The organism is Streptomyces niveiscabiei (assembly GCF_033794345.1).
GTDB classification, from domain to species: Bacteria; Actinomycetota; Actinomycetes; order Streptomycetales; family Streptomycetaceae; genus Streptomyces; species Streptomyces niveiscabiei.
The window spans coordinates 1-56995 of the sequence record NZ_JARAYJ010000027.1 but is presented as its reverse complement, the minus strand read 5'-3'; the positions used below and the strand labels follow the sequence as shown (position 1 = coordinate 56995).

The following is a 56995-nucleotide window of genomic DNA, read 5'->3' as shown; positions in this document are numbered from 1 at the left end:
GGGTCACCGAGAAGCGGCAGGCGTCCGGGGCGGAGGGCTCGGGCGGCGGGGGTGCGGGGCCGGGGCCCTCGGCTGCGGGGGCCGCGCCGGTGTCGTCGCCCGTCTCGTCGGGCGGATCGTCGGGCGGGGTGGCTCCGGCGTCCGTGTCCGGGGGCGGCGGGTCCGGTGGTGTTGGGGCGGGGGGCAGCGGTTCGAGCGGTGCCGGCTCGGGCGGCAGCGGTTCGGGGGGCAGCGGTTCGAGCGGTGCCGGTTCAGGCGGCGTCGGCTCGGGCGGCAGCGGCTCCGGGGGTTCGGCGTCCGGTGTCTCCGGTGGGCCCGGGGCCGCTCTGGCGGCGAACATCGACGTGCCGGAGAGCGCGCCGGGGTCCGGAGCCGGGGTGTTCGTGGCGCGCAAGGCGCTGGCCGCAGCAGCTCCCGCCGGTTCCGCGGAGGGCGTCTCCTGATGGGTTCACGCGCAAACCGGCGGTCCATCACTGGGGCGACCGGTTCCTCAGCCCTACCCTCGCACCGCTCGTCGGGGTCCTCCTCAGGCCGTAGGGGTATGACGCGCCGGAAACGGGGGGCCTCGGGTACTACGGGTATGACGGGCAGCACGAGTGCTACGGGTACTACGGCCGCCCCGCCCTCCTCGGCCCTCGCCGACGGACTACCACCGACGGCGTCATACCAGGGACCCCCTCCGGCACCCCCCTCGACTCCACCCGCCTCCCCGCCCCGCCGCCGCTTCCTCCCCATGCGCCACCTGCTCCCGCTGCTCCTGCTCTGCGCGGTGATGGCGATGCTGATGCTGCGCGGCTACGTGCACAGCGAGATCCTCGCGGACTACCGCGTGCGCCCCGAAGCGGCGGCCGACAAGGTGCCGGAGAAGATCCTCGCGGGCGGCCCGGTCGTGGACACGCGGGGCGGGCGGACGACCAGCATGGACATCCCCGACCGGCGGATCGTCCTCACCTTCGACGACGGCCCCGACCCGCGCTGGACGCCCGAGGTCCTGGACGTCCTGAAGCAGCACCGCGCCCACGCCGTCTTCTTCATCACCGGCACCATGGCCTCCCGCCACCCCGACCTGGTCCGGCGGATGGCCGAGGAGGGCCACGAGATCGGCCTCCACACCTTCAACCACCCCGACCTCTCGTACCAGTCCAGGTCCCGCATCGACTGGGAACTCACCCAGAACCAGCTGGCGTTGGCGGGCGCGGCCGGTATCCGTACCTCGCTCTTCCGGCCGCCGTACTCCTCCACGGCCGAGGCCCTGGACAACAACTCGTGGCCGGTCGTGCGGTACGTGGGGAGCCGGGGCTACCTCACCGTCCTCACAAGCGTCGACAGCGAGGACTGGCAGAAGCCCGGAGTCGCCAGGATCATCGCCAACTCCACGCCGCCCAAAGGAAAAGGCGGCATCGTCCTGATGCACGACTCGGGCGGCGACCGGCACGAGACGGTCCAGGCACTCGACCGCTACCTGCCCCAACTCCAGCGCCAGGGCTACAAGTTCCAGAACCTCACCGAGGCCCTGAACGCCCCGAGCGCCCATATCCCGGTCACCGGCGCCGAGTTGTGGAAGGGCAAGGCGTGGACGGCCCTCGTCACCGCCTCCGACCACCTCACCGGCGTCCTCGTCGTCGGCCTCGCGGTCATCGGCTTCCTGGTCTTCGCGCGGTTCGGCCTGATGCTGCTGCTCTCCGCCGCGCACACCCGCCGCACCCGGCGCCGAGGCTTCACCTGGGGCCCGGACGCGCCGGTCACCGAACCCGTGACGGTGCTGGTCCCGGCGTACAACGAGGCCAAGTGCATCGAGAACACGGTGCGTTCACTGATCAGGAGCGAACACCCCATAGAAATCCTGGTCGTCGACGACGGCTCCACCGACGGCACCGCCCGCATCGTCGAGGAACTCGCCCTGCCCGGCGTACGGGTGGTCCGCCAGCTCAACGCGGGCAAACCGGCCGCGCTCAACCGGGGGCTCGCGAACGCCTCGCACGACATCATCGTGATGATGGACGGAGACACGGTCTTCGAGCCGTCCACCGTAAGGGAGTTGGTGCAGCCCTTCGCCGATCCGCGCGTCGGCGCCGTCGCCGGTAACGCCAAGGTCGGCAACAAGGACACCCTCATCGGGGCCTGGCAGCACATCGAGTACGTGATGGGCTTCAACCTGGACCGCCGGATGTACGACGTACTGCGCTGCATGCCGACAATTCCCGGCGCTGTAGGGGCGTTTCGGCGTACCGCGCTGGAGCGGGTCGGCGGGATGAGCGACGACACGCTCGCCGAGGACACCGACATCACCATGGCCATGCACCGCGACGGCTGGCGGGTCGTCTACGCGGAGAACGCGCGCGCGTGGACCGAGGCGCCGGAGTCCGTGCAGCAGCTCTGGTCGCAGCGCTACCGCTGGTGCTACGGCACGATGCAGGCGATCTGGAAGCACCGCCGGGCCGTCGTCGAACGGGGGCCCTCGGGGCGCTTCGGGCGGGTCGGCCTGCCGCTGGTCTCGCTGTTCATGGTCGTCGCGCCGCTCCTGGCCCCGCTGATCGACCTGTTCCTCGTCTACGGCCTCGTCTTCGGCCCGACCGGCAAGACCATCGCGGCCTGGTTCGGCGTCCTCGCGGTCCAAGGGGCCTGCGCCGCCTACGCGTTCGCCCTCGACCGGGAACGCCTCACCCCGTTGATCTCCCTGCCGCTCCAGCAGATCCTCTACCGGCAGCTGATGTACATCGTCCTGCTCCAGTCCTGGATCACGGCGCTCACCGGCGGCCGGCTGCGCTGGCAGAAACTCCGCCGCAAGGGCCAAGTCGCCGCGCCTCCGGGGCAGTTGGCGGCGGAGAGTGGAGGCCGGGGATGACGAGTACGTCGGACAGGCGCGAACTGGGGCTCCAGGACACCGAGAAGATACCGATCGTCGAGGAGGCGCCGGCCTCTCCGGCGTCCCAAAAAGGCGGCCGGGACCGGTACTTCGACCTCCTCCGGGCCGTCGCCCTCTTCCGCGTCGTCCTCTACCACCTCATGGGCTGGGCCTGGCTCCCCCTCGTCTTCCCCTCCATGGGTGTGATGTTCGCCCTCGCGGGCAACCTGATGTCCCGCTCCCTCGGCAAACGCCCCGCACCCGAGGTGATCCGGGGCCGCCTACGACGCCTGCTCCCGCCCTTGTGGCTCCTGGGAGTGATCGCGGTGACCGGCATGGCCCTCGCGGGCTGGGGTCCGGGAGAGGAGGGTCACCCGACGTGGTGGTGGCTGCACCTCGGGTACTGGGTCCTCCCGCTCAGCGACCCCCCGTACGCCGAGGCGTCCCACGGCATCCAGGGCCTCGTGGCGGACGACTGGCCCACCGCCCTGGGCGTACCCCTCTGGTACATCAGGGCCTACCTCTGGTTCGTCCTCCTCTCCCCGCTCCTGCGCCGGGCCCTGCGCGCGGCTCCCTGGCCCACGATCCTGGCGCCCCTCGCCCTTTCGGCGGCCCTGGAGTTCACCTCGGCCACCACCACGAGCTGGCGCCTCGACGCCACCCTCACCGACTTCGCGACCTTCGGCTCCTGCTGGCTCCTGGGTATGGCCCACCAACAAGGCGTCCTCCAGAAGCTCCCCCGCTACACCGTCCCCTCCCTCGCCCCGGCCGTCGCCGCTGTAGCTCTCTGGTATGCCCTCGCGCATGACCTCCACCAGGACCACGACCTCGACGACATGCCCTTCGCGCAGTCCCTCTGGTCCTTCGCGGCGGTCCTGCTCCTCCTCCACCTCAGCCCGAGCTGGCGGACCTGGCCCCCCGCCCTGCGCCGCTGGGACGGCCTGATCACCCTCCTCAACTCCCGCGCCGTCACGATCTACCTCTGGCACAACCTCTGCATCGTCATCGCCGAACCCCTCTGGGACCACGCCTGGAACATCCCCTACCTCGAATCCCACGCCGTCTGGCTCCTCAACTCCCCTTGGCCCGTACTCCCGTTGACCTGGCTCCTCACGGCCCTGTGCGTCCTGGCCTTCGGCTGGATGGAGGACCTCGCGGCAGGCCGCCGCCCGACCCTGTGGCCGAACGGACGGACGAGGGGCCTGCGGGGGAGGGGGCGGTAGTCCCAGGACACCCGCGCCTCCCGGCCGGGCGCCACCGTCGGCCCCGCGTGCTGCCCGGAAACCCGCATTGCGGTTCGCGATGCGCAGGTGTGAGGATTCCGGGCATGGCTGAGAACGGGGGCGAGGAGACGGCGGGGCAGGCGCGCCCGTCACGGCTGCGCGACTACCTGGACCCGCCGCCCACCGGGCCAGGCCCGTTGCCCCCGGCCCTCGAGTCCCCCACGGCCGAGCCGGACTCGCCGCCCGCCGCCCCACAACCGCCGTCGCTCGCACCGGCATCGGGCTTGGAGCCCGCACCGACGTCCTACGCAGCCCCCGGTCCCGTGCCCGGCACAGCACTCGCACCGGCACCAGCCGACGCATCCGAACTACCGCTCCCGCAGCCGGAGAACAGCCCCGAGCCCCCCGACGTCACCCGTCGCCGACGTGAACTCGCCGCTGTACTCGGCGAGTTCCGTCGTACCCCCGTCCTTCTGCCGCTCGTGGAGGACGACGTCCCCCTGGTCGCCGACTTCGGCGGCATCCGCTGGATCTACGCCTTCTCGAACGAGGAAGCGCTCGCCAGGTTCGCGATCGCGAGGGGAGAGGCGGGGCGCGAATGGCCGTACCGGCAGGTGCTCGGCGCGCGACTGCTGGACGTCGGGACCGTCGTGGCCGGGGCGCCGTGCGGTGTCGCTCTGGACGTCGGCAGCGAGGGCGACGGGGTGCTGTTCCCGCCCGTCGAGGGCGTCGTGCCGGACGCGGCGGCCGTGGACACGGACAGGGAGGGACGGGAGTGAACACCGATCCGGTGGAGCACAAGCCGGCCGCGGCCACGGGCAAGGACCTGGAGACCGCCGGCATGGCACAGGTCGCCCAGGGCATCACCCAGACCCTGGACGAACTCCGGGAGATCGGCATCGACAGCCTCGCGGGCGCGGGCCGGGGCTTCTCCGAACTCTCCCTGTCCAGCCTGGAGTTGGGCCACGACGAACTGCGCTCGGAGTTCTCCTCGTTCTGCGAGCGCTGGGACTGGGGCGTGCGCTCACTCGTGGCCCAGGCGAACGCCTTCGCCGAATCCGTGGGCCTCGCGGCGGGAACGCTGCACGAGACGGACCAATACGTCAGCGGCTCCCTGAAGGTCCTCGCCACTCCGCGCTGGGCGGCAGCCCTTACGCCGCGGACAGGTTCCCGGAGCGCAGGAGCATTATTGCTATGACCGTTGACGAGTTTATCGCGAACTCTCAGGTTTTGGGTTCGCTGTATGAGGATTCTCCCGTGCTGGGTGGAGATCTCAGGCTGCGTTCTGTCAATTTGAGCTGGATCGGCCCTACGGTGACTCTGCGCGTGGATCTCGCTGGTTTTCCTGTGTCAGTGCCGAAGGAGTGGCGGGATGCGGGGTTGGATACTGTTCAGTGTCAGCTTCGCTTTTTGGATGTCGATCACATGGTTGTGAAGGGATGGAGTCCGCTGATTCTGGCTCGCGTGAATGTTGTCGGGCGTCTAGAGGAAGGCCGTATCCAGGTTGATGCTCGATCCGAGAAGTCGGGTTTTGCGCTTTCCTTTGAATGCTCGGATTCTGTTCTCGTGGGACGAGTGAGCGCATTCAAGGTTCGGGGTGATGGGATGGATGATGGTTCGAGAATTCATGTGAGGCGGCTGGATTCGCGGCTCTACGGGACGCTCCCCGACACTTTCGAGAAGGTTTACTATGAGCGTTTCTGACTGGGGTCGGATCCTTGGTTCGTCCGATGCCCTGGGCGCACTCTATGGGGATTCCGTGCCGATGCCGGAGGAATGTGAGCTCTACTACGTTCATGTCGACGAGAGGGGGAGCTCGGTGACGGTTGGGTTTGAGACCCGGAATGTTCCGTCTCGTCCTGGTGAGGCGTGGCGGGACAAGGTTTACAACACCCTGGAGTTCTATCTTCTGTTCTCGGGTGTCAGGGAATTCTCGGTCAATCGTTGGAGTTCTGCCGAGGCTGAGCGATTTGATGTGGCGATCGAGGTGGATGGCGGAGTCGCTGTTGTTCTTGGGGGCGAGGGCTCCGGCATCAGGTTTCGGGCCGATTCTGTCGGGTTGCCGAAGGTGCGGGTCTATCTTGCGGCTGCCGAGGTTGAGTAGTCGGGTTGTGTGGTTGTTGGATGGTGGGGTGTGAGCTGGGGTTTTCTCGTTCCGGGCGGCCAGGTGGCCGTATTGGGGTGGCTCGTTGTGGTGATGCCGCGTGACCTTTGGGTGATCGAAATCTTTTGTTCGGTGACGTTCGCTGGTCAGTAGCGATCGTTATTTTTTCAGGTTCGCTGGACAGGAGAGAGTTGTGATCAAGAAGGTTCTGGCTGGGGCGGCGCTGGCGTCCGCTGCGACCGTGGCGGCTACCGGGGTTGCCTCGGCGACCACCTCCGCGGGGGTGGGGGCCGAGAACATGACCGCCACCAACGCGGGGGAGATGAACCACGCGGCTCGGGTCGCCTACGGGGACACGGCCAGTGGGAGCGGGACCGCTTCCGACTTCGCCACGCGGAACGGCGACACCGCCATCGGTGGGGACGCGAGCGGGATCCTCAACACGTACGGCGCTCCGCTGGTCAACGTCGATCTGCGGTGCGCGGTGCCGAACGCGGAGGGTGTGGGCGGGAACGTCCTCGGTGGGCCGTCGTCGGCGTGCCCCGTGGCGCCCGTGGACCAGTTCGACGCGCCTCGGCGGATCGTCTGATCGGTGAGGTTGTGACGTGGGAAGGGGTGGCCACCGGTTCGGGGTCACCCCTCCCCGGGGTCATCCCCCCGAGGGCCGAGGCCGGGGAGAGGTCCAGGTTTCGGGGGCGAAGCGGAGGTGGGGCCTGCGCCGCAGGGCGTCAACTCCAGGTTGGAGAGAGGCCGTTCGCGGCGCCGTACGGGATGGGGGCGCCCGTGGACGCGTCCAGGAGTATGCGGTCGGCCAGTGGGCCGGCCAGGTTCACCTTTACCCGCTCCATCTTCAAGTCCGCTCTGCACGGGCCCTCTTGAGGGTTCACCGTGTACGGCGTCAGGACTACGCTCCCCGGCGTCTCCAGTGCCTCCACCTCGACGCCGTCGTCACAGGAGCCGTGCGGTGTGACGATGGTCAGCGCGGAGCCCTGGATGCTCTCCACCCGATTCCCGTTCACCGCTGAACTCACCGAATCTATCGGTGACTTGGGACGAGCAGAGGGACGTACCGCCGCCCTCCTGATCGGCTCCGCGTACCCCTCCACCGTGAACAGCCACGCCGGTACGGTCGCCGGACCCCGGCTCGTCCGAAGCGGCATCGTCCCCAACGTCACTGCCGTGACCGGAAGTTGGGTGAGCGGACCCTCGTACCGGTCCAGCGCCTCGTACGCGGTGCTCGCCGGAATGAGCGGAGCCTTGAGCGTCGAACCGTCCGGCCACCTGACCTCGGCGTTGGGGGAGGGGAGTGGAGGGAGCGTCGCCCGAAGGGTGAGCAGCGGGTCCGTGAGCCCCTTGGGGAGCAGCGTCCAGTCACCCAGCGGGTGGTACCCGGCACGCCAACTCGCCTCCGCCCGCGAGCCGTTCCACGCGGCGGCGACCTGCCGGGCCCGCGCGGCGCGTTCCGCCGGGTTCTCGGAGGGGCGGGCGGACTGCTGCTCGGGGTGCCCGCTGCCGCAGGCGCCCGTCAGTGTGGCCAGGGCGGCCACGAGGGCCAGTACAAGGGAGCGGCGCATAGGGGGCCTCCAGTGCCTCGGTCGAGACTGAGACGCCGGAAGCCCCGCAGACGTTCGTCCCCTCGGCTCCGCCGATAGCCGATAGCCGATAGCCGATAGCCGATAGCCGATACCGGCGGCCCTTGACTCCCCGCCGCCTCAATACCCCTTACTCGTCCGCGTACTTCGCATCAGCCGCCGGATCCAACGCCAGCCGATACCCCCGCTTCACCACGGTCTGGATCAACTTCGGCGCCCCAAGTGCCGTACGCAGTCGGGCCATTGCCGTCTCGACGGCGTGTTCGTCCCGCCCCGCCCCCGGCAGCGCGCGCAGCAGGTCAGCCCGGGCCACCACCCACCCCGGCCGCCGCGACAGCGCACGCAGCAGAGACATCCCGGCCGGCGGTACGGGCTTCAACTCGCCGTCCACCAGCACCGCGTGCCCCCGGATCTCGACCCGGTGCCCGGCGATGGGCAGGGCCCGGGCCCGCCCCGGCAGTTCTTGGCACAGCAGTTGGACCAGCGGCCCCAGCCGGAACCGCTCGGGCTGGACGGTGTCGACTCCCGCGGCCTGGAGGGGAAGCGCGGTCACGGGACCCACGCAGGCGGGCAGGACGTCGTGCTGGAACGCCGCCAACAGCTCGCCCGACAGCCCCCGTTGCTCGGCCCGGGACAGCAGCGAAGCCGCGGCGGGCGCACTCGTGAACGTCACCGCGTCGAGCCCGCGCGAGATCGTCGCGTCCAGCAGCCGGTCCAGCGGCGCGAGATCCTCCGGCGGCATCCAGCGGTAGACCGGCACCCCGACGACCTCGGCCCCGGCGGCCCGCAACGCCTCCACGAACCCCGGCAGCGGCTCCCCGTGCAGCTGGACGGCGATCCGCCGCCCCTCCACCCCGTGGTCGAGGAGCCGGTCCAGCACCTCGGCCATCGACTCGCTCGACGGCGACCACTCCTCCGTGAGCCCCGCGGCGCGGATCGCGCCCTTCACCTTCGGGCCGCGCGCGAGCAGCTCCACCGTCGACAGCCGGGCCAGCAGCGGCTCGCCCAGGCCCCAGCCGTCCGCCGCCTCGATCCAGCCCCGGAAGCCGATCGCCGTCGTCGCGACGACGATGTCCGGCGCCTGGTCCAGGAGGCCCTTCGTCGCCGCCAGCAGATCGCTGTCGTCGGCCAGCTGCACGATCCGCAGCGCGGGCGCGTGGACGACGGCCGCGCCCCGGCGCTGGAGCAGCGCGCCCAGCTCCTCGGCGCGGCGCGCGGCGGTCACGCCGACGGTGAAACCGGCGAGGGGACCGTGACCCGTGCTGCCCGGTTCCGGGGTTCCCGTACGTTGCTGTTCGTCGTGCATAGTCACTCTCGTCCCGCGATGGAGTCACCCGCGATGGGATCACAGGGGGCTTCGCACCCGCATGACCGACGAGCCTGTCAACGGCGCGTGACAGGCTCGGTTCCGGTCGGTGTCGCCCGTGTTACGTCACACCTTCGCGTAGCTGAGCTGCGGCTTCGTCTCCGAGGCCGACCCCGTGGCGGTGATCCGCCCCGCCGGCCGGCGAAGGTATACAGCCCACGTCACCACGAAGCACACCGCGTAGAACGCGAGGAACGCGACGAACGCGCCCGTGCCGGAGCCGTACGACAGGAACGACTGGCGGAACGCCATGTTGATGCCGACGCCGCCCAGCGCCCCGACCGCGCCGATCAGGCCCATCGACGCGCCCGAAAGACGCCGGCCGTACGCCGCGGCCTCCTCGCCCTCCAGGCCCCTGGCCAGCGCCTTCGCCTGGAAGATGCCGGGGATCATCTTGTACGTCGAACCGTTGCCGAGGCCCGTCAGGACGAACAGGACCACGAACACGGCGACGAAGAACGGCAGCGACTTCTGGACGCTCGCCACGATCAGCGCCGCCGTCGCCGCGGCCATGCCGACGTAGTTGTACAGGGTGATCCGCGCACCGCCGTACCGGTCCGCCAGCCAGCCGCCGACCGGGCGGATCAGCGAGCCCAGCAGGGGGCCGATGAACGTCAGGTACGCGGCCTGGAGCGGCGTACGGCCGAACTGGTTCGTCAGGACCTGGCCGAAGGCGAACGAGTAGCCGATGAACGAGCCGAACGTGCCGATGTACAGGAACGACATGATCCAGGTGTGGCCGTCCTTCGCCGCGTCGATCGCCGCGCCGGTGTCGTTCTTCACGGACGTCAGGTTGTCCATGTACAGGGCGGCCAGCGTCGCGGCGATCACGATCAGCGGGATGTAGATGCCCAGCAGGACCCGCGGGCCGCCGCTCGCGCCGATCACCGCGAGGGCGATCAGCTGGATGACCGGTACGCCGATGTTGCCGCCGCCCGCGTTCAGGCCGAGCGCCCAGCCCTTCTTGCGGAGCGGGAAGAACGCGTTGATGTTCGTCATCGACGAGGCGAAGTTCCCGCCGCCGATCCCCGCGAGGAGGCCGACCAGCAGGAACGTGCTGAACGACGTGCCCGGCTCCATCACCGTGAACGCCGCGATCGTCGGGATCAGGAGCAGCGCCGCCGAGACGATCGTCCAGTTGCGGCCACCGAAGACCGCGACCGCGAAGGTGTACGGGACGCGGACCACCGCGCCGACCAGCGTCACCATCGACGTCAGCAGGAACTTGTCCGCCGGGGTCAGGCCGTACTCCGGGCCCATGAACAGCACCAGCACCGACCACAGCGTCCAGATCGAGAACCCGATGTGCTCCGACAGCACGGAGAACAGCAGATTCCGCCGGGCGATCTTCTCCCCGCCGGACTCCCAGAACGCCTCGTCCTCCGGATCCCACTCCTCGATCCAGCGCCCCTTCCGGGCCGCCGTCTTCTCAATGCCGGGGGATGTCATCACGCCTCCACGGTGGGTCCTGGCTCCGCTGCTGTTCCCGAAGGTAGGGATCACGCATTTCCAGGCTGTGCCAGCCGGTGACCGGAAGGGAACGTTGGTCTCACCGCGCGGGGGGATGGTTTGAGAGGTCCACACGGGTACGCGTCCGCGCGGGCCGGGGTGGTCCGGGGCGGGGCGGTCCGAACCGGGGCGGTCCGGAGCGGGCTGGGGCGAGCCGGGGCGGTCAGGTCCGAGGCCGGGCGGGGAGAACGGGGCCACGGGGAGCCCGTCACGGGGACGATGCCAGTCCGTTCCGAGGGACGCCCACAACCGACGGCGCGAGCAACGAACTGCGCCGCACCCTCGCGCCGCGACTTCGCCGCACCCCGCTCACTCCCTGCGAAACCCCGCACCCCGCACCCCGCCGCACACCCCGCTCCTTGCGGAACCCCGCGCCTCGCCCCCCGCTCCCTGCCGCACCTCGTTCCCGCACCAGGCGCCCGATCCCCACCCCGCCAGCTCCCCGACCGCCCTCCCCTCCGCCACACGACGGTTCGCGGTGTCCCGCCCCGGGGCCTCCTTCGGCTCGCCGCCCGCCGAGGGGCATCCGTACGGTCCCCCAGCCCGCGAGCCCGCCCTGCCCGCCAGCCCGCCAGCCCGCCCTGCCCGGTTGGCCCGCCCAGCCCGGCCTGCCTGCCCTGCTCGGCCTGCCTGCCCAGCCCGGCCCCGGCCCGCCCAACCCCCCCAACCCGCCCGGCCCTCCACTCGCCTGCCCGGCCTGCCCGGCCCGCCCGGCCCTCCACTCGCCTGCCCGGCCTGCCCGCCCAGCCCCGCCCGGCCTGCCCGGTTGGCCCGCTCAGCCCGGCCCGCTCGGCCCCGCCTGTTCGGCCAGCCCGGCCCCGGCCCGCCCGGTCGCCCCTACTCGCCTGCTCGGCCTGCTCGGTCCGCCCGGCCTGCTCGGCCCGTTCGGCCTGCCCCCTCGGCCCCGCCTGCTCGGCCCGTTCGGCCCCCGGCCCGCCCAACCCCTCCGCCCGCCCGGTCCCCCAACCCGCCTGGCCCCTCGGCTCAATCCCCGCCCTCGGCCCACCCCCCACCCCTTCCCCGCAGCTTCAGGCAGGGCGAAACAGGTGGGAGGGGTTTCGGGAGGAAAGGAGGGCATGCACTGTGGAGGGTGCCGGGGTCTGGTGGGTCCCGGTGGGTGTTCTCTGTCCGTCTCTGGGTGGTGACAGGCTTATGGCACTGCGTATGGGTGTGGGGAGCCCCGCGTCCCGGTTCGACGCGGGGCGGGTGTGTCTGGACCTTCTGGCGACCAGCCACCCGCATGAACGGCTCGACGACGTGGGCGCGTTGGCGGGATGGATCTCCGGCGTCGGACTGGTCCCGGTGGGGACCGCGTTGGTACGGGTCGACGCGAGCTGGCTCGTGGCGTTCCGCGAACTCAGGGGCGCCGTGGGGAGGTTGGTCCAGGCGTGTCTCCAGCCGGAGGGGACGCCGTACGACCATCCCCTCGCCCACCTCAACGAAGCCGCGCGCCCCGCCCCGCCGGCCCCGCGCGCCGTCCTCCTCGACGGCACCCTCACGAAGCAACTCCTCGACCCCCCGACGTGCCCCGCCCTCCTCGCGACCATCGCCCGCGACGCCCTTGACCTCCTCACGGACCCCGCTTCCCGCGAGGCCCTCCGGCAGTGCGAGGGCGACAACTGCCCCATCGTCTACCTGGACACCTCCCGGGGCCGGCGCCGCCGCTGGTGCTCCAGCGAAACCTGCGGCAACCGAGAGAGGGTGGCCCGCCACCGCCGCAGGGCGGCCTTGGCGAGGGCGTGACCTCCTCCACGCCACCCCCGAAGCGGCCCTGGAGAAGGCGTGACCCCCTCCACGCCCCCCGAAGCCACGCCCCGCCCGACCTCGAACTTGCCCCCACCTCACCCCCAAGGCCGCACCCCACGCCACCCCCGAAGTCGCCCCCACCTCACCCCAGGGCCGCCTCCCACCTCACCCCCAATGTGGCCCCGCTCCCCCGAAGCCTCCCCACCTCACCCCCGTAGCTCCCCCCTTCCCCCTTCCCCCACCCCCCTGATGACTTCTGTCGCCCCGCGTTGAATTCTGAGCCCTTCCACCCCACCCCCTCCACCCCACCGGCACCCACCAGCCCCCCCCAACTCCCCACCCCCCACCCCCAGTCCACCTATCCCCGCCCGGAACCTCACCTTCAGCGGCGGGTTTTCGCCACCCCGGCCGACCGGTGGGCGGGCCGGGGTGACGGGTGGACACCCTCCGGTCGCACAGGAGGGTGCTTGCAAGTCCACCGGCATCGCATATGACGACACCAACGCACGTCCATCCCGCGGCAAGCCGGAAGACAGGCGGCGAAATCTCGTTCCGTGGACGCCGGTTCGCGCGAGAAGAGTGCGTCCGCGACAGCTGACGTACCGTCAAATCGCCCCCACCCTGTCCCACATGAACCTTTCGCCGAGAAACGCCGCATCGATCCCGCAGGGCAGTCGAAGTGATTTCGACAACACTCCGTTTCACTTGTGCGGAGCAAGGGCACGTGGCTCGATCTTGTCGATGTGGCGGAAATGTAAAGAACCGAGGGTGGGAATGTGCGGCCATGTCCACCTCGTCACGGCACCGAGAGGAAAAGTGTCGAGACCCTTGAACGCTCCCGAACCCCCGCCCGTACTCGTGGCGGAGCGACCGACTGGGGGAACCCCCGGACATCGGAGGTGGGCGTGCGCAAGGATTCCGTCGTGGCCAATGAACGTGGATCGAGGGCCCGACATCGCATGTCCCAGCCCTCGGAGCCTGATGAGGAGCTGATGCGTGCCCTGTACCGGGAGCACGCCGGACCCCTCCTCGCATATGTCCTGCGCCTGGTCGCCGGAGACCGCCAACGCGCCGAGGACGTCGTACAAGAGACACTCATCCGTGCCTGGAAGAACGCCGGACAGCTCAATCGAGCCACCGGATCGGTACGCCCCTGGCTGGTGACGGTCGCCCGGCGCATCGTCATCGACGGACACCGCAGCCGGCAGGCCCGGCCGCAGGAGGTCGACCCGTCACCGCTGGAGGTCATCCCCGCGGAGGACGAGATCGACAAGGCGCTGTGGCTGATGACCCTGTCGGACGCGCTGGACGACCTGACCCCGGCCCACCGGGAGGTGCTCGTCGAGACGTACTTCAAGGGGCGTACCGTCAATGAGGCGGCGGAGACCCTGGGCATCCCCAGCGGCACCGTCCGTTCCAGGGTGTTCTACGCCCTGCGGTCGATGAAGCTGGCTCTGGAGGAGCGGGGGGTGACGGCGTGATGAGTGTGTACGGGGGACAAGGCGGCGGATTCGGCACAGGTGGTCCGGGTATGTCTGGACCCATGAGCCCCAGGCAGGGAGCCCCCGCTCCCAACGAGCACGAGACCGTCGGCGCCTACGCCCTCGGCATCCTCGACGACGCCGAGGCGACCGCCTTCGAGGCCCACCTCGCGGGCTGCGAATGGTGCGCCCAGCAGCTCGACGAGCTGGCCGGCATGGAACCGATGCTCGCCGCGCTCGCGGACCTCCCGGGCACCGGCACCCCCGCCATCGGCGAGTCGCTCTCCGCCAAGCCCAGCCCGCGCCTGGTCGAGAAGCTGGTCGACGAGGTCGCGGACCGGCGCGCGGTCAAACGCCGCCGCTCGTTCTTCCTGGTGGCAGCCGCCGCCGCGCTCATCATCGGCGGCCCGCTCGGCGTGATGGCCGCGACCGGCGGCGACGACGGCGGCGCCAAGACGGGTGTGGTCGCCTCCGCGAACCCGGCGAAGGACGTCTTCGGCACGCTCTCCGACAAGAAGACCGCGACGGACGCGGGCACCAAGGTCACCGGCACCGTCGCCTACGCCAAGAAGGCGTGGGGGACCGAGACCGTGATCGAGCTCAAGAACGTCACCGGCCCGGAGAAGTGCTCCCTGATCGCCGTCGGCAAGAACGGCGAGCGCGAGACCGTCTCCACCTGGGCCGTACCGAACTGGGGCTACGGCATCCCGGACGCCCAGACCGAGCAGGCCCGCAACCCGTTGTACGTCATGGGCGGCACGTCGATGACGCCCGACCAGATCGACCACTTCGAGGTCGCCACCCTGAGCGGGAAGAAGCTGGTCCAGATCGACGCCTGAGCGCGCGTGACTTCCACCACCGGCCCCCCTTCGCGTACGGTTGACGGCTGCCCAGCACGTCAGAAGGGGGCCCGGTGGCCGCTCAGGCTCAACAGGAGACCGCGCTCAGATCAGCGACCGCGCCGGACCGGGACACCGCCCCGGACTCCGTGCGGGACCGCGAGATCCGCGTCGAACAGGAACACCTCGACCGGGTCTACCGGCGCCTTGAGGAGAAGATCCACCAGGCGGAGTTCCTGCTGCACGACGCCTCCCAGCGCGGCCAGGTCGGCACACCCGGCGCCCTCGCCGAGCGCGACGCCCAGGTCTTCCGCGCCGGGATCCACCTCAACCGGCTGAACAACGAGTTCGAGGACTTCCTCTTCGGCCGGATCGACCTGCTCCTCGGCAAGGACGGCAAGAAGGGCCCCGACGGCGCCTACACCGCCGTGGAACCCGCCGAGGGCGTCATCCGCGACGACAACACCGCCGACATCGCCGAGACGCTCCACATCGGCCGGATCGGCGTCCTCGACGAGGAGTACGCCCCCCTCGTCATCGACTGGCGCGCGCCCGCCGCCGCGCCGTTCTACCGCTCCACGCCCGTCGACCCCGGCCGGGTCGTACGCCGCCGGGTCATCCGCTCCAAGGGCCGCCGCGTCCTCGGCGTCGAGGACGACCTGATGCGCCCCGAGCTGACGGCGTTCCTGGACGGCGCGAAGCTCCCCGCGATCGGGGACGGCGCGCTGATGGCCGCGCTCGGCCAGGCCCGTACGCACACGATGCGCGACATCGTCTCCTCCATCCAGGCCGAACAGGACCTGGTCATCCGCGCCCCCGCCGCGTCGGTGGCGTACGTCGAGGGCGGGCCCGGCACCGGCAAGACCGCCGTCGCCCTGCACCGCGCGGCCTACCTCCTCTACCAGGACCGCCGCCGCTACGCGGGAGGCATCCTGATCGTCTCCCCGACCCCCCTCCTGGTCGCCTACACGGAGGGCGTCCTGCCCTCCCTCGGGGAGGAGGGCCAGGTCGCGATCCGCGCGATCGGCTCCCTGGTCGACGGCGCGGAGGCCACCCTGTACGACTCCCCGGCCGTCGCCCGCGCCAAGGGCTCGTACCGGATGCTGAGGGTGCTGCGGAAGGCGGCTCGGGGGGCGCTGGAGGTGTCCCCCAGAAGTACTACGGGTACTACGGGCCAGCTCGCCTTCGGGGACTCCGGTGACGACACCGGCGCCCCCTCCGGACCCCCCACCCGCCTGCGCGTCGTCGCCTTCAACCGGCGGCTGGAGCTGGAGGCCGGCGACCTCGACCACGTACGCCGTACCGCGCTCAGCGGCACCGCGCCCGTCAACCTGCTGCGCCCGCGCGCGCGGAAGCTGCTGCTGGACGCGTTGTGGGAGCGGTCGGGGGCGGCGTCCCGGCACACGGACCCGGAGCTGGCCGCCGAACTGCGGCTCTCCTTCGACGAGGACGTGTCCACCGAGGACTCCTTCATCGAGTTCCTGGACGCCTGGTGGCCGGAGCTGACGCCGAAGGGCGTCCTCGCGGCGATGGCCGACGAGCGGCGGCTCGGGCGCTGGGCGCGGCGCATCCTGAACCCCGGCGAGGTGCGGCGCGTCGCGCGGGCGCTCAAGCGGGACGGGTACTCCGTGCACGACATCGCGATGCTGGACGAGCTCCAGGCGATCCTCGGCAGCCCGGCCCGGCCCAGGAAGAAGCGCGAGCTGGACCCCCTGGACCAGCTGACCGGCCTCGACGAGCTGATGCCGGTGCGCGAGGAGTCGCAGCGGGAGCGCGCCGAGCGGCTCGCGCAGGAGCGGGTGGAGTACGCGCACGTCATCGTGGACGAGGCGCAGGACCTCACGCCGATGCAGTGGCGGATGGTCGGCCGGCGCGGCCGGCACGCGACCTGGACGGTCGTCGGCGACCCCGCCCAGTCCTCCTGGTCCGACCCTGACGAGGCCGCCGAGGCCCGCGACGAGGCCCTCGGCACCCGCCCCCGCCGCCGCTTCACCCTCACCGTCAACTACCGCAACCCCGCCGAGATCGCCGACCTCGCGGCGAAGGTCCTGGCGTTGGCGATGCCGGGCGCCGAGTCCCCGAGGGCGGTGCGCTCGACAGGGATCGTCCCGCGCTACAGCGTCGTAGGCAGGACCCTGGCCGAAACGGTCCGCGAGGAGACGCAACGCCTCCTCGACCAGGTCGACGGCACCGTGGGCGTCGTCGTCGCGATGAACCGCCGCGAGGAGGCCCGCCGCTGGCTCGACGGCCTCGGCGACCGCGCGGTGGCCCTCGGCAGCCTGGAGGCGAAGGGACTGGAGTACGACGCGACGGTCGTCGTCTCCCCGGCGGAGATCGCGGACGAGTCCCCGGCGGGCCTGCGCGTCCTGTACGTCGCCCTGACCCGCGCGACCCAGCAGCTCACGGTCGTGTCGGGGGAGCGCGACCAGCCGGACGGGGACGGCGTCCCGGACCTGCTGCGGGACTAGATTGCTGTGAACTCCCCGGACGGGAATGGTTCCTCGGCGTCCGTTTGTTAGCCTTGACGTGACACCGGTTCGATCCAAGCCCCCGGGCCCAACCTTAGTCGCTTCGAGCGACCACTTGCCGCGAGGCGAGCATGGCGGGCCGGTGTCATAGACAAGGGGAAGAGGCTCACGTCATCTGTGACGTGGGCCTCTTTTCGTCGTGAACAAAAGGATCGCAATTCCGGCCCGGCTAACGCCTACCCGGCGGTAGGTGCGACCATCGGACAGCAAGATTCAGCCTTACGGTGAAAGAGGAAGTCGGCCATGGCAACGGCGCCCAGCGTCTCCTACTCGATGACGATCCGGCTTGAGGTGCCCGCGGGCGGCACCGCCGTATCGGCCCTCACTTCCGTCGTGGAGTCCTCCGGCGGCTCCGTCACCGGCCTCGACGTCACCGCGTCCGGCCATGAGCGCCTCCGTATCGACGTCACCATCGCGGCCACCTCGACCGTGCACGCCGAGGAGATCGTCGAGAAGCTGCGCGGCGTCGAGGGCGTCACGCTGGGCAAGGTCTCCGACCGTACGTTCCTCATGCACCTCGGCGGCAAGATCGAGATGGCGTCCAAGCACCCCATCCGCAACCGCGACGACCTCTCGATGATCTACACCCCGGGCGTCGCCCGCGTGTGCATGGCGATCGCCGAGAACCCCGAGGACGCCCGCCGCCTCACCATCAAGCGCAACTCCGTCGCGGTCGTCACGGACGGCTCCGCGGTCCTCGGCCTCGGCAACATCGGCCCCAAGGCCGCCCTGCCGGTCATGGAGGGCAAGGCGGCCCTCTTCAAGCGGTTCGCCGGCATCGACGCCTGGCCGCTGTGCCTGGACACCCAGGACACCGACGCGATCGTCGAGATCGTCAAGGCCATCGCCCCCGGGTTCGCCGGCATCAACCTGGAGGACATCTCCGCGCCGCGCTGCTTCGAGATCGAGGCGCGCCTGCGCGAGGCCCTCGACATCCCCGTCTTCCACGACGACCAGCACGGCACCGCCATCGTCGTCCTCGCCGCCCTCACCAACGCGCTGCGGGTCGTCGGCAAGGACGTCTCCGATGTGAGGGTCGTCATGTCCGGCGCGGGCGCGGCCGGTACGGCGATCCTGAAGCTGCTCCTCGCGGCGGGCGTCAAGCACGCCGTCGTCGCCGACATCCACGGCGTCGTCCACGCGGCCCGCACGGACCTCGTCGACGCGCCCGCGGACTCGCCGCTGCGCTGGATCGCCGACAACACCAACCACGAGGGCCTCACCGGGACGTTGAAGGAGGCCGTGCGCGGGGCGGACGTCTTCATCGGGGTCTCCGCGCCGAACGTCCTCGACGGGGACGACGTCGCCGCGATGGCCGAGGGCGCGATCGTCTTCGCGCTCGCGAACCCCGACCCCGAGGTCGACCCGGGTGTCGCCCGGCAGACCGCCGCCGTCGTCGCCACCGGGCGCTCCGACTTCCCCAACCAGATCAACAACGTGCTGGTCTTCCCGGGTGTCTTCCGCGGTCTCCTCGACGCGCAGTCCCGGACGGTCAACACGGAGATGATGCTTGCTGCCGCGAAGGCGCTGGCGGACGTCGTGACCGAGGGCGAGCTGAACCCGAACTACATCATCCCCAGCGTCTTCAACGACAAGGTCGCGGGCGCCGTGGCCGGGGCGGTGCGGGACGCGGCGAAGGCCGCGGGCGCGTCGGCGTCGTAACCTTATCGATGCCCCGAGGCGGTCGCCTTCGTGACCGCCTCGTGGTCGCGTCTGTGAGACTTCCCACGGTCGGCGCCCGGCGCGTCGCGGAACGGGGCCGGTCGGCGGTGACTCTAGGGTTGCGGCCGAACAGGCGCCTTTCGTGTGCCTCCCCCGGGGGTTCTCACGACCCCTACGGGTGCCGGATTGGCTTTCGCGCCGCAGGTAGGGGCAGGATGCGATCCTGGGCGCGAGCGTATCGGCTTCGCTGTGCCCGAGGCTTTGCCGCAGGGCACGCCCCAACAGCAAGAAGAACACGGGAGTAACAACATGAACCGCAGTGAGCTGGTGGCCGCGCTGGCCGACCGCGCCGAGGTGACCCGCAAGGACGCCGACGCCGTGCTGGCCGCGTTCGCCGAGGTCGTCGGCGACATCGTCGCCAAGGGCGACGAGAAGGTCACCATCCCCGGCTTCCTGACCTTCGAGCGCACGCACCGAGCCGCTCGCACCGCGCGCAACCCGCAGACCGGCGACCCCATCCAGATCCCGGCGGGCTACTCCGTCAAGGTCTCCGCGGGCAGCAAGCTCAAGGAAGCGGCGAAGGGCAAGTAAGGCTCTCAACGGCCTCGCCTCGCTGAACAAACGTTGGGGCGGCCCTCCTTTTCAGGCGGGCCGCCCCAACGTCGTATCCAAAAGCTTTTTAACCCAGCGCCTTGCCCGGCAGCTCGACCTTGGCGCCCAGCTCCACAAGTTTCTCCATGAAGTTCTCGTAGCCCCGGTTGATCAGGTCGATTCCGTGGACCCTGGAGGTGCCCTCGGCGGCCAGGGCGGCGATGAGGTAGGAGAAGCCGCCTCGGAGGTCGGGGATGACCAGGTCGGCGCCCTGGAGCTTCGTGGGGCCCGAGACGACCGCCGAGTGGAGGAAGTTGCGCTGGCCGAAGCGGCAGTCGGAGCCGCCGAGGCACTCGCGGTAGAGCTGGATGTGGGCGCCCATCTGGTTGAGGGCGGAGGTGAAGCCGAGGCGGGACTCGTAGACCGTCTCGTGGATGATCGACAGGCCGGTGGCCTGCGTGAGGGCGACGACCAGCGGCTGCTGCCAGTCCGTCTGGAACCCGGGGTGCACGTCCGTCTCCAGCGCGATGGACTTGAGCTGCCCGCCGGGGTGCCAGAAGCGGATGCCCTCGTCGTCGATCTGGAAGGCGCCGCCGACCTTGCGGTAGGTGTTGAGGAACGTCATCATCGACCGCTGCTGCGCGCCGCGGACGTAGATGTTCCCGTTGGTCGCGAGCGCCGCGGAAGCCCAGGAGGCGGCCTCCAGGCGGTCCGAGAGGGCCGCGTGGGTGTAGCCGCCGAGCTTGTCGACGCCGGTGATGCGGATCGTGCGGTCCGTGTCCATGGCGATGATCGCGCCCATCTTCTGCAAGACGCAGATGAGGTCCTCGATCTCGGGCTCGACGGCCGCGTTGGACAGCTCGGTGACGCCCTCGGCGAGCACCGCCGTCAGCAGCACCTGCTCGGTCGCGCCGACCGACGGGTACGGCAGCCTGATCTTCGTACCGCGCAGCCGCTGCGGCGCCTCCAGGTACTGCCCGTCCGCGCGCTTCTCGATCGTCGCCCCGAACTGCCGCAGCACGTCGAAGTGGAAGTCGATCGGCCGGCCGCCGATGTCGCAGCCGCCGAGCCCGGGGATGAACGCGTGCCCGAGCCGGTGCAGCAGCGGACCGCAGAACAGGATCGGGATACGGCTGGAGCCCGCGTGCGCGTCGATGTCGGCGACGTTCGCGCTCTCCACGTACGTCGGGTCCATCACCAGTTCGCCCGGCTCCTCTCCCGGACGGACCGTCACCCCGTGCAGTTGCAGCAGACCGCGTACGACGCGGACGTCACGGATGTCCGGAACGTTGCGCAGCCGACTCGGCTCGCTGCCCAGCAGAGCGGCCACCATGGCCTTCGGTACGAGGTTCTTCGCACCGCGGACCCGGATCTCGCCCTCCAGCGGGGTACCGCCGTGGACTATCAGTACGTCGTCAGAGCCGTTGACGGTCATGTATCTCGCGTTCCATGGAGTGAGGAGTGGGGCAGGGACCAGAAGGGAAAGGGTAATCGCCGTTCACCCCCCTCCCGTAAGCCCCGGAGGCGCTCAGGAGCGTCATGGCTGTGTCACAACACGATCGGTGTGGTGCCGGGTACTTGTGGTTACCGGTCGGTTTTCGGCGTCCCGCGCGCGCGTGCGCCGCGTTTCGCACCCCGGGCCTGCTCTTACGCTCTCGGCCGAGCCCCGCGCGCGGGATTGCCTCCCCACGCGGCGGGCGGATGCGGGATCATGTCTGGCATGACCGAGGTGTCCTCGCTCACAGGGCGGCTGCTCGTGGCAACGCCCGCCCTGGCGGACCCGAACTTCGACCGTGCGGTGGTGCTCCTCCTCGACCACGACGAGGAGGGCTCCCTCGGTGTCGTCCTCAACCGCCCGACACCCGTCGGCGTGGGCGACATCCTGGAGGGCTGGGCCGACCTCGCCGGGGAGCCCGGCGTCGTCTTCCAGGGCGGCCCGGTCTCCCTCGACTCGGCGCTCGGCGTCGCGGTGATCCCCGGCGGCGCCTCCGGCGAACGCGCGCCGCTCGGCTGGCGGCGGGTGCACGGGGCGATCGGCCTCGTCGACCTGGAGGCACCCCCCGAACTCCTCGCCGAGGCCCTCGGCTCGCTGCGCATCTTCGCCGGGTACGCCGGCTGGGGGCCCGGACAGCTGGAGGACGAGCTGGGGGACGGCGCCTGGTACGTCGTCGAGTCGGAGCCCGGCGACGTCTCCTCGCCGGCGCCCGAGCGGCTCTGGCGCGAGGTGCTCAGACGCCAGCGCAGCGAACTGGCGATGGTGGCCACGTACCCGGACGACCCTTCGCTCAACTGACGGGTGTGAGCTTCAGTACCCTGGGGCCTATGAGCACTCTCGAACCCGAGCGCGGAACCGGTACGGGGACCCTGGTCGAGCCGACGCCGCAGGTGTCGCACGGCGACGGCGACCACGAGCGGTTCGCGCACTACGTCCAGAAGGACAAGATCATGGCGAGCGCCCTCGACGGGACGCCCGTCGTCGCGCTCTGCGGCAAGGTCTGGGTGCCCGGCCGCGACCCCAAGAAGTACCCGGTCTGTCCCATGTGCAAGGAGATCTACGACTCCATGGGCTCCGGGGACGACAAGGACGGGGACGGCGGCAAGAAGTAGCTCTCAGGTACGACGGGAAGCCTCCGGCCACGCGCGTGTGCGTGCGCCGGAGGCTTCCGTGCGCTTCGGCGCTTGTAGGTATGTAGGGGGAGTAGGTATGTAGGGGAAACCCCCGCAGGGTCACCGAAGAGGGGCAATTCGCACGGAGTGGGGACGGTCGGGGAAAACGGGTCTGAGGTGGGCGAACATCCCCAAGTGGACCCCTGTCCTCGGGTGTTGCGAACATGTGCCAGAGTTGCCACGTCCGCCCTGTCAGCACGTACCGTACGGCCAACAGGCGGGACCAGGTGGACGCGGGAAGGGGCAGCCGGTTTTGACCACGCACGCACCGCAGGCGGCGCAGTCCGTGACGCTGCCCACGACCCTGGACGAGGCCGTCGCGGCGCTCGCGGCGATGCCCACGGCCGTCCCCGTGGCGGGCGGCACCGACCTGATGGCCGCCGTCAACTCCGGCCAGCTCAGGCCCGCCGCGCTGGTCGGCCTCGGCCGCATCAGCGAGATCCGCGGCTGGCAGTACCAGGACGGCCACGCCCTCCTCGGCGCGGGCCTCACGCACGCGCGCATGGGACGCCCCGACTTCGCCGCCCTCATCCCCGCCCTCGCCGCCTCCGCGCGCGCGGCGGGCCCCCCGCAGATCCGCAACGCGGGCACGCTGGGCGGCAACATCGCCACCGCCGCCCCGACCGGCGACGCCCTGCCCGTGCTGGCCGCCCTGGAGGCCACCCTCGTCATCGCGGGCCCCGGCGGCGCGCGCCGCGAGATCCCCGTCTCCCACCTGCTGGCCGGCATGGAGATGCTGCGCGGCGGCGAACTCATCGGCTACGTGCGCGTGCCCCTGCTGCACGCCCCCCAGGTCTTCCTCAAGGCGACCGGCCGCACCGGACCCGGCCGCGCCGCCGCCTCCGTCGCCCTCGTCCTCGACCCCGCCCGGCGCGGCGTGCGGTGCGCCGTGGGCGCCATCGCCCCGATGCCGCTGCGCCCGCTGGACGCCGAGGCGTGGGTCGCCCGGCTCATCGACTGGGACAACAACCGGCGGCTCGTCCCCGAGGCGCTCACCGCCTTCGGCGAGTACGTCGCCGCCGCCTGCATCCCCGACCCGGTCCCCGAGGTCGACGGCAGCGTCACCCCGCTGCCGCCCGCCGTACTGCACCTGCGGCGCACCGTCGCCGCGCTGGCCCGACGAGCACTGGGGAGGGCGCTGTCGTGACCGACGAGCAGCACAGTCAGGAACACGGCACGCCGCAGGGCGTCAGCCGCTGGGACCCGCTGCCCCAGGGCGACTACGACGACGGCGCGACCGCGTTCGTCAAGCTGCCCGAGGGCGGCGTCGACGCGCTCCTCGCGGGCGACAGCCCCCTCGCCGCGCCCGGCCACGGGTACGTCCCCCCGCCGATAGCGCCCGAGCCCTGGGCCGCCCCCGCCGACGGCGCGGAGTGGCCCGCGCCCACGGTCTCCGGCTCCGGCGACGACCGCTTCACCTACCCCGCCCAGCAGCACACCGGGCAGTGGACCTACGAGGAGCCGCCGCCGGCCGCGCCCGCGCACGACGTGACCGGGCAGTGGTCCATCCCCGTCGCCGGGGGCGATCTCCCGGACGAGTCCGGGGAGTTCACGGCGTCCGCGCTGGTCGAGCAGTGGGGCGGGGCGCCCCAGGCTCCCGGCTGGACGGACACCGGGTGGGAGCAGCACGGGCAGGGCGGCGCCGTCGGGCATTCGGACGGACGCGGGGTCGAACTCCCCGGGCTGTCCGGGTACTCGGACGGGCGCGGCACCGATTTCGCCGTGGCGGGCGGGCATGCCGACGGGCACGGGGTCGGGTATCCGGAGGTGCCCGAGCACTCCGAGGGACGCGGGGCCGATCTGGCCGGCGGGCCTGCCGGAGGGCTGGGCGCGGGGGCGGAGTTCGGGCATGCGGGTTTGCCGGAGCACGCGGGTTTGCCGGAGCACGCGGGCGGGACGGACGGCGGGGCGGGTGCCTCGGCCGAGCTGGACGGCGGGTCCGGGGCCGGGGTCGGTGCGCCGGGTGGGCTGGACGGGCTCGGTGGAGCGGCTGGGCTGGATGGGTTGGATGGACGGGGTGCTCCTGGCGGGGCGGCTGGGTCCGGCGAGTCCGTCGGGGCGGGCGGTGCCGGTGGAGTGGTCGGTGCCGGGGGAGTGGCCGGTTCCGGTGAGGTTGTTGGTCATGCCCCTGCCGAGGCCGACGGCGGTGCCGCAGGTGGGCACGCTGTCGCCGAGTCCGGTGCCGCCGCCGCTGCCATCAACCGGCTGACGCTCGGGGCCGGTCAGCGGCTGGCGCCGGAGGGTGAGGCGGCCTCGGAGGCCGGGGCTGCTCCCGAGGCGGGGGCCGGTTCCGGAGCCGGAGTCGTTGCTGAGGGCGAGAACGGGGCCGGGGCTCCGGAGGGCGCGTCCGCCGAGGCGGCCGTCGAACCGGCGTACGAGGCCCCGTCCGGGCCCGTGGAAGGCGTCGAGGGCGCCTCGGAGGGTGCGGAGGGTGGTCCAGGGGCTCCGGAGGGCTCGGAGGCTCCTGGCGAGGCCCAGGAGGGCTCGGGGGTCGACGAGGCCGGCGAGACCGGCGAGGTCCCCCCGCCGCCCGGAGAGGAGCACCCGCTCGCCTCGTACGTGCTGTCCGTCAACGGCACCGACCGGCCCGTCACCGACGCGTGGATCGGCGAGTCCCTGCTGTACGTGCTGCGCGAGCGCCTCGGCCTCGCGGGCGCCAAGGACGGCTGCTCGCAAGGGGAGTGCGGGGCCTGCAACGTCCAGGTGGACGGCCGGCTCGTCGCCTCCTGCCTCGTCCCCGCCGTGACGACAGCCGGCAGCGAGGTCCGTACGGTCGAGGGGCTCGCCGAGGACGGCCACCCCTCCGACGTCCAGCGCGCGCTCGCGCGGTGCGGGGCCGTGCAGTGCGGGTTCTGCGTGCCCGGCATGGCGATGACCGTGCACGACCTGCTGGAGGGCAACCCGGCGCCCACCGAACTGGAGGCGCGCCAGGCCCTGTGCGGCAACCTGTGCCGCTGCTCCGGCTACCGGGGCGTCCTGGACGCCGTCCAGGAGGTCGTCCAGGAACGTGAGGCCCTCGCCGCCGCCGAGGCTGAGACGGACGGCGACGGGGCACGTATTCCGCATCAGGCGGGTCCGGGGTCCGGCGGGGCACACCCGTCGGTCTTCGACACGGGGACCTTGGGAGGTCAGGGCCAGGTGTTCGGCCAGGACGGAGGCCAGGCGTGAACGAGCCGGTTCCGTACGGTGAGGTGGGCGCGCGCGGTGTGGCGTACGCGCGCGGGACGTCGGTCGTCTCCGGCGTGCCGTTCGTGTGCCGGCGGATCGGAGGCCGGGTGTGACCCAGGACGCCGTCTCCGTGCCGCCGCCCATCGCGGCGGTGGAACCCGTACCCGTGCCCGAGGCGATCCCGCACGGGCTGGGGTCCTCGCTGCACCCCGCCGACGCGCGCGCGAAGACCGAGGGGACCTTCCCGTACGCCGCCGACCTCTGGGCGGAGGGCCTGCTGTGGGCCGCCGTCCTGCGCTCGCCGCACCCCCGCGCGCGCGTGGTGTCGATCGACACCTCCCACGCGCGCGAGATGCCCGGCGTACGCGCCGTCATCACGCACGAGGACGTCCCCGGCACCCCCCGGCACGGCCGGGGCGTCGTCGACCGGCCGGTGTTCGCCTCCGAGGTCGTGCGCCACCACGGCGAGCCCCTCGCGGCCGTCGCCGCCGACCACCCCGACACCGCGCGGATGGCCGCCGCCGCCGTCATCGTCGAGTACGAGGTCCTCGACCCGGTCACCGACCCGGAGCAGGCGTTCGAGGCCGAGCCGCTGCACCCCGACGGCAACCTGATCCGGCACATCCCGCTGCGCCACGGCGACCCGGACGCGGTCGGCGAGGTCGTCGTCGAGGGCCAGTACCGCATCGGCCGCGCCGACCCCGCCCCGATCGGCGCCGAGGCGGGACTCGCCGTACCGCGCCCCGACGGCGGCGTGGAGCTGTACCTGGCCTCCACCGACCCGCACACCGACCGCGACACCGCAGCCGCCGTCTACGGGCTGCCCCCCGAGCGCGTCAAGATCGTCGTCACCGGCGTGCCCGGCGCGACCGCCGACCGCGAGGACCAGGGCTTCCAGCTGCCCCTCGGCCTGCTCGCGCTGAAGACCGGCTGCCCGGTGAAACTCACCGCTACGCGCGAGGAGTCGTTCCTCGGGCACGCGCACCGCCACCCGACGCTCCTGCGCTACCGCCACCACGCGGACGCGGAAGGGCGGCTCGTCAAGGTCGAGGCGCAGATCCTGCTCGACGCGGGCGCGTACGCGGACACGTCGTCCGAGGCGCTCGCCGCCGCCGTCTCCTTCGCGTGCGGGCCGTACGTCGTCCCGAACGCGTTCATCGAGGGGTGGGCCGTCCGCACGAACAATCCGCCCTCCGGGCACGTGCGCGGGGAGGGCGCGATGCAGGTCTGCGCCGCCTACGAGGCGCAGATGGACAAGCTCGCCAAGAAGCTCGGCGTCGACCCCGCCGAACTGCGCCTGCGCAACGCCATGGCGACCGGTGACGTCCTGCCGACCGGCCAGACCGTCACCTGTCCCGCACCCGTCGCCGAACTCCTCCAGGCCGTCCAGGAACACCCCCTGCCCGCCCTCCCCAAGGACACCCCCGAGGACGAGTGGCTCCTCCCCGGCGGCCTGGAGGGCGCGGGCGAGCCCGGCGCCGTACGCCGGGGCGTCGGCTACGGGCTCGGCATGGTGCACATGCTCGGCGCGGAGGGCGCCGACGAGGTCTCCACGGCCACCGTCAAGGTCCAGGGCGGCGTCGCGACGGTCCTGTGCGCGGCCGTTGAGACCGGGCAGGGGTTCACCACGCTCGCGCGCCAGATCGTCCAGGAGACCCTCGGCATCGACGAGGTGCACGTCGCGCCCGTCGACACCGATCAGCCTCCCGCGGGCGCGGGCTGCCGAGGGCGGCACACCTGGGTCTCCGGCGGCGCCGTCGAACGGGCCGCGAAGATGGTCCGCACACAGCTCCTCCAGCCCCTGGCGCACAAGTTCGGCATGTCCCACGAGCTGCTCCAGATCACCGACGGCAAGATCACCTCGTACGACGGCGTGCTCTCCACCACCGTCGCCGAGGAACTCCACGGCAAGGAGCTGTGGGCCACCGCGCAGTGCCGCCCGCACCCCACCGAGCCGCTCGACGAGGCCGGGCAGGGCGACGCCTTCGTGGGGCTCGCGTTCTGCGCCGTGCGCGCGGTGGTCGACGTCGACATCGAGCTGGGGTCCGTGCGGGTCGTCGAACTCGCCGTCGCGCAGGACGTCGGCCGGGTCCTCAACCCCTCCCAGCTGGCCGCCCGCATCGAGGCCGGCGTCACCCAGGGCGTCGGCATCGCCCTCACCGAGAACCTGCGCACCCCGCGCGGGCTGATCCGCCACCCCGACCTGACGGGGTACTCCCTGCCGACGTCCCTCGACGCGCCGGAGATCACCATCGTCAAGCTCGTCGAGGAACGCGACGTCGTCGCGCCGTTCGGCGCCAAGGCGGTCAGCGCCGTGCCGGTGGTGACATCGCCCGCCGCTATCGCGTCCGCCGTACGCGCGGCCACGGGCCGACCGGTGAACCGCCTGCCGATCCGGCCCCAGGCGGCGGTGGTGACGCAGTAGGTGCGCGGGGTCGTCCTCATCACCGGCGTGATGGCGTCGGGGAAGTCGACCGTCGCGCAGGCACTGGCGGCCCGATTGCCGCGCGCCGCGCACGTGCGCGGGGACGTGTTCCGGCGGATGGTGGTGTCGGGGCGGGCCGATTATCTGCCCGACGCTTCCGCCGAGGCTCGCGAACAGCTCCTGCTGCGCCACCGGTTGTCCGCCGCCACCGCCGACGCGTATGCCGACGCCGGGTTCACCGCCGTCGTGCAGGACGTGGTCCTCGGGGAGGACCTCGCCGGGTGGGCCGGGATGGTCCGTACGCGCCCGCTGTACGTCGTCGTGCTCGCGCCGGACGTCCGTGCCGTCGCCGCGCGGGAGGCCGGGCGGGCCAAGAACGGGTACGGGGCCTGGTCCGTCGAGGCGTTGGACCGGTGGCTGCGGGAGCGGACGCCCCGGATCGGGCTGTGGCTGGATACGTCCGGCATGACGGCCGAGGAAACCGTTGAGAAAATTCTTACCGAGAGGCAACGCGCCGGGGTCGAGTGACGTCTTGGCTGGTGGTGGGGCGTTGTCAGTGGGGCCGCGTAGTGTTCTGAGCAGTGGGGCGGCTCGGGGTTCGAGCGGGGCGTCCTGCCTGGTGAACGACTTGTTCAGGCACGGGGGAGCAATGGGCAGCACGGCGACGACGATCACCTTCACCGAGGACGCGCTGGACCCGTACGTCACGCACGCGCCGACCCGGCGCTGGCTGACCGGCCCCGGACTCCCCGGCGTGGGCGGGCTGCTGACGTTCGAGGCGCTGCGCAGGGACGGGCTGCGGACGGTCGGGGACTCCACCGGCGACCCCGCGGGCGCGCTCGCCGCGGACGTCCGCGACCAGCTCGTCATCGGCGGCCTCCTCGGCGCGCGCGGCGAGGAGACCGAGTCCGTCGTCCTCGACGGCGCGACGGGCGCCGTCTCGACGACGTACTTCCTCCACGACCGCCCCGACCTCATGGACCTGCGCCCCCTCGCCCCCTCCCTGGAGAAGCTGGTCCGCTTCGCCACGGCGGCCGACGAACTCGCCGCCCTGCGCGGGCAGTTCGCCTCCTACGCGGGCCGCTTCGGCGCCCAGGCGGTGACGGAGGCGACGAAGCATCTGCTGTCGCTGTACGAGGGCGAGACGGACGGCGAGGTCGCGCCGTACTGGAAGACGATCGCGGTGATCCGCCCCCTCGCGCTGATCGCCGGCCCCGGTACGACCTCGGGCCTCGCCCTCGACCTCCCCCCGCGCCTCCTCGACGACGAGTACGGCCAGGGCGAGATCGTCCGCTTCGAGGAGATGGACTTCCCGCCCGCCCTCACGCACACCCCGACCCGCCACTTCCTCGCGCGCGTGGGCCTGCCCGAGGAGGCCGTCTGGTTCACCCTCGACACGGACGCCCCGCTCCGCACCCTCCCGGACTACTGCGCGGACGAGGGCCTCACCCACGAACTCCCGCCCCAGGCCCCCCACTTGATCCGCCTAGGCTCCCTCCTCGAAGACACGAGCCTCGTCCTGGACGGCACCACGGGCGCGGTCCTCTCCTACACGTTCCCCGACAAGACCCTCCGCCCCCTCAACGCCGACATCTCCACCCTCGCCTTCACCTTCTGGCTCATCCACCGCGAACGCACCCTCGACGCCCTCCACGACCTCACGAACACCTACGACCAGCTCACCGAGGCGATGAACCACACCCTGGCCGCCGTCGACCCCACCGCCGTCCTCCTCACCGAGGGCGACGACTGGCGCTACTGGCCGGAGGTCTTCGGCGACGAGGCGGGGGGAGGGCTGTACGCGTAGATGGCGCCCCCCTGAAGGAGCGCCACCTCTAGATCTCAGAGGCCGTGGCGGGAATCGAACCCGCGTAACTCCCCGCGAGCGGAGCTCGCTGTTGGATGCAGCGCAGGCGAGCCCCTGAACCACTCGGGCTCGTTGTTCCATGCTGGTGAGAGGCCGTGGCGGGAATCGAACCCGCGTAACTCGCTTTGCAGGCGAGCCCCTGAACCACTCGGGCACACGGCCGGGGAGTTGCTGTTCTGTTGTTCGGCCGTGGTGGGAATCGAACCCGCGTAACTCCCCGCGAGCGGAGCTCGCTGTTGGATGCAGCGCAGGCGAGTCCCTGAACCACTCGGGCACACGGCCATATTTCGGGGTGTTCCCCGGACTTCGTGAGAAAACCGTACGGCCGGGTGATCGAGAGGATCAAGCGTGTGGGGCGCGCCGCAACGGGACTGCCATACGGCGTTCATGAACGGAGTGTGGGGTAAGTCGGTCGCTCCGAGCAGCCCGCGCCTTTAACCTCGACCCCCATGAACCAGCTCCACCTGCCCCCCGACCTCCACCAACCCCTCGAAGACCTCGCCGACGCCACTGGGCGGACGGTGGAGGACGTCGTGGGGGAGGCTCTGCGGATTCACCTGGCCCGTGAGGAGGGCCGTGTCCTCGATGTGGCCCGGCGTCTCGGGCAGGCGCACGCCGAGTTGTTGAGGAGGTTGGGGGAGTGACCAGGTTTCTTACCGTTGCCGAGGTCGAGCAGGTTGCCCGTGTTGCCTTTGGTGGCAAGGCTCCCGAAGCCCGGGACGCCGGGCTGCTCGCGTCCGCCGTGCACCGACCGCGCGCGAGGATGTTCGGGACCCCGGCGTACACGGACACGTACGAGCAGGCCGCCGCGCTGCTGCACGCTCTCGCCGTGAATCACCCCCTCGTCGACGGGAACAAGCGCACGGCCTGGCTCGCGGCGGTGACGTTTCTCGGGGTGAACGGGGTCGGGATGGACGCGTGTGATCAGGACGCGGCGTATGCGCTGGTCGTGGACGTGGCGGCCGGGACCGAGGGGGATATCGGGGTGATCGCGGGGCGGCTGAGGGAGCTGTGACGTGGGTCCCAACCGGGGGCCCGGTGGGCTTGTCCGGGCCGTCGCGGACACCCCGCGCCGGTAGGGTGGCCCGGTTGTCATACGTAGCCGAGAAGCCAAGGAACCGGAAGCCTCGTACCTGAGCTCCCGGGACCCGAGACCCACCCCCGAACCGGAGACCGTGACTACCACCGCCGCCTCGTCCTCCTCCCATCACCTCTCTCCCGCCTTCCCGGGCCGCGCGCCCTGGGGCACCGCGAGCAAGCTGCGGGCCTGGCAGCAGGGGGCGATGGAGAAGTACATCCAGGAACAGCCCAGGGATTTCCTCGCCGTCGCGACACCGGGCGCCGGCAAGACGACGTTCGCGCTGACGCTGGCGTCGTGGCTGCTGCACCATCACGTCGTCCAGCAGGTGACGGTCGTCGCACCGACGGAGCACCTGAAGAAGCAGTGGGCGGACGCGGCGGCGCGCGTGGGGATCAAACTGGACCCCGAGTACAGCGCGGGCCCGCTCAGCAAGGAGTACGACGGGGTCGCCGTCACGTACGCGGGTGTCGGCGTACGGCCCATGCTGCACCGCAACCGCAGCGAGCAGCGCAAGACGCTGGTGATCCTGGACGAGATCCACCACGCCGGCGACTCGAAGTCGTGGGGCGAGGCGTGTCTGGAGGCGTTCGAACCGGCGACGAGGCGCCTCGCGCTGACGGGTACGCCGTTCCGCTCGGACACGAACCCGATCCCCTTCGTGACGTACGAGGAGGGCACGGACGGCATCCGCCGCTCCTCGGCGGACTACACGTACGGCTACGGCTCGGCGCTCGCCGACCACGTCGTCCGTCCGGTGATCTTCCTGTCGTACAGCGGCAACATGCGCTGGCGCACGAAGGCGGGCGACGAGATCGCGGCCCGCCTCGGCGAGCCGATGACGAAGGACGCGGTCAGCCAGGCGTGGCGTACGGCGCTCGATCCGCGCGGCGAGTGGATGCCGAGCGTGCTGCGCGCGGCGGACCAGCGGCTGACGGAGGTCAGGAAGGCCATCCCGGACGCCGGCGCCCTGGTCATCGCCTCGGACCAGGACTCCGCGCGCGCGTACGCGAAGCTGATCCGCGAGCTGACGGGTACGAAGGCGACGGTCGTCCTCTCCGACGACACCGGCGCGTCCAAGCGCATCGACGACTTCTCCGCGAGCACCGACCGCTGGATGGTCGCCGTCCGGATGGTGTCCGAGGGCGTCGACGTCCCGCGCCTCGCGGTCGGCGTGTACGCGACGACCATCTCGACGCCGCTGTTCTTCGCGCAGGCCGTCGGCCGCTTCGTACGGTCGAGGCGGCGCGGCGAGACCGCGTCCGTGTTCCTGCCGACCGTGCCCGACCTGCTGACCTTCGCCAACGAGATGGAGGTCGAGCGCGACCACGCCCTCGACAAGCCCAAGAAGGGCGGCGAGGAGGACCCGTACGCGGAGGAGGACAAGCTCCTCGCGGAGGCGGAGAAGCAGCAGGACGAGGACACCGGCGAGCAGGAGGAGTTCAAGTTCGAGGCGCTGGAGTCGGAGGCCGTCTTCGACCGGGTCATGTACAACGGCGCCGAGTTCGGCATGCAGGCGCACCCGGGCAGCGAGGAGGAGCAGGACTACCTCGGTATCCCCGGGCTCCTCGAACCCGACCAGGTCCAGCTCCTGTTGCAGAAACGTCAGGCCAAGCAGATCGCGCACAGCAGGAAGCGGCCCGACGCCGAGGCCGACCTCCTCGAACTGCCCGCCGAGCGGCGGCCCGTCATGTCCCACAAGGAGATGATGGAGCTGCGCAAACAGCTCAACACGATGGTGAGCGCGTACGTCCACCAGAGCGGCAAGCCGCATGGCGTGATCCACACGGAGCTGCGGCGCGTGTGCGGGGGGCCGCCCAGCGCCGAGGCGACCGGGGGGCAGTTGCGGCAGCGCATCGCGAAGGTCCAGGAGTGGGCCACGCGCATGAAGTGACGGGGCCCGCGGGACCTCTGTGAAGGGGGTTCCGCGTATCCGGACATTTGCAGGTAGTCCATACCGGTCATTGACCGGATTCTGGACGGAGTCTTCCGCTCAGCGAACCCTCCCCGTTACTGTCCCGCTACGCACACGCCCTGTGGCAGTGGCGCCGCAGAGCGCAGCCGTGTAGCGAACGGGCCCGGAACGCCGGCGCCTGCTGCCGATCGCGGCCTCTGCAACGCGTCAGCGACGGGACTCGATGACGCGGTCGCCGTGTGGGGGTCGCGCGTCATCACCGTAAGGAGTGGGCGTCGTGACCGCGGAGACCTCCCAGACGCTCGATCGGGGACTCAGGGTTCTGAAACTGCTGGCCGACACGGATCATGGGCTGACCGTGACCGAGCTGTCCAACAAGCTGGGCGTCAACCGGACCGTCGTGTACCGGTTGCTGGCCACGCTGGAGCAGCACGCGCTGGTGCGGCGGGATCTCGGGGGGCGGGCCCGGGTCGGGCTCGGGGTGCTGCGGCTCGGGCGGCAGGTGCATCCGCTGGTACGGGAAGCCGCGCTGCCCGCGCTGCGGTCGTTGGCCGAGGACATCGGGGCGACCGCTCATCTGACGCTGGTGGACGGGGCCGAGGCGCTGGCCGTCGCCGTCGTCGAGCCGACCTGGACCGACTACCACGTCGCCTATCGGGCCGGGTTCCGGCATCCCCTGGACCGGGGGGCCGCGGGGATGGCGATACTCGCCGGGCGGCGCAAGGGGGTCGGGGATCCGGGGTTCTGTCTGATGCAGGGGGAGCTTGAGGTGGGGGCGAGCGGGGCCGCGGCGCCGTTGCTGGGGGTCACCGGGGTCGAGGGGAGTGTGGGGGTGGTGATGCTGGCGGACGCGGTGCCGGAGAGGGTGGGGCCTCGGGTGGTGGACGCGGCGCGGGAGGTGGCGGAGGCGCTTCGGTAGTCGGTAGGGGGTAGCCCTGAAGTAGGGGGTACCGCTGAGGTACACCCCCGTCACGTTAGATTTGTGGCGTGCTCTCTCGTCTCACGCGTTTCCAGGCCGTCGCTGTCTGTGGCGTTCCCCTCGTGGCATTGCTCGGTGTCGCCGCGTTCGCGCCGTTGCCATTTGCCATCGCTCAGCCCGGAATGACCGCCGATGTGCTGGGCGAGAACAAGGGCGAGGCCGTCATCACCGTGTCCGGGGCGCCTGTGCGCAAGACGTCCGGGCAGTTGCGGATGACGACCATCGTGGCGACCGGGCCCGACACCGACGTGTCTCTCAGCGACGTCGTCGACGGGTGGTTCCGTACGGATTCCGCCGTCATGCCCCGCGACTCCGTCTACCCCAGCGGGGACTCGGTCAAGGAGATCGAGCAGCACAACACCGAGCAGATGGAACAGTCCCAAGACGCCGCCACCGAGGCCGCGTTGACGTATCTGGGGCGGTCGTCCAAGGACGTGAAGGTCAGCCTCAAGCTGTCCGACGTGGGCGGGCCCAGCGCGGGGTTGCTGTTCACACTGGGGATCATCGACAAGCTCGACGGGGACGGCGACGGGGGTGACCTCACCGGGGGCCGGGTGATCGCCGGGACCGGGACGATCGACGCGGACGGCAGCGTCGGCGCCGTGGGCGGCGTTTCGCTCAAGACGCAGGCCGCGCGGAGGGACGGGGCGACGGTGTTCCTCGTCCCCAAGGACGAGTGCTCCGACGCGAAGGCCGAGCTGCCCTCGGGGCTGCGGCTGATCCCGGTGACGGATCTGAAGGGGGCGGTCGGCTCGCTGAAGGCGCTGGGGACGGGGAAGGGGAGCGTGCCTAGCTGCTGATCGCCGGGCGGGGGCGGGGGTGGGCCGCGAGGCGGAGACCGAGTTCTACGAGGGTCCAGCCGAGGCGGACTCTTAAGGCGGGGGTGTTGGTGGGGCGGGGGTGGTGGGTGGCGGCTTCGGCCTGGAGTTCGGCGGTGCGTCGGTGGTGGAGGGGGAGGTGGAAGTCGGGGTGGTACATGAGGGGTACCTCTCAGGTAGGGGTGATGGGGAAGACGTGGCTGTGGGCGCGGATCTGCTGGGTCCCGGGGGTGCCCTCGGGGACGGCGCGGCTGCGGTACTCCTCGTACACGCGGTGGACGTCCTGGATGAACTCGAGCGTCTGCTCCGGGGTGAGCCGCAGCGTCGTACTGCTCATGTCCCAGGCGAGGTTCCACTCCTCCGGCCATGAGTCGCGGTTGCCCAGCCAGGTCGCCAGATCCCGGGTGTGGCTGGTCGCGACCTCGTGCATGTAGAGGTCCGCGGCTCCGCGTACGGCCGGGTCGGCGTCGGTGAGCAGTTCGTCGTCGAACTCCAGGCCGGTGTGGGTGGCCTTCCACCAGCGCTCGCGTCCCTTGCCCTGTCCGGGGTCGTCCTCGATGAAGCCGTACTCGGCGAGCTGGCGGAGGTGGTAGCTGGTGGCGCCGCTGGACTCGCCCAGTTTCTCGGCGAGTTGGGACGCGGTCGCCGGGCCGCCGAAGCGGAGGGCGTCCAGGAGCTGCATACGGAGAGGGTGTGCCAGCCCTCGGAGGGAGCGGGCGTCGATCTTGCGCACCTCGAGGTGCTGGGGGTCGGCCATGGATGCAAAGGTAGCGTTGCAAAGAAACCTCTGCAAGGGTTTTTTGCAAGGAGCTCTTTGTATCGATCCCTTTGTAACTCCCGCCCCCCTCGCCTCACTTCACCTCACGAACCCCTGCTCCTTCATCCACTCCAACGCCACCTGATGCGGATCCTCCCCGTCGACATCCACCTTCGCGTTCAGCTCCTGAGCCACCGCGTTGTTCAGCCGAGCCGAGATCGGGTCCAACACCCCGGCGATCGCAGGCCACTTCTTCATCACCTTGGAGTTGATCTCGGGCGCCGCGTTGTAGTTGGGGAAGAAGCGCCGATCGTCCTCCATGACGACGAGGTCCATCGCCTTGATCCGCCCGTCGGTCGTGTACACCTCGCCGTACGTGCAGTGCCCCTTCTCGGTCTGCGTGTAGATGATCCCGGAGTCCATCTGCGTGATCCGGGACGACGGCACACTCATCCCGTACGCCTTCTGCATCCCCGGCAACCCGTCCGCCCGGTTCGCGAACTCGCTCTCGACGCACAGGGAGACGGCCTTGGGGTCGGTCTTGGCGAGCGCGGCGACCTGGGAGAGGGTCTTCGTGCCGTACTTCTCGTAGGCGGCCCGGTTCATGGCGAGCGCGTACGTGTTGTTGACCTGCGACGGGGGCAGCCAGGTGAGCCCGTTGCGGGCGTCGGCCCTGCGGACGGCCTCCCACTGGGCCTGCGGGTCGGTGATGGGCTTGCTGTTGCCGAGGTAGGTGATCCAGGCGGTCCCGGTGTATTCGTACATCCCGTCCGCGTCGCCCTTCTTGACGGCCTCGCGCGCCCCGATGGACCCCTGGATGCCGGTCCGGTCGAGGACGTGCGCGCCGGCGGCCTGGAAGGCGATGCCCATCATCGCGCCGAGGATGAGGTTCTCGGTGAAGGACTTCGACGTCACCGTGAGGTCGGCCCCTTCGAGGGGCTTGCCCCGCCCGATCGTGCCGGGTTCGACGTCGTCGACCATGGGGGAGCCGGACGTCAGCCCACAGGACGACAGCAGCGCGGCCGACACCAGAAGACCCAGCGCGCGTCTCACCGGCCCACCTCCAATCCCCTTGGCCGCAACAGGAGTTCGGCGATGGACGCCAGCCAGTCCACGAGCAGCGCGAGCGCCACCGTCAGGATCGAGCCCAACACCAGTACGGGCATACGCTGGTTGGTGATCCCGGTCGTGATCAGCACCCCGAGCCCGCCGCCCCCGCCGAACGTCGCGAGGGCCGCCGTACCGACGTTGAGGACGAGCGCCGTACGGACGCCCGCGAGGATCAGCGGTACGGCGAGGGGGAGTTCGACGCGGGACAGGACGCCGAGGGGGGACATGCCGATGCCGCGCGCGGCCTCCAGGAGTGTCGGGTCGTTCGCGCGCAGCCCGGCGATCGTGTTGGAGAGGACCGGCAGGACGGCGTAGGCGATGATCCCGATGAGCGCGGCCTTCTCCCCGATGCCGAGCCAGATGACGAGGAGCGCCAACAGGCCGATGGCCGGGGTGGCTTGGCCGATGTTGGCGATCGCCATGACGACCGGCGCGGCCCTGCGCAGCGCGCCGCGCGTGAGCAGGATGCCGAGCGGGATGGCGATGATGAGGACGAAGAACGTGGAGATCGCGGTGAGTTGGACGTGCTGCCACAGCGCCTTGGAGACCTGGCCGCCGGAGAGCGCGTTCTCGGAGATCGGGTCCAGGTCGGCCTGCTGGAACCAGAGCCAGGTGCCGAGCAGGAGGGCGACGAGGAAGCCGGGCAGGACGGTCAACTTGGGCCAGCCGATACGGGGTTGAGCCGTCCCGGAGGTCCCGGGCGCCGACTCCGCGGAACCGGCGTCGGCGCCGCCGTCGGCGTCGGAACCGACCCCCGTCCCGACCTCCGTCCCGGCCCCGGCCTCGGTCCCGGGGGAGCCCGCCTCTGGAGTCCTCACGCCTTCTCCTCCCCGCCGTCGCCCTCCTGCTCCGCGTGCGTCTGCGCCGCCCGCGTCTCCTCCAACTCGTGCTGGTGCTCCATCGCTTCGAGCCGGTCGGCCTCCAGGAGTTCGTGCACGGAGTTCATCAGCGTCTCCATGTCGACGACCCCGGTGTACTCCCCGCGCCGCCCGGTGACGGCCGTCCGCCCGGAGCTGTCGGTGAGGACGGCCTCCAGCGCGTCCCGCAGCGTCGCGTCCCGCGTCACGGTGTCGTTGACGAGCGTCCCGGCGCGCGCCAGCGAACCCTTCGCGCGCATCAAGTCCCCGCGCCGCAGCCACTTGTAGGGCCGGCCGCGCTTGTCGAGGAGGAGGATCTCGTTGGTCCCGCTGTCGCGCAGCTTGTTGAAGATGACCTGGAGCGGATCGTCGACGGTGACCGTCGGATAGTCGGTGATCGGCACGTCCCGTACGCGCGTGAGGTTGAGCCGCTTCAACGCGGCCCCGGCGCCGACGAATCCGGACACGAAGTCGTCGGCGGGGTTGGTGAGGATCGCCTCCGGCGTGTCGAACTGCGCGATGTGGGACCGCTCGCGCAGCACCGCGATCCGGTCGCCGAGCTTGATCGCCTCGTCGAAGTCGTGGGTGACGAAGACGATCGTCTTGTGCAACTCGTGCTGGAGCCGGATGAGTTCGTCCTGAAGGTGGTCGCGGGTGATGGGGTCGACGGCCCCGAACGGCTCGTCCATCAGCAGGACCGGCGGATCGGCCGCCAACGCCCGGGCCACGCCCACGCGTTGCTGCTGTCCGCCGGACAACTGCCGTGGATAGCGCCCGTGGAACTCGCCCGGGTCGAGCCCGACGAGGTCGAGCATCTCCTCGACCCGCGCCTTGATCCGGCCCTTCGGCCAGCCCACCATCTTCGGTACCAGCGCGATGTTCTGAGCGACCGTCATGTGCGGGAAGAGGCCGGACGACTGGATCGCGTACCCGACCTTGCGGCGCAGCTTCACCGGGTCGATGTCGGTGACGTCCTCGCCGCCGATCCGGATCCGCCCGCCGGACGGCTCGATCAGCCGGTTGATCATCTTCAGCGTCGTCGACTTCCCGCACCCGGAGGGGCCGACGAAGATGACCGTCTCGCCCGCCTTGATCTCCATGTTCACGTTGTCGACGGACGGGTTGGGGTTGCCCGGATAGCGTTTGGAGAGGTTCTCCAGCTCGATCGAGGCACCCAAGGATTCAGACACGGATCCCCCTGGGAATCGTGAGCCGCCCGATGAGGACGTACGCGGCGTCGAACAGCAGCGCCAGGGCGACGATCCCGAGCGTGCCGGCGAGGACCTGGTTGAGCGCGTTCTCGCTGCCGAGCGAGGCGATCCCCCGGAAGATCTCGTTGCCGAGCCCCGGACCCGAGGCGTACGCGGCGATCGCGGCGATGCCCATCAGCATCTGCGTCGCGACCCTGATCCCGGTCAGGATCGGCGGCCAGGCGAGCGGCAGTTCGACCTTCACCAGCCGCGCCGGACGGGACATCCCGATGCCCTTCGCGGCGTCCACCAGCGAGGGGTCCACCCCTCGTAGTCCGACGATGGAGTTACGCACGATGGGGAGCAGCCCGTACAACGTGAGAGCTACGACCGTGGGGGGTACCCCCAGTCCGACGACGGGGACGAGCAGGCCGATCATGGCCAGCGAGGGGATCGTCAGGATGGTCGCCGTCGCGCTGGTGGCGACGTTCCCCGCCCACTCGCTGCGGTAGGTGAGCACCCCGATCGCGACCCCGATGACGGTCGCGAGCAGCATGCACTGGAAGACCGCGCTGGCGTGCTGCAACGCGTCGGTGAGCAGTTGCCGATGCCGGTTGTCGAGGTACTCCCAGAAGCTCACACACCTTCACCTCAGCTCATTCGCGTGACGCCTCCTCCACCAGCGGGATGATCCGCAGCGGCACCGGGTTCTCCATCACGATCGCGGTGGAGGCCCGGACGATGCCATCAAAACCGACAACCAGGTCGATCACCCGCTGGAGATCCGCGTTGGACCGCGCGACCAGCCGGCACAGCATGTCCCCGCTGCCGGTCGTGGTGTGCAGTTCCAGGACCTCCGGCACGGTGCTCAAGTGCGCCCGGATCGCGGGCCCTTGGCCCTGGCGGATCTGGAGCGTCGCGAACGCCGTCACCGGGTAGCCGAGCGCCGCCGGATCGACCTCGGGACCGAATCCGCGGATGACTCCATTCGACGTAAGCCGGTCGAGGCGCGCCTGCACGGTCCCGCGCGCCACCCCGAGCCGCCGGGACATCTCCAGCACCCCGATCCGCGGCTCGCGCGCCAGCAGCACGATGATCCGTCCGTCCAGCCGGTCGATCCCCATGGGCCGGTCTCCTCGATGGTCATCCTGTACAGAAGAGGCGGTACTAACGCTGTAGTACCGAGCATATTGCCCAGCCGAACCGGGAACTGTTGCGCAGCTTGCGAGCCCGGAGTGACCCTGAAGTATGACGCAGACCACACACCACACTCCCGACACCGCCCGGCAGGCCGACCCCTTCCCGGTCAAGGGAATGGACGCGGTCGTCTTCGCCGTCGGCAACGCCAAGCAGGCGGCGCACTACTACTCCACCGCCTTCGGCATGCGCCTGGTCGCCTACTCCGGACCGGAGACCGGTAGCCGCGAGACCGCGAGCTACGTCCTGGAGAGCGGCTCCGCCCGCTTCGTCCTCACCTCGGTCATCCGCCCCGCGACGGACTGGGGCCGCTTCCTGGCCGGTCACGTCGCCGCGCACGGCGACGGCGTGGTCGACCTCGCGATCGAGGTCCCGGACGCCCGCCGCGCCCACGCCTACGCCGTCGAGCACGGCGCCCGCTCCCTCGCCGAGCCCCACGAGGTGAAGGACGAGCACGGCACCGTCGTCCTTGCCGCCATCGCCACCTACGGCGAGACCCGCCACACCCTCGTGCAACGCCAGGACTACGACGGCCCGTACCTCCCCGGTTTTACGGCGGCGACGCCCCTCGTCGAGGCGCCCGCGCAGCGCATGTTCCAGGCGGTCGACCACTGCGTCGGGAACGTCGAACTCGGCCGGATGAACGAGTGGGTCGGCTTCTACAACCGGGTCATGGGCTTCACGAACATGAAGGAGTTCGTCGGCGACGACATCGCCACCGAGTACAGCGCCCTGATGTCGAAGGTCGTCGCGGACGGCACCCTGAAGGTCAAGTTCCCCATCAACGAACCCGCCTTGGGGAAGAAGAAGTCCCAGATCGACGAGTATCTGGAGTTCTACGGCGGGGCCGGCGTCCAGCACATCGCCCTCAACACCAACGACATCGTCGCGACGGTGACGGCCATGCGGGCGGCGGGAGTCCAGTTCCTGGACACCCCCGACTCCTACTACGACACCCTCGGCGAGTGGGTCGGCGACACCCGCGTCCCCCTCAACACCCTGCGCGAGCTGAAGATCCTCGCCGACCGCGACGAGGACGGCTACCTGCTCCAGATCTTCACCAAGCCGGTCCAGGACCGCCCGACCGTCTTCTTCGAACTCATCGAACGCCACGGCTCGATGGGCTTCGGCAAGGGCAACTTCAAGGCCCTCTTCGAAGCCATCGAACGCGAACAGGCCAAGCGCGGAAACCTGTAACCCGCCTACCGCCTACGGGACTTGGGCACGGGCACGGCCGGCGGCTCACCCAGCGCCCGCAACGCGGCCCGTGCCCGGGGCGCCCACAGCGGCGAGAACCCCGGGTTGATCCGCAAGGCGTCCTGGAGGTGCCGGCGGGCGGGCCCGTACTTCCCCAACTCCCGCTCGATCGCGCCCCGGTGGAACGCGTACGCCGCGCTGCGCACCCCGCCGCCCTTCGTGCCGTCCGTCGCGACCGACGCGTACCAGAGGGCCTTCCTGTGCTGCCCGGCCCGGTGCAGGGCCCACCCGAGCGCGTCGGCGACCGCGATGCCCGGCTGGCGGCGCCACTCGGCGCGCAGCCGCGTCACCGCCGCCTCCGGATCGCCGTGATCGGCCTCGAACCGGCCGAGCAGCACCTCGTTGTCGACCCCGGCCGCGCTGTCCTGGCGGATCCGGGCGCGCATCAACTCGTACTCGGCGTGGGCCTGTTCGGCCAAGCCCAGCGACTCGTACAACTCGCCCAGCTCCAGGGCGTACTCGGGCAGCGGCTGACCGGCGAGCGCCGACCTGTAGGCGGCCACCGCCTCCACCGTGCGGCCCAGCGCGGCCAGTGCCCGGCCCTGGCCGGCCTGCGCCGCCCGCTGGTCGGGGTCGAGGCGGACGGCCTCCTGGAAGTGGCGCAGCGCGTCCGGGAAGTCGCCGCGCTCCCAGGAGAGTTGCCCGGCCTGCTCCAGCAACGCGGCCTGTCCGGCGGGGGAGTTCGCCTTCGCCGCCGCGTCGTACAGCACGGCCGCCGCGTCCTCGCGCCAGCCCCGGTCCCGGTACACCGCCGACGCCTTCGCCTGCACGGCCGGGCCGGAGTGCAGCTCCATGAGCTTCTCCAGGGTGGCGCGGGCCTTCTGGTAGTCGCCGAGGCCGGTGTACGCGTCGATCAGCGGGCCGTACGCAGTCCAGCGCTTCGGCGCCGCCCGCACCGCCGCCTCGCCCCACTCCCTGGCGCCCCGGAAGTCCCGGCGGGCGCTCGCGAGGGCGGCGAGACCGGTGAGCGCGTCGGGGGTGCGGGACGCGTGCAGGGAGGCGCGCAGGGCGTGTTCGGCCTTGGGGTAGTACACGGTTACCTCCGCGGTCCTACGCCCCCGCTCGACGTACGCCGCGCCGAGCACGGCCCACGCGGGGGCGTCGCCCGGGTGGCGCCGTACGAACGCCTCGCGCTCGCCGATCAGCGCCGTGAGGTCCGGGAGGGCCGCCGCCGTGCCGGTGGTGACGGCCGCGTGCGCCAGGGCGCCGGGCGCCGGGGCGGGGGCGCGGCGGACGGGGGCGGACTCGCCGGGGAGGAAGAGGAGGGCGCCGCCGGTGAGCGTGAGGGCGGTGGCGAGGAGGGTGAGGAGGCGGGGGCGGCGGCGGAGGGCGGGGAGTCGCGGGGGCTGTGCGGTGTGTTCAGCGCCGTTTTCTGTGCTGTTTCCCTGGGTTGTCCCGTGCATGCGCTTACTGTGCGTCCATACGACGAACACATCACGTCACCCGGTGGCTCGTACGGCGGGGTTCACACCGATGGCCCCGGGTGCGACGCTGTGATCATGAGCCGTTCCGAAGGTCTTCTCGCCCGACTCCGCGACGGTCTCCCGGCCGAAGCGCTCCTCACCGACCCCGACGTCACCGCCTCCTACGCCAACGACATGGCCAGCTTCTGCCCGGCGGGCACCCCCGCGGTCGTCGTCCTGCCCCGGACCGTCGAACACGTCCAGCACGTCATGCGGGTCGCCACCGAGCTGGGGGTACCCGTAGTACCCCAGGGGGCCAGAACCGGACTCTCCGGCGGGGCCAACGCCTCCGAGGGGTGCGTGGTCCTCTCCCTCGTGAAGATGGACCGCATCCTGGAGATCAACCCGGTCGACCGGATCGCGGTGGTCGAACCGGGCGTCATCAACGCGACGCTCTCCCGCGCGGTCAACGAGCACGGCCTGTACTACCCGCCGGACCCCTCCAGCTGGGAGATGTGCACGATCGGCGGCAACATCGGCACGGCCTCCGGCGGGCTGTGCTGCGTGAAGTACGGGGTGACGGCGGAGTACGTCATCGGCCTCGACGTGGTCCTCGCGGACGGGCGGCTGCTGTCCACCGGGCGGCGTACCGCCAAGGGGGTAGCCGGGTACGACCTGACGCGGCTGTTCGTCGGGTCGGAGGGGTCGCTCGGAATCGTCGTCGGGGCCACCCTCGCGCTGAAGCCGCAGCCGCCCCAGCAACTCGTCCTGGCCGCCGAGTTCTCCTCCGCGCGCGCCGCCTGCGACGCCGTCTGCGCGATCATGGCGGGCGGCCACCTGCCGTCCCTCCTCGAACTCATGGACCGGACGACCGTCAAGGCGGTCAACGACCTCGCGCACATGGGGCTCCCGGAGACCACCGAGGCGCTCCTGATGTGCGCCTTCGACACCGCCGATCCGGCCGCCGACCTCGCCGCCGTGGGCGCGCTCTGCGAGGCCGTCGGCGCCACGCAGGTCGTCCCCGCCGAGGACGCCGCCGAGTCCGAACTCCTCCTCCAGGCACGCCGACTGGCCCTCAACGCGCTGGAGGCGGTCAAGGGCACCACGATGATCGACGACGTCTGCGTGCCCCGCTCCCGCCTCGCCGACCTGCTCGAAGGCGTCGAGCGGATCGCCGAGGAGCACAAGCTCACCATCGGCGTCTGCGCCCACGCCGGCGACGGCAACACCCACCCCACCGTCTGCTTCGACGCCACCGACCCCGACGAGTCCCGCCGGGCCCGCGAGTCCTTCGACGCGATCATGGCCCTCGGCCTCGAACTCGGCGGGACCATCACGGGAGAACACGGCGTCGGCGTCCTCAAGAAGGAGTGGCTGGCCCGCGAGCTGGGCCCCGTGGGACTGGAGATGCAGCGGAAGATCAAGGAGGTCTTCGACCCCCAGGGGCTCCTGAATCCGGGGAAGCTGTTCTGAGGGCGACCGCCTGAGTTCCGTACGGGAAACCCCGTCCCCCTTCAGAGGGAGGCGAGGGAGTACGGCGTAGGTCGTAGTACTCCTCACTCGCCGTCCTTCGACTCGTCCGACGGCCACGGGTCGCGCAGCCACAGGTCGTCGGCCGGGGTGACGGCGAGCAGCTCGGCGAGGCCGTCGTCGAGGCCGAGCCGCTCGCCCTCAGAGCCCGGGGGCACCACCCGGAGCGTGCGCTCCAGCCAGGCGGAGACCTGGGCGGCGGGTGCTTCGAGGAGGGCGTCGCCGTCGGGGGAGCTGAGGGCCATCAGGACGACGCTGCGGCCGTCGACCTTCGTCGGCCAGACGCGGACGTCGCCGTGGCCGCAGGGCCGGAAGACGCCCTCGACGAGGAGTTCGCGGGCGAACGTCCAGTTGACCGGCACGCTGGAGTTGATGTGGAAGGTGACGTGGATCGCGAAGGGGTCGTCCGAGCGGTAGCTCAGCCGAGCCGGCACCGGGATGCTGCGCTCCGGCGACAGGATCAGCTTGAGTTCCAGCTCCCGCTCGACCACGGTGGGGTGCATGTCCGTACTCCTCTCTGTGCGGCCCGGAGTGGGCCCGCGCGAGGAGAGAGCGGCTCGGTGGCCGAGCATTACGCGGGTTCGGAGAAAAATTTTCGGAGCGGGTGAAAGAGGTGTGCGAGCCGGTCCGGAACGGGACCGGTACGGACGGACTGGTACTGGCCCGCGCCCGGGTCTGATAGATGTGGTTGCCCCCACCTCACCTCCGAGCAGATAGCGGGACGACGGACATGAGCGCCCCAACTCCGGCCCCCGGCGACGACAGGCCCCGCGAGGGCTACTACCCGGACCCGTCCATCCCCGGGTACGTCCGGTACTGGAACGGTGCCGCCTGGGTACCGGGCACCAGCCGGCCGGCCCCGTCGGACGGCCGCCCGCTCACACCCCCGGCGGGCTCCGGCGGCCCGGTGCCCGCCGTCGAGGAGACCGGCCCCCACTTCTTCGACGAGGACCCCGAGCCCGCGTCCGCGTGGGCCGCCGACGCCGCCCGCCAGTCCGGCTTCGGCGGCGACCAGGACCGCCGCGTCTCCTGGGGCTCCCCGCAGCCCGCCGACCCCCGCGTGCCCGGGGACCCCAGGGTCCCCGGGCGGTCCTCAGGTACCGGTACGTCCGCCGAGCCACCCGCCGCTCATGAGTCCGGTTCCGGCGGCGACCACGGCACGGTCACCTTCCGTGCGCCGGTCCCGCGCACGGGGGAGCAGCGGGGGAGCGCGGGTCCCTCCGGGGGTACTACGCCGGGTACGGCTCCGGCGCCGGCCCCTGCCGCCAAGCCGGGGTTCGGCGCGGGGAAGGCGGCGGCTGCGCGGGCCGCTGCGGCGCAGGGTGCCGGTGCGGGGGTGAGCGCGGGTGCGGGTACTACAGGTACTGCGGGTACTACGGGGGGTACGACGACGTCCCGCCCCGGCGGCGTAGCTCCGGGAGCCCCCAGTACCCCTCGTACGTCCGGCGTACCCGGCGCCCAGGGGGCCCCTGCCTTCCCGGCGTCCTCCGGTACCCCTGGTATCCCCGGTACCCCCACCCCCCGACGTACCCCCGGCATCTCGGTCCCCGCCCCGGCCTTCCCCCATGACACCGACGACTCCCCGCCCGCCGCCCCCGCGGGCGGCCCGCACTCCTGGGCGCAGCAGGTCCACCGGCTCGCCGCCGACGACCAGAACCAGCCCGTCACCCCGTGGCGCCCCCCGGTGGAGGACGTCTTCCAGGCCGCCGCCCGGCGGCAGGCGGTGGCCCGCCCCGCCGGCCTCGGCAAGCGCTTCGCCGCCCGCCTGGTCGACACCCTGGTCCTCGCGGCCGTCACCGGCGCGGCGGCGTTCCCCCTGGGTACTAGAGCCGTAGACCACGTGAACGCGAAGATCGACGAGGCGAAGCTGTCCGGCCGCACGGTCACCGTCTGGCTCCTGGACGGCACGACCTCCGTGTACCTGGGCATCGTCCTCGCCGTCCTGCTGCTCTTCGGCGTCGTGTACGAGGCGCTGCCGACCGCGAAGTGGGGCCGCACCCTCGGCAAGAAGCTGTTCGGCCTGGAGGTGCGGGACATCGAGGGCGGCGAGCCCCCGAGCTTCGGCGCCGCGCTGCGCCGCTGGCTGGTCTACAGCGTCCCGGGGCTGCTGGCCGTCGGGGCCGTGGGCGTGGTCTGGGGCGTGTTCGACAAGCCGTGGCGCCAGTGCTGGCACGACAAGGCCGCGCATACGTTCGTCGCGGGATGACCCCGTACCGCTCCAGGACTACCTGACTCGGTCCCTCGTACGGCCTCCCGCCGGATGCGAAGCCGGGCACTTCGCGGTGCACTCGGGCCATGACCACCGAACCGCCCCCCGGCTCCGGCGGACAGCCACCGGAAGAAGACCCGTTCAGGAAGCAGCAGCCGCCCTCGTACGGCCAGTCCCAGGGCGGCGACCCCTACGGGAGCCCGTACGGAAGTCAGCAGCCCCCGGGGTACCCCTCAGGTACCCCCTACCAGGGGCCTCCCTACGGCAACGACCCCTACGGCGGCGCCCCGCACGGCAACGACCCCCTGGCGGGCATGCCCCCACTGGCCCCCAGCGGCAAGCGCACCCTCGCGAGGATCGTCGACATGATCCTCGTCGGCGCGGTCGTCGCCCTGCTCACATGGGCGTTCCGCGTCAACGAGTACGACATGAGCGGCGACGACGTGAACTTCGGCAAGTCGTTCTGGCAGTCGCTGGTCGCCGCCGTCCTCTACATGGCGTACGACACGGTCCTGACCGCCCGCACCGGCCAGACCCTGGGCAAGAAGTGGCTCGGCATGCGGGTCGCCAACCTCGACAATGGCACGAACCCCTCGATGCAGACGTCGCTCGCGCGGGCGGCCGTCCTGTGGATCCCGTTCGCGTTCTGCTGCGCCTGCGTGTGGACGGCGATCTCGGGCGGCTGGAGCTACTTCGACAAGCCCTACAAACAGGGCCTGCACGACAAGGCGGCGAAGACGGTCGTGGTGAGCGTCTAGCGCCCCGGCATCAACTCGCCGCGCACACGGCACAGTAGAGGGCCCGAGTCTCTCAACTCGGGCCCTCTACTGTGCCGTACGGCGTGAGCGCCGTACAACGAGCGCTGCTGTGAAGGGAGTTCTAGGGTGCCACCGGCTCCTTCGCCGGGTGGCCGGCCGTGGAGCGGGCCACCACGGGGGAGGCGGCGCGCGCCGAGCGGGACGACCTGGCCGGGACCGTCATGGCGACGAGCAGGCCGAGGGCGAGGGCCGCGACGGCGATCACCGCGACACCTGGACCCGAACTGGTCTCTGACAGCAGCAGCATGGCCAGCGTCGAAAGAATGACGGTGCAAGTACCGTACGTGAGCTGTGCGACAGTCGGACGAGGCATGGCAATCGTGTCCTCGGATGCGGGGGAGATCTCGACTCTAATCGCGTGCATGCCCGAGCGGAACGAACGGTAAGCGTGACCTGACGCACGGGCCCGGAGCACAGGGGGCGCACGGAGTCATGACAACAGGTGTTCGGGCCGGGGTGCGCGCCCGCGATGTGACGATCACGTGTCCGCAATGCGAACGCCGACGTCCAATAATGCATATGTTGTGTCCGAGTCAAGGGCTGTCTTTTCTTACCAAGCAGTAGTCAAATGGCGGCACTTGGCTATACACGCGCATCCCCCGTACGCGGATCTGTCATGTCCATCTGTCATGCCTAGGTCATCCCGGAGTGCGGGGCGCTGCGTGCAGGGAGGACAACAAGTGACCAGCAGATCCTGGACGTTCAGGACGGCAGCCATCGCGGTCGCGCTCGCGGCGGCGTCGGCCACGTTCTCTACGGCCGCCGTGGCTCAGGAGGCCGACAACGGCCCCGCAGCGGCCCCGGCGGTGGACCGGCACGACCCGCAGCCGGCCGCGGCACACGAACACGACTTCGACGGCCCGTTCAGCAAGACGCAGGCGGCGCAGCGCGAAGAGGCCCTCAAGCAGGTGATATCCGGCGAGACGGCGGTCAAGAACCGCGACGGCTCGAAGGTCGTCCAGCTGAAGGGCAAGAAGGGCGACAGCAAGTACGTCGAGCTGGGCCGCGAGAAGACCGACAAGATCTTCACGATCCTCGTCGAGTTCGGCGACCAGATCGACCCCCGCTACGGCGGCACCCCCGGCCCGCTGCACAACCAGATAGCCCAGCCGGACCCCGCGGTCGACAACTCGACCGCCTGGCAGGCCGATTACGACCGCGAGCACTTCCAGAACCTGTACTTCGGCGACAGCGAAGTCTCCGTGAAGAAGTACTACGAGAAGCAGTCCTCGGGCCGCTACTCGGTCGACGGCACCGTGCAGGACTGGGTCAAGGTCCCCTACAACGAGGCCCGTTACGGCTCGAACCTCGCACCGCAGGGCGCCTGGGCCGCAGTTCAGGACGGCGTCAACGCGTGGGTCGCCGACCAGAAGGCCAAGGGCGTCAGCGACGCGGCGATCAAGGCGACGCTCGCCCAGTACGACCAGTGGGACCGCTACGACTTCGACGGCGACGGGAACTTCAACGAACCCGACGGCTACATCGACCACTTCCAGATCGTGCACGCCGGCGAGGACGAGTCCGCGGGCGGCGGCGCGCAGGGCACCGACGCGATCTGGGCGCACCGCTCGTACGCCTTCGCCACCGACGAGGGCACGACCGGTCCCGCGGACAACAAGCGCGGCGGCGCCCAGATCGGCGACACCGGCGTCTGGGTCGGCGACTACACCATCCAGCCCGAGAACGGCGGACTCGGCGTCTACGCCCACGAGTACGGCCACGACCTCGGCCTGCCCGACCACTACGACACCACGAACTCGGGCGAGAACTCCACCGGCTTCTGGACGTTGATGTCGTCCGGCTCCTGGCTCGGCACCGGCAAGAACCAGATCGGCGACATGCCCGGCGACATGACCGCCTGGGACAAGCTCCAACTGGGCTGGCTGGACTACGAGGTGGCCAAGGCGGGCGTCAAGTCGACGCACAAGCTGGGAGTTGCCGAGTACAACACGAAGAACCCGCAGGCCGTCGTCGTCCAACTGCCGGAGAAGAAGGTCACGACGGAGATCGTGCCGCCCGCCCAGGGCGCGACGCAGTGGTGGAGCGGCAGCGGTGACGACCTGCGCAACACCCTGACCCGCCCGGTCGACCTGACCGGCAAGTCCTCGGCCTCGCTGTCCCTGGACGCCTGGTGGGACATCGAGAAGGACTTCGACTACGCGTACGTCGAGGTCTCCACGGACGGCGGCGCGACGTACACCCCGGTCGACGGCACCCTCGCCGACGGCACCGCGATCCCGCGCGACGGCAGCGGCCGTCCGGCCCTCACCGGGTCGGTCGACGCCTACCAGAAGCTGACGTTCCCGCTCGACGCGTACGCCGGCAAGCAGATCTCGCTGCGCTTCCGCTACCAGTCCGACGGCGGCGTGGCCCTCAAGGGCTTCGCGGCGGACCAGATCACTCTCAAGGCCGACGGAGCTACGGTCTTCGCGGACGACGCGGAGAGCGCGGACGCCGCGTGGACCGCGAGCGGCTTCTCCCGGATCGGCGCGTCCATCTCGGACAACTACGCGCAGTACTACATCGCCGAGAACCGCCAGTACGTGTCGTACGACAAGACCCTGAAGGTAGGCCCGTACAACTTCGGGTTCGCCGCCCCCAAGGACAAGTGGGTCGAGCACTACCCGTACCAGAACGGTCTGCTCATCTGGAAGTGGGACACCTCCCAGCCGGACAACAACACCAGCGCCCACCCGGGCGCCGGTCGGGTCCTTCCGGTGGACTCCCACCCCACCCCGCTGAAGTGGTCCGACGGCACCCTGATGCGCAACCGCATCCAGTCCTTCGACTCCACCTTCAGCTGGTACCCGACGGACCGGATCACCCTCCACAAGGCGGGCGTCCCGACGACGATCAAGGCCCGCCCGGGCGTCCCGCTCTTCGACGACGGCCGCTCCAGCTACTACGACGAGTCGACCCCGCTCGCGGGTGTCCGCGTCACTGACACCAACACCTCCATCCGGATCGTCAGCGAGCCGCTGAGCGGCAGGACGATCACGGTGAAGGTCGGACCCTCGACGAAGTAGTCGGCATCTTCGCAGGTCAGAAGCGTATCGGCGGCAACCCCCTGGCGGGTTGCCGCCGATCGTGTTTAGGTGCCTCCTGTGGACCGCTTATTGACACCGACCCGCACGGGGGTATGACCGCATGGCCACAGGAGGCTTCTCGAAGCTGCCCTCAGGCACCGTCGTGGTGGCCGTGAACCTGCCCAGCCCGGCCGCCGCCGACGCGGTCGTACGGGTCCTGGTCCACGCCGGGAACCGGGCCCGCGCCCTGACCCGGCTGCGCAACCTCGGTCTGCGCGCGGTGTACCTGAGAGGTAATACCGCGCCCCCGACGCCGGACGAGATCACGGCCGTGCTCCACCATCCCGACGGGCTGATATGGCGGACCTACGGGTCGATGGAGCTGTGGCATCCGATCAGGGCGCTGATGCGGGGGACGGTGGCCAGGGGTGGTTGAGGGATGGTTCACCCCTCGGGGAACGCCCTGACGGCGTCGCTCGCCGCCCGGTACTCCTCCCTCAGATGCCGGGCCTCCTCGCAGTCCACGCCCTGCATGCGGCACGTGTCCTTGCAGGACGCGGCGTGGAGAAGCCAGTCGCGGTAGAGGTTCGCCGCGCGGGTGTGTGGGGGGTTCTCGGGGCAATCGGGGTGGTCGGGGGGTGTCGTCACCGTGGGGTCCCCTGTCGTTCCGGGGGCGCTCCACCGGGGGTGGGGTGGGGCGCCGGGGGTGTGCGGTTGTCCTGGTTCACGGATGGTGGGGGGATTGCGTTCAAATGGGTGGGGTTGTGGAGCGGAGTGGCCGGGGGTCCGGTACGGGGAAGGGGAGACGTACGGGTCGTGGACGTAGGGGGTACTACGGGTATGACGGGTACGGGTGTGCCGGCGGCGCCGGTATGACAGCAGCGCGGCGAGCAGGCGTCGGGCGAGGCGTCTCATGGCGTACGGCTCCGGTGTACGTGGGGGTGAGGGGTACGGGGTGACACCGACGCCCCGGGCGGGGCGGACCACCCGGGGCGCCGATGGAGGCTCAACCCGGCGAGAAGGGGGTGCCGGGGAGCCCCTGCCTGCGGCGCGTCGACGGGGGTACGCGCGGCAGGGTTCTAGGGGAGGGTGGCGGCCCTCTGCGCGGGGAGCGTCTTCTCGGCCCATACGGTCTTGCCGATGACCTCGCTGACGACACCCCAGGTGCTGGCCAGCGAGTCCACGAGGGCGAGCCCTCGCCCCCTGTCCTCGTCGTCCCTGGCCTTCCTGAGCTCCGGCATCTTGTCGCTCTGGGTGTCCCGCACCTCGACGCGGAAGAGGTCGCCGTCGCGGGAGATGGTGAGCCGGACCTGACGCCCCGTGGTGCCGGGTACGCGGCCGTGCGTGACGGCGTTGGTGATCAACTCGTCGACGACGAGCGTGAGTTCTCCGGCGAAGTCGTCGTCCACAGGGGTGCCGCAGGTAAGGAGGAACTTACGGCAGTCCGTGCGGGCGCGGGCGGCGGCGAGTTTGGTGGTGGGGTAGTGGAAGCTGGCGAAATTCTCGGGCACGGGCTGCATCCCCCTCGGAGAGTTCGGTGAGGAGGACGGTAATTCCGGCGACGGTGTTTTCCCAAGCGCGAGTTGCACTTTGGATTTGACCGTTTGCAACCCTGCAACCAATTCCCTTCGTTCGAGTGGCGATTGGCTTGCATGGCGTGTGGGGACTGGGGCACTCTGCTAAGGCTGATCACGTCAGGGAGGGGGAAAACGTGGCAACGCGCCGGATTTCACAGCCGACCGCACGACACGTCCGGATGGGGTCCGTCCTTCGCGGCCTGAGGGAGGAGGGTGCCCATGGCAGTCAGGACGCCGTCGCGGGTGAACTGGGCTGGCCGGAGTCCAAGTCGAGCCGCATCGAGTCGGGCCGCCTGGGGATCGGCGAGGCCGACCTGAGGTTGCTGCTGGACCGGTACCGGGTCGAGGACCAGAGTCTGCGCGGCTATATCGCCGACCTGCGCCGGCGGGGAAACGTACGCGGTTGGGACACCGACGCCCGCTCTTTCGTGAGTGCCTCGCACGCCGACCACATCGGCTACGAATCGGACGCCGCAGAGGAATACAACATGGAAACCTCGCTGATTCCCGGCCTGTTGCAGACCCACGGCTACACGCGGGCCGTCTTCGATCAACACGTTCCGGACTTGACGGAGGCGCAACGCCAGGAACGGCTCGATATCCGGGACAAACGTCGGCAGGTATTCGACCGGGCGAGCCCTCTGGACCTCTGGAGTGTCATCTCGGAGTCGGTACTTCGCCATGCCATGGGCGGCCCCCTCGTCATGGCTAATCAGCTCGAATACCTGCTGGACATGTCCAGGGACTACGCACAATCGATCACCATCCACGTACTCCCGGAGAGATCGGAATCGCACGGCACCCCTTCGGCCGTTCGTCATCCTCTCTTTTCCTCAGCGCTGGGAGTCCGACATCGTCTATCTGGAAGGCTTCACCGGCAGCAGATTCCTGGAGGACCCTGGCCAATTCCAGGTATACAGCAGGCTGTTCAGATGCCTGATGATGAAGGACTCGCTCCGGTCGCCGGGGTCACGCAAACTGATCGAACGCTATCTCGCGACCTACCGCAAGGGTGTATAGCAATGTCGCAGAATTTCATACCGGATGCTTCAATGATCGCTGCAACATGGCACAAGCCCTCGAAATCAGGCGGCCACGAAAACTGCGTCGAACTCGCCGCGTACCAACACCACATTTGAGATCCGCGACAGCAAGGCCCCGAGCGGCCCTGCCATTCTCTACTCCCACCCCACCCTCCTTACCGCACTTAAATCTGACATCCTCTGGGCAGAGTAGGTTGGGGACGTGGAACCTCCTGCGGCACCATCAGCCAGTCGACGGAGTTGCCGAAGCGGAGGCGATCGGAGTCGTGGATGACCAGAAATCGGAGCGGACGTTGGGGCGCGGAACCGGATAGTCGTAGTCGGGACCATTGGCGGGAGTTTTAGGATCGGCGACCTTGGACGGTTTGACGCAGGGGGAGTCGACCTCAAAGGCAACCTGGCCGGCGCCACCGACGACAAGGGAGATACCGAAGCCGTCAGGGGACTGAGCGAAAATAGCGGGGAATGTCTTGCTCTTGTTCACGGACTTAATCTGATACCCGCTCTTCTCCCAGAACCGTTGCACGACCCCGAGGAAGTTTCCGCGACGCTCCTCGGAAATCACCGTCATCACCGTGCGCGAGCGAGAGACGTCGCAGCTTCCCAGTGACGTGCCGCTATGAGTCCATTGAACCGCCGGTTTGACAGCTCCCAGCGTGGCGTTCAACATCTCGTCGGCCCGGTCCGCCGCTTGCTGCATAGTAATGTCCATGACTTCCTTCCGGTTTCCGTCGGTTCCTCCCTTTGTGGCGTCGGATGAACTACTGCAACCGGTGAGCAGAATTGCACTCGTTACAGCAATCGGAATCCAGCTCCGTACTTTTCTCATCGAGGCTGCTCCAACTGGATTTCGTTAGAATGTCCGGCAACAATCAAGGCGATATTTTTGGCGGACTCCATGTCTTTCTCTGGATTGAAATAATTTGAATGTGCGGGTGTCGGTCCCTGGCCATCGACGAAGGGTCTCGGTCCATCATCCACTCGAAAACGCTGAGCGCCAAAATCTTTGCTGGCCGGATCGGTTCCAAACCAGATCTCATCCGGGTCGGTCTGCGCGTCCTGAGCCTCGTACCCGGCGATTCCGCCCACCACCGCACCCGAGACTCCTCCGACGACGGCACCGACAGGTCCAGCCATGCCGCCGCCGAGAACGAGTCCCGCTGATCCGCCGCCTACGGCACCCGTAAGGAGCCCACCTGCTTCGTTGTGATTGGGAAGCTTGGTCACGGGGTCATTTTCTGCCGCGCCCACGAAGACATGTCCTTTCTCCACGTTGAGATCGGTGGCGTGGTGTGCTCCAGTTCCCGGACTGCCGACAAGGATGATGTCGTCGGCTCCTGGTATTCCACCGTGCTGCTGGGCGGCTTGGCCAACAGTCAGCGATCCGTAAGAATGGCCGATGGCCGTAATGTGGGGATCACTGTTCTCGTTGGTAGCCGAGATACCCGACATGAATTTGTTGTAAGCCGTGGCGCCCGCCTTCGCATCGTCCGTCGACATCACATCCGCGTTTTTGGTGAAATCTGAGGCCGGCATTTGTGGCGCGTCGTACCCCAGCCAGACGATCGAAGCAGTGGAAGGGTCGTAGAACTGCGCATCTTTTGCAGTGTCGCGTGCTCTCTTGAGGTCGTTCCTGGCGAAGTCCGCATCAACAGAGGTACCCAGCCCGGGAACGTAGGCTGACACATTCTTCGAAGTGTCAGGGTTTCCGTAACTGACGATTGCTCGACCGCCACCCTCATCTCCGATTCCCAGTAGATACATGGGAGGGAAGTCTGGATCCTGATTCCGTAGCTGATAGTCGATCGACTTGAGTCCGTCCAGCATGGTTCGCGATTTGTCGTCATGCTGCTCCGACAGCTTCCCTATGAGAAGCTGAATATTCTCCCGATTTGCTTCGTCTCGTACGGATGCTGGAATGCCGTCCAGATTTCCTATGACGTCGGGATAGACTGCGAGGTACTCCTCTTTCTGCTCCGGTTGCAGACTGTCCCACCAAGCTTTACGGTCAGCTGGACTTTTGTCGGCGGGAATGGCTTCCTTCAGGTTTTCGGCAGCAGCTGACCGGATCGCAGATGCGTCGGACTCGGCATCCCCCCATGTCTTGTTGTCGACCGTCAGTCCTGGGGCCGCCTTTAGCTTTTCTAGCGCCTTGCCGTACCGATCATCGATCTCTGTAGCTTCCCGCAAAGCGTGAGCAACTCGATCTGCGATGTCCTGAGCTTTGGCATGGTGTGGATTCGGATTGAGGAGGCCTGATGTGTCCGTACCCAGCCCCCTGGAATACAATCCGTTGTTTCCGGTGATCGTCCCGCCGGGAATCGGGTCTCCGGTCAGTGCGTTCTTTCCCCCTGCCGGGTATGCGACACTGCCGTCCGCTCCGACGGAATATGCCAAGGAGGCGGCGTCTTCCAGGGCTTCATTCAAGCGGCGCAATGGTGCAGCTATCTCAGCCGAGAAGCCGCTGAGTGCTCCATGAGCGAGACCGCACTCGACCTGGGTGTAATGGAAATTATCGGAAAGTTTTTGCAACTGTGTCAGTGCTGCATTCGCAGCCTCACCCTCGTTGGCTTTTCGCATCGTCAGAATGATCTGCTTGTCAATGCTCTCTCTGGCTGCATCTGCCATGCTGCTCATCGTTCGGTAGCCATCTGCGGCCGTGGCGTACTCTGTCGGCTTGAGAGCTTTGAGTGTTTTCAGGTCCATTGCTCTACGTCACCGCCCCTTGCCGGAGTCGACGGCGTCGGTTGCCTTTGCCGAGTTCAGTTTTTCGATTTCCGCCTGAATGGCTTGATCTGTTCGCAATTGGTCGTTTCCTGCCTTTTTCAGGATCCCGGCAAGCCCATCGCACAAAGTCTTTATGTCTTCCACTCTGCGTACCCAGGATTCGTACACACCTTGCTGCGCTGCTGCCGTCAGGCATCCCAGTTGATCGCTCAGTCCTACTTGTGCATCGGACAGTGTGGTGAGGGATTTATCCGCGTTGTCGCGCAAGTCCCCAACATCCCCACCAGCCTTGGACCAGGTGGCCTTGTCCGATCTCATGGTGCCGGCCATGCCGCCGCTCGGGCCGACGGAACCTTGATCGGCAGGGTAGGAGTTCAGCTGCATCCGGGAGGACTGTCTTTCCGCTGCCGCGGTTCTGAGCTGCTCCCACTCGTCCCAAGCCATACTCGGTCCCTTCCTGCGTATCGGGATGCATCACTGATCAGGTTGGACGATAACTGGCTGCAAGACGGCAGTTTCATCCGCGTGAGCGCCGTAAGGCTTGAGTATCCGTACTCAGGCGGAGCCGGGGTTTCGATGCCTTGGGGGACTTGTCGGGCATGGTGCTGGAGGCTGTTGCATCGTCTGCGGATGACGACTGCCGAACACTCGACGGTGCATGTGCGGGTGCTGTGTGCGACTGCTTGCACGGCAGCCTGAGCAGGCGACTGCGGCCAGGCGCAACGCATCGGATGGGGCACCTGTTCACCATTGATCCGGCGATCGAGTATTTCTTGCGAGGCGGGCGTCCGCCGAGCCTCGGGGTGGGCCGACGCACTCGGCTCACCCCAACCTCCCCGGAGCCTCCGCATGACCGCGAACCCCAGCGTCGAGCTTCTCGACAATCTGCTCGCCGCGATCGGCCGTACCAGCGCTGTACGGGAAGAGGTACGCGTGTGGTCCATGTCCGGCGTTGAGCGCGTCACCTTCCCCGACAGCACCACGACCGTCGTCAAGTACGCCAAGAAGCCGTTCGACAGCGAGGACCAGGCCCTCCGCCTGGCCCACACCCTCGGCGTACCCGTCCCGCAGGTCCACGCCTCCGCCGTCCTGGACGGCTGGCTCGACATGCTCATGGTCGGACCCTCCGTCCGCGAGGCCGACGACCTCGACGGCGCCGCCGCGGCCGTGATCCTGCACAGCACCCGTACGGCTCCGCCCTTGCCCGTCCTCGACCAGGAACGGCTGCGCACGCTGCCGGCCCGGGCACTGGAGTACCTCGAACGGCTCCGTAAGGCCGATCGATGGCAGGACGCCGACGACGTCGAGGACACGCTCGCCCAGATCGCCCGAGCCGCCGCCCGCGCCTTCACCGGCCCCGTCCTGCGCGACCTCGCCAGCTGGCACGGAACCATCGGCACCCCCGACCCCGTACGCCTTCGCGTCTTCCTGGAGCAGTACGTCACCGCAGGCGGCACCCCCGACGCCCTCACTGCCGAGAGCTGGGCGCTGGGCTGGCACCGCATGTGGGCCGTCGAGTGGTTTATGGAACAGGCCGTCCGCTGGATCGCCGACCCGGCCGCCGACCCCGCGTACATCAAGGACGTACGCCGCCACCTCGCCGACACCCTTCTCCTCCTGGAGGTCTGATGTGGCGCCGCGCTCCGAAGCGACCTAGAGATTAAGGAACGATCGTTCTCGGCTGATCGTTCCCCAACCGCCTACTCCCCAACTCATGGGCAGGCCAAGAGCATTCGACGAGGACGAGGCGGTGCGCGCCGCCGTGGACCTGTTCGGCGGGCGCGCGTACGAGGGCGTGTCCGTCGACGACCTCGTCAGCCACCTCGGCGTACACCGCAACAGCCTGTACAAGACGTTCGGCAGCAAACGCGGCCTCTACCTGACCGCGCTG

At 70.0% G+C, this 56995-nt stretch carries 53 protein-coding genes and 3 tRNA genes (1 of these 56 cut by a window edge); 35 read left to right on the top strand and 21 right to left on the bottom strand.

Annotation, left to right across the window (positions count from 1 at the left end):
- The 8 genes from PV682_RS30440 to PV682_RS30405 all read left to right on the top strand — a co-directional run.
- Window positions 1-443: the final stretch of a hypothetical protein gene (locus PV682_RS30440; protein ID WP_319734985.1), read on the top strand. The gene continues 1207 nt to the left of window position 1, outside the view; the window shows 443 of its 1650 coding nt (coding positions 1208-1650); its start codon lies beyond the left edge, outside the window; the stop codon is at window positions 441-443.
- Window positions 444-733: 290 nt separating this feature from the next.
- Entirely contained in the window at window positions 734-2845 is a 2112-nt protein-coding gene (locus PV682_RS30435; protein WP_319734984.1) for a bifunctional polysaccharide deacetylase/glycosyltransferase family 2 protein, read from the top strand.
- On the top strand, window positions 2842-4068 hold the full coding sequence (locus PV682_RS30430; RefSeq protein ID WP_319734983.1) for an acyltransferase family protein: 1227 nt from the start codon (window positions 2842-2844) through the stop codon (window positions 4066-4068). Before PV682_RS30435 ends, PV682_RS30430 begins: the two co-directional genes overlap by 4 nt.
- A 104-nt stretch (window positions 4069-4172) precedes the next feature.
- Window positions 4173-4847 carry a hypothetical protein gene (locus PV682_RS30425; RefSeq protein ID WP_407705761.1) on the top strand — a complete coding sequence of 225 codons (675 nt, stop codon included), beginning with the start codon at window positions 4173-4175 and terminating at the stop codon, window positions 4845-4847.
- Window positions 4844-5266, top strand: coding sequence for a hypothetical protein (locus PV682_RS30420; protein WP_319734982.1), 423 nt, complete (start codon window positions 4844-4846; stop codon window positions 5264-5266). The genes PV682_RS30425 and PV682_RS30420 overlap by 4 nt, the downstream gene beginning before the upstream one ends.
- Window positions 5263-5772: an Imm50 family immunity protein gene (locus PV682_RS30415; protein WP_319734981.1), complete on the top strand. Its 510-nt coding sequence runs from the start codon at window positions 5263-5265 to the stop codon at window positions 5770-5772. Before PV682_RS30420 ends, PV682_RS30415 begins: the two co-directional genes overlap by 4 nt.
- Window positions 5759-6172 (top strand): Imm50 family immunity protein, encoded by a 414-nt coding sequence (locus PV682_RS30410; protein WP_319734980.1) that lies wholly within the window; start codon window positions 5759-5761, stop codon window positions 6170-6172. Before PV682_RS30415 ends, PV682_RS30410 begins: the two co-directional genes overlap by 14 nt.
- A 193-nt stretch (window positions 6173-6365) precedes the next feature.
- Entirely contained in the window at window positions 6366-6761 is a 396-nt protein-coding gene (locus PV682_RS30405) for a hypothetical protein (protein ID WP_319734979.1), read from the top strand.
- A 139-nt stretch (window positions 6762-6900) separates the two neighbouring features.
- On the opposite strand, the gene PV682_RS30400 is transcribed toward PV682_RS30405, so the two are convergent.
- The 3 genes from PV682_RS30400 to PV682_RS30390 all read right to left on the bottom strand — a co-directional run bounded on the left by PV682_RS30400 (window position 6901) and on the right by PV682_RS30390 (window position 10579).
- Entirely contained in the window at window positions 6901-7746 is an 846-nt protein-coding gene (locus PV682_RS30400; protein ID WP_319734978.1) for a hypothetical protein, read from the bottom strand.
- Window positions 7747-7894: 148 nt separating this feature from the next.
- Entirely contained in the window at window positions 7895-9070 is a 1176-nt protein-coding gene (locus tag PV682_RS30395) for a uroporphyrinogen-III synthase (protein ID WP_319734977.1), read from the bottom strand.
- A 126-nt stretch (window positions 9071-9196) separates the two neighbouring features.
- The gene (locus PV682_RS30390; RefSeq protein WP_319734976.1) at window positions 9197-10579 is read right to left on the bottom strand and encodes a nitrate/nitrite transporter; all 1383 of its coding nucleotides are present in this window, start codon (window positions 10577-10579) and stop codon (window positions 9197-9199) included.
- A gap of 1212 nt (window positions 10580-11791) precedes the next feature.
- Between PV682_RS30390 and PV682_RS30385 the strand changes: the two genes are divergently transcribed.
- From PV682_RS30385 to PV682_RS30360, 6 genes are all read left to right on the top strand, one after another.
- Complete coding sequence (locus tag PV682_RS30385) at window positions 11792-12382, top strand: CGNR zinc finger domain-containing protein (RefSeq protein WP_319734975.1); 591 nt, start codon at window positions 11792-11794, stop codon at window positions 12380-12382.
- Window positions 12383-13344: 962 nt separating this feature from the next.
- Window positions 13345-13866 (top strand): sigma-70 family RNA polymerase sigma factor, encoded by a 522-nt coding sequence (locus tag PV682_RS30380; RefSeq protein WP_010039908.1) that lies wholly within the window; start codon window positions 13345-13347, stop codon window positions 13864-13866.
- Between the two features lie 62 nt (window positions 13867-13928).
- The gene (locus PV682_RS30375; RefSeq protein WP_319734974.1) at window positions 13929-14705 is read left to right on the top strand and encodes an anti-sigma factor family protein; all 777 of its coding nucleotides are present in this window, start codon (window positions 13929-13931) and stop codon (window positions 14703-14705) included.
- A gap of 74 nt (window positions 14706-14779) precedes the next feature.
- Window positions 14780-17173: a HelD family protein gene (locus PV682_RS30370; RefSeq protein ID WP_319734973.1), complete on the top strand. Its 2394-nt coding sequence runs from the start codon at window positions 14780-14782 to the stop codon at window positions 17171-17173.
- Window positions 17174-17476: 303 nt separating this feature from the next.
- On the top strand, window positions 17477-18895 hold the full coding sequence (locus tag PV682_RS30365) for an NAD-dependent malic enzyme (protein ID WP_055721441.1): 1419 nt from the start codon (window positions 17477-17479) through the stop codon (window positions 18893-18895).
- Between the two features lie 309 nt (window positions 18896-19204).
- Window positions 19205-19486 carry an HU family DNA-binding protein gene (locus PV682_RS30360; protein ID WP_005486790.1) on the top strand — a complete coding sequence of 94 codons (282 nt, stop codon included), beginning with the start codon at window positions 19205-19207 and terminating at the stop codon, window positions 19484-19486.
- An 88-nt stretch (window positions 19487-19574) separates the two neighbouring features.
- Here PV682_RS30360 and murA read toward each other — a convergent pair whose 3' ends face one another.
- Window positions 19575-20921, bottom strand: coding sequence for a UDP-N-acetylglucosamine 1-carboxyvinyltransferase (murA, locus tag PV682_RS30355; protein ID WP_055721442.1), 1347 nt, complete (start codon window positions 20919-20921; stop codon window positions 19575-19577).
- 285 nt (window positions 20922-21206) lie between these two features.
- On the opposite strand from murA, the gene PV682_RS30350 reads away from it, so the two are divergent.
- From PV682_RS30350 to PV682_RS30320, 7 genes are all read left to right on the top strand, one after another.
- A complete protein-coding gene (locus tag PV682_RS30350; RefSeq protein WP_055721443.1) occupies window positions 21207-21779 on the top strand; it encodes a YqgE/AlgH family protein in 573 nt (190 codons plus the stop codon).
- A gap of 29 nt (window positions 21780-21808) precedes the next feature.
- Window positions 21809-22093, top strand: coding sequence for a DUF3039 domain-containing protein (locus tag PV682_RS30345; protein WP_319734972.1), 285 nt, complete (start codon window positions 21809-21811; stop codon window positions 22091-22093).
- Window positions 22094-22406: 313 nt separating this feature from the next.
- Entirely contained in the window at window positions 22407-23300 is an 894-nt protein-coding gene (locus PV682_RS30340) for an FAD binding domain-containing protein (RefSeq protein ID WP_055721445.1), read from the top strand.
- Window positions 23297-25321, top strand: a complete 2025-nt coding sequence (locus tag PV682_RS30335; protein ID WP_319734971.1) for a (2Fe-2S)-binding protein — start codon at window positions 23297-23299, stop codon at window positions 25319-25321. The genes PV682_RS30340 and PV682_RS30335 overlap by 4 nt, the downstream gene beginning before the upstream one ends.
- Window positions 25322-25430: 109 nt before the next feature.
- Entirely contained in the window at window positions 25431-27746 is a 2316-nt protein-coding gene (locus tag PV682_RS30330; RefSeq protein WP_407705760.1) for a xanthine dehydrogenase family protein molybdopterin-binding subunit, read from the top strand.
- The gene (locus tag PV682_RS30325) at window positions 27747-28274 is read left to right on the top strand and encodes an AAA family ATPase (protein ID WP_109364338.1); all 528 of its coding nucleotides are present in this window, start codon (window positions 27747-27749) and stop codon (window positions 28272-28274) included.
- A 121-nt stretch (window positions 28275-28395) separates the two neighbouring features.
- Window positions 28396-29553 (top strand): SUKH-4 family immunity protein, encoded by a 1158-nt coding sequence (locus tag PV682_RS30320; RefSeq protein WP_319734970.1) that lies wholly within the window; start codon window positions 28396-28398, stop codon window positions 29551-29553.
- 42 nt (window positions 29554-29595) lie between these two features.
- On the opposite strand, the gene PV682_RS30315 is transcribed toward PV682_RS30320, so the two are convergent.
- The 3 genes from PV682_RS30315 to PV682_RS30305 form a co-directional block, all read right to left on the bottom strand.
- Window positions 29596-29682 (bottom strand) — tRNA-OTHER (locus tag PV682_RS30315).
- A 21-nt stretch (window positions 29683-29703) separates the two neighbouring features.
- Window positions 29704-29775 (bottom strand) — tRNA-Cys (locus PV682_RS30310).
- Between the two features lie 22 nt (window positions 29776-29797).
- A tRNA-OTHER gene (locus PV682_RS30305) sits at window positions 29798-29895 on the bottom strand.
- Between the two features lie 167 nt (window positions 29896-30062).
- Between PV682_RS30305 and PV682_RS30300 the strand changes: the two genes are divergently transcribed.
- From PV682_RS30300 to PV682_RS30280, 5 genes are all read left to right on the top strand, one after another.
- Window positions 30063-30257 carry a ribbon-helix-helix domain-containing protein gene (locus tag PV682_RS30300; RefSeq protein WP_319734969.1) on the top strand — a complete coding sequence of 65 codons (195 nt, stop codon included), beginning with the start codon at window positions 30063-30065 and terminating at the stop codon, window positions 30255-30257.
- Complete coding sequence (locus PV682_RS30295; protein ID WP_319734968.1) at window positions 30254-30628, top strand: type II toxin-antitoxin system death-on-curing family toxin; 375 nt, start codon at window positions 30254-30256, stop codon at window positions 30626-30628. The genes PV682_RS30300 and PV682_RS30295 overlap by 4 nt, the downstream gene beginning before the upstream one ends.
- 160 nt (window positions 30629-30788) lie before the next feature.
- Window positions 30789-32585 carry a DEAD/DEAH box helicase gene (locus PV682_RS30290; protein WP_319734967.1) on the top strand — a complete coding sequence of 599 codons (1797 nt, stop codon included), beginning with the start codon at window positions 30789-30791 and terminating at the stop codon, window positions 32583-32585.
- 298 nt (window positions 32586-32883) lie between these two features.
- Window positions 32884-33525, top strand: coding sequence for an IclR family transcriptional regulator (locus PV682_RS30285; RefSeq protein WP_319734966.1), 642 nt, complete (start codon window positions 32884-32886; stop codon window positions 33523-33525).
- A 68-nt stretch (window positions 33526-33593) separates the two neighbouring features.
- Window positions 33594-34385, top strand: a complete 792-nt coding sequence (locus PV682_RS30280) for a S16 family serine protease (RefSeq protein WP_319734965.1) — start codon at window positions 33594-33596, stop codon at window positions 34383-34385.
- A gap of 190 nt (window positions 34386-34575) precedes the next feature.
- Here PV682_RS30280 and PV682_RS30270 read toward each other — a convergent pair whose 3' ends face one another.
- The 6 genes from PV682_RS30270 to PV682_RS30245 form a co-directional block, all read right to left on the bottom strand.
- Entirely contained in the window at window positions 34576-35160 is a 585-nt protein-coding gene (locus tag PV682_RS30270; RefSeq protein WP_319734963.1) for an ArsR/SmtB family transcription factor, read from the bottom strand.
- Between the two features lie 99 nt (window positions 35161-35259).
- Window positions 35260-36141 (bottom strand): glycine betaine ABC transporter substrate-binding protein, encoded by an 882-nt coding sequence (locus PV682_RS30265; RefSeq protein WP_407705762.1) that lies wholly within the window; start codon window positions 36139-36141, stop codon window positions 35260-35262.
- Window positions 36142-36209: 68 nt separating this feature from the next.
- Window positions 36210-37088: an ABC transporter permease gene (locus tag PV682_RS30260; protein ID WP_319734961.1), complete on the bottom strand. Its 879-nt coding sequence runs from the start codon at window positions 37086-37088 to the stop codon at window positions 36210-36212.
- Entirely contained in the window at window positions 37085-38317 is a 1233-nt protein-coding gene (locus PV682_RS30255) for a betaine/proline/choline family ABC transporter ATP-binding protein (protein WP_319734960.1), read from the bottom strand. The genes PV682_RS30260 and PV682_RS30255 overlap by 4 nt, the downstream gene beginning before the upstream one ends.
- Entirely contained in the window at window positions 38310-38957 is a 648-nt protein-coding gene (locus tag PV682_RS30250) for an ABC transporter permease (RefSeq protein WP_319734959.1), read from the bottom strand. Before PV682_RS30250 ends, PV682_RS30255 begins: the two co-directional genes overlap by 8 nt.
- A gap of 16 nt (window positions 38958-38973) precedes the next feature.
- Window positions 38974-39441, bottom strand: a complete 468-nt coding sequence (locus PV682_RS30245) for an Lrp/AsnC family transcriptional regulator (protein ID WP_055722490.1) — start codon at window positions 39439-39441, stop codon at window positions 38974-38976.
- 124 nt (window positions 39442-39565) lie between these two features.
- On the opposite strand from PV682_RS30245, the gene hppD reads away from it, so the two are divergent.
- The gene (hppD, locus tag PV682_RS30240) at window positions 39566-40711 is read left to right on the top strand and encodes a 4-hydroxyphenylpyruvate dioxygenase (RefSeq protein WP_319734958.1); all 1146 of its coding nucleotides are present in this window, start codon (window positions 39566-39568) and stop codon (window positions 40709-40711) included.
- A 5-nt stretch (window positions 40712-40716) separates the two neighbouring features.
- On the opposite strand, the gene PV682_RS30235 is transcribed toward hppD, so the two are convergent.
- Window positions 40717-42174 carry a tetratricopeptide repeat protein gene (locus PV682_RS30235; RefSeq protein ID WP_319734957.1) on the bottom strand — a complete coding sequence of 486 codons (1458 nt, stop codon included), beginning with the start codon at window positions 42172-42174 and terminating at the stop codon, window positions 40717-40719.
- 96 nt (window positions 42175-42270) lie between these two features.
- On the opposite strand from PV682_RS30235, the gene PV682_RS30230 reads away from it, so the two are divergent.
- The gene (locus PV682_RS30230) at window positions 42271-43647 is read left to right on the top strand and encodes an FAD-binding oxidoreductase (RefSeq protein ID WP_319734956.1); all 1377 of its coding nucleotides are present in this window, start codon (window positions 42271-42273) and stop codon (window positions 43645-43647) included.
- Window positions 43648-43730: 83 nt separating this feature from the next.
- Here PV682_RS30230 and PV682_RS30225 read toward each other — a convergent pair whose 3' ends face one another.
- Entirely contained in the window at window positions 43731-44207 is a 477-nt protein-coding gene (locus tag PV682_RS30225; RefSeq protein ID WP_010356261.1) for an SsgA family sporulation/cell division regulator, read from the bottom strand.
- Between the two features lie 227 nt (window positions 44208-44434).
- Between PV682_RS30225 and PV682_RS30220 the strand changes: the two genes are divergently transcribed.
- Both PV682_RS30220 and PV682_RS30215 read left to right on the top strand, forming a co-directional pair.
- Window positions 44435-45910, top strand: a complete 1476-nt coding sequence (locus tag PV682_RS30220; RefSeq protein ID WP_319734955.1) for an RDD family protein — start codon at window positions 44435-44437, stop codon at window positions 45908-45910.
- Window positions 45911-45999: 89 nt separating this feature from the next.
- Complete coding sequence (locus PV682_RS30215; RefSeq protein WP_319734954.1) at window positions 46000-46671, top strand: RDD family protein; 672 nt, start codon at window positions 46000-46002, stop codon at window positions 46669-46671.
- A 121-nt stretch (window positions 46672-46792) separates the two neighbouring features.
- Here the strand turns inward: PV682_RS30215 and PV682_RS30210 are convergent, their stop codons facing one another.
- On the bottom strand, window positions 46793-47044 hold the full coding sequence (locus tag PV682_RS30210) for a hypothetical protein (RefSeq protein WP_319734953.1): 252 nt from the start codon (window positions 47042-47044) through the stop codon (window positions 46793-46795).
- A 367-nt stretch (window positions 47045-47411) separates the two neighbouring features.
- Between PV682_RS30210 and PV682_RS30205 the strand changes: the two genes are divergently transcribed.
- Both PV682_RS30205 and PV682_RS30200 read left to right on the top strand, forming a co-directional pair.
- The gene (locus PV682_RS30205; RefSeq protein ID WP_319734952.1) at window positions 47412-49757 is read left to right on the top strand and encodes an immune inhibitor A domain-containing protein; all 2346 of its coding nucleotides are present in this window, start codon (window positions 47412-47414) and stop codon (window positions 49755-49757) included.
- A gap of 121 nt (window positions 49758-49878) precedes the next feature.
- Window positions 49879-50193, top strand: coding sequence for a hypothetical protein (locus tag PV682_RS30200; RefSeq protein WP_319734951.1), 315 nt, complete (start codon window positions 49879-49881; stop codon window positions 50191-50193).
- A gap of 8 nt (window positions 50194-50201) precedes the next feature.
- Here the strand turns inward: PV682_RS30200 and PV682_RS30195 are convergent, their stop codons facing one another.
- Both PV682_RS30195 and PV682_RS30190 read right to left on the bottom strand, forming a co-directional pair.
- A complete protein-coding gene (locus tag PV682_RS30195) occupies window positions 50202-50405 on the bottom strand; it encodes a hypothetical protein (protein WP_319734950.1) in 204 nt (67 codons plus the stop codon).
- Between the two features lie 431 nt (window positions 50406-50836).
- Window positions 50837-51268: an ATP-binding protein gene (locus PV682_RS30190; RefSeq protein WP_319734949.1), complete on the bottom strand. Its 432-nt coding sequence runs from the start codon at window positions 51266-51268 to the stop codon at window positions 50837-50839.
- Between the two features lie 200 nt (window positions 51269-51468).
- Between PV682_RS30190 and PV682_RS44390 the strand changes: the two genes are divergently transcribed.
- Window positions 51469-52473, top strand: a complete 1005-nt coding sequence (locus tag PV682_RS44390) for a Scr1 family TA system antitoxin-like transcriptional regulator (protein WP_407705759.1) — start codon at window positions 51469-51471, stop codon at window positions 52471-52473.
- 127 nt (window positions 52474-52600) lie between these two features.
- Here the strand turns inward: PV682_RS44390 and PV682_RS30175 are convergent, their stop codons facing one another.
- From PV682_RS30175 to PV682_RS30165, 3 genes are all read right to left on the bottom strand, one after another.
- Window positions 52601-53089: a hypothetical protein gene (locus tag PV682_RS30175; protein ID WP_319734948.1), complete on the bottom strand. Its 489-nt coding sequence runs from the start codon at window positions 53087-53089 to the stop codon at window positions 52601-52603.
- 113 nt (window positions 53090-53202) lie between these two features.
- A complete protein-coding gene (locus tag PV682_RS30170; protein ID WP_319734947.1) occupies window positions 53203-55083 on the bottom strand; it encodes an alpha/beta hydrolase in 1881 nt (626 codons plus the stop codon).
- Between the two features lie 9 nt (window positions 55084-55092).
- Window positions 55093-55488, bottom strand: coding sequence for a hypothetical protein (locus PV682_RS30165; RefSeq protein WP_319734946.1), 396 nt, complete (start codon window positions 55486-55488; stop codon window positions 55093-55095).
- Window positions 55489-55953: 465 nt separating this feature from the next.
- On the opposite strand from PV682_RS30165, the gene PV682_RS30160 reads away from it, so the two are divergent.
- The gene (locus tag PV682_RS30160; protein WP_319734945.1) at window positions 55954-56733 is read left to right on the top strand and encodes an aminoglycoside phosphotransferase family protein; all 780 of its coding nucleotides are present in this window, start codon (window positions 55954-55956) and stop codon (window positions 56731-56733) included.
- Window positions 56734-56818: 85 nt separating this feature from the next.
- Window positions 56819-56995: helix-turn-helix domain-containing protein (locus PV682_RS30155; RefSeq protein WP_319735028.1), on the top strand; the 177-nt coding region annotated here is incomplete at its 3' end.

Excerpts from the sequence above, each read along its gene's own strand:
- PV682_RS30435 (WP_319734984.1), top strand. The coding sequence starts at position 734 with ATGCGCCACCTGCTCCCGCTGCTCCTGCTCTGCGCGGTGATGGCGATG.
- PV682_RS30430 (WP_319734983.1), top strand. The coding sequence starts at position 2,842 with ATGACGAGTACGTCGGACAGGCGCGAACTGGGGCTCCAGGACACCGAG.
- PV682_RS30425 (WP_407705761.1), top strand. The coding sequence starts at position 4,173 with ATGGCTGAGAACGGGGGCGAGGAGACGGCGGGGCAGGCGCGCCCGTCA.
- PV682_RS30415 (WP_319734981.1), top strand. The coding sequence starts at position 5,263 with ATGACCGTTGACGAGTTTATCGCGAACTCTCAGGTTTTGGGTTCGCTG.
- PV682_RS30410 (WP_319734980.1), top strand. The coding sequence starts at position 5,759 with ATGAGCGTTTCTGACTGGGGTCGGATCCTTGGTTCGTCCGATGCCCTG.
- PV682_RS30400 (WP_319734978.1), bottom strand. The coding sequence starts at position 7,746 with ATGCGCCGCTCCCTTGTACTGGCCCTCGTGGCCGCCCTGGCCACACTG.
- PV682_RS30395 (WP_319734977.1), bottom strand. The coding sequence starts at position 9,070 with ATGCACGACGAACAGCAACGTACGGGAACCCCGGAACCGGGCAGCACG.
- PV682_RS30390 (WP_319734976.1), bottom strand. The coding sequence starts at position 10,579 with ATGACATCCCCCGGCATTGAGAAGACGGCGGCCCGGAAGGGGCGCTGG.
- PV682_RS30385 (WP_319734975.1), top strand. The coding sequence starts at position 11,792 with ATGGCACTGCGTATGGGTGTGGGGAGCCCCGCGTCCCGGTTCGACGCG.
- PV682_RS30380 (WP_010039908.1), top strand. The coding sequence starts at position 13,345 with ATGTCCCAGCCCTCGGAGCCTGATGAGGAGCTGATGCGTGCCCTGTAC.
- PV682_RS30375 (WP_319734974.1), top strand. The coding sequence starts at position 13,929 with ATGAGCCCCAGGCAGGGAGCCCCCGCTCCCAACGAGCACGAGACCGTC.
- PV682_RS30365 (WP_055721441.1), top strand. The coding sequence starts at position 17,477 with ATGGCAACGGCGCCCAGCGTCTCCTACTCGATGACGATCCGGCTTGAG.
- PV682_RS30360 (WP_005486790.1), top strand. The coding sequence starts at position 19,205 with ATGAACCGCAGTGAGCTGGTGGCCGCGCTGGCCGACCGCGCCGAGGTG.
- murA (WP_055721442.1), bottom strand. The coding sequence starts at position 20,921 with ATGACCGTCAACGGCTCTGACGACGTACTGATAGTCCACGGCGGTACC.
- PV682_RS30350 (WP_055721443.1), top strand. The coding sequence starts at position 21,207 with ATGACCGAGGTGTCCTCGCTCACAGGGCGGCTGCTCGTGGCAACGCCC.
- PV682_RS30345 (WP_319734972.1), top strand. The coding sequence starts at position 21,809 with ATGAGCACTCTCGAACCCGAGCGCGGAACCGGTACGGGGACCCTGGTC.
- PV682_RS30320 (WP_319734970.1), top strand. The coding sequence starts at position 28,396 with ATGGGCAGCACGGCGACGACGATCACCTTCACCGAGGACGCGCTGGAC.
- PV682_RS30300 (WP_319734969.1), top strand. The coding sequence starts at position 30,063 with ATGAACCAGCTCCACCTGCCCCCCGACCTCCACCAACCCCTCGAAGAC.
- PV682_RS30270 (WP_319734963.1), bottom strand. The coding sequence starts at position 35,160 with ATGGCCGACCCCCAGCACCTCGAGGTGCGCAAGATCGACGCCCGCTCC.
- PV682_RS30265 (WP_407705762.1), bottom strand. The coding sequence starts at position 36,141 with ATGGTCGACGACGTCGAACCCGGCACGATCGGGCGGGGCAAGCCCCTC.
- PV682_RS30245 (WP_055722490.1), bottom strand. The coding sequence starts at position 39,441 with ATGGGGATCGACCGGCTGGACGGACGGATCATCGTGCTGCTGGCGCGC.
- hppD (WP_319734958.1), top strand. The coding sequence starts at position 39,566 with ATGACGCAGACCACACACCACACTCCCGACACCGCCCGGCAGGCCGAC.
- PV682_RS30235 (WP_319734957.1), bottom strand. The coding sequence starts at position 42,174 with ATGCACGGGACAACCCAGGGAAACAGCACAGAAAACGGCGCTGAACAC.
- PV682_RS30230 (WP_319734956.1), top strand. The coding sequence starts at position 42,271 with ATGAGCCGTTCCGAAGGTCTTCTCGCCCGACTCCGCGACGGTCTCCCG.
- PV682_RS30225 (WP_010356261.1), bottom strand. The coding sequence starts at position 44,207 with ATGCACCCCACCGTGGTCGAGCGGGAGCTGGAACTCAAGCTGATCCTG.
- PV682_RS30220 (WP_319734955.1), top strand. The coding sequence starts at position 44,435 with ATGAGCGCCCCAACTCCGGCCCCCGGCGACGACAGGCCCCGCGAGGGC.
- PV682_RS30215 (WP_319734954.1), top strand. The coding sequence starts at position 46,000 with ATGACCACCGAACCGCCCCCCGGCTCCGGCGGACAGCCACCGGAAGAA.
- PV682_RS30210 (WP_319734953.1), bottom strand. The coding sequence starts at position 47,044 with ATGCCTCGTCCGACTGTCGCACAGCTCACGTACGGTACTTGCACCGTC.
- PV682_RS30200 (WP_319734951.1), top strand. The coding sequence starts at position 49,879 with ATGGCCACAGGAGGCTTCTCGAAGCTGCCCTCAGGCACCGTCGTGGTG.
- PV682_RS30175 (WP_319734948.1), bottom strand. The coding sequence starts at position 53,089 with ATGGACATTACTATGCAGCAAGCGGCGGACCGGGCCGACGAGATGTTG.
- PV682_RS30170 (WP_319734947.1), bottom strand. The coding sequence starts at position 55,083 with ATGGACCTGAAAACACTCAAAGCTCTCAAGCCGACAGAGTACGCCACG.
- PV682_RS30165 (WP_319734946.1), bottom strand. The coding sequence starts at position 55,488 with ATGCAGCTGAACTCCTACCCTGCCGATCAAGGTTCCGTCGGCCCGAGC.
- PV682_RS30160 (WP_319734945.1), top strand. The coding sequence starts at position 55,954 with ATGACCGCGAACCCCAGCGTCGAGCTTCTCGACAATCTGCTCGCCGCG.